The organism is Filifactor sp. (assembly GCF_057248345.1).
The window spans coordinates 897-58,567 of the sequence record NZ_DBHIIC010000004.1 but is presented as its reverse complement, the minus strand read 5'-3'; the positions used below and the strand labels follow the sequence as shown (position 1 = coordinate 58,567).

Genomic DNA, 57,671 nt, shown 5'->3' with positions numbered 1-57,671 from the left:
ACCTAAGTTGCTCCAACAGTTTTTTGTGTTGTCGGTTAAATTTCAAGTATTTATTTTTGATGTCCGGCTGCAATGTCTGTACCCTTAAAACCTTATCAGCTGTTTGATTTACTTCCTGAATTGGAAGATAGACTCCTGCCTTTGCACTTGCTTTTGCCAATTGCTCTTTCAAAAACCATTGGAATTGATTCGTTTCTGCACCGAACACTTTATATTTCGCCTTGTATTGTTTGCCAATACGAAATGCTTTTTCTATCACATCTGTGATAATTTTATCCGGATGTCTTCGCTCAATATCCGCATCCTCAACGTACATATATCCCGTCGCCGTTTCTTTCGCAATCGTAATGATTGCACTGTAGTCGGATTTTTTATTCTTGCCCAGCGACGGATCCACAAACCCGAAAAATTCAAATCCATTTGAAAAATCAATTTCATGCGGATTATAGTAGTCAAACCACTCGTCATTAAATAGACAATCTTCCGGATTTATCGGCTCGTTTTGTTCTTCGGAGTTAAATGCCGCTTCTCCCTCCGAAACTTTCATTTCCATCAGCTGATAATACGATAGTTTATCTTCCCACAATACCTTCGTTCCGAAAAGCATTTCCTCTTTGTGTTGGTCAAAAAATGCTCTTGCATCTTCTTCGTGATTCTCGTTGCCCAAGTCGTTAAAGATTTCTTCCCACTCATCCCAGAGCGGAGATTTCGAAAATTCAATAACCGCTTTATATTTAACCGTCTTGTACTTTGCATTTTTCATGATTTTCGCAAGTAGCGAATCATAATGCAACATAGTTCCGATAAAAACAAAGTCTGTGTAACTGTCCCCGCATTTTGAAACTGCTTTATAATACCAGTTTTTTAATTTTTCTCGTTGCTCCGGAGTACGAACCAACTCGTCATTTTCACAATCATCCAAGATGATGAGGTCCGGTCTCCAGTTTTTGTGTTTCAATCCACGCATTTTTTGTGCTGCACCTTTTGCCTGCACTTTGATTTTCGTTTTTGTTACAATTACATCTTCGCGCCATATTTTGCCGGTCAAATCGCCAAAATCATTTTGTATCGCAGTGTTTTCTTCCAGCTCCTCCTTGATTGCTTCCAAAAATCCTTTTGCTTGGTCATATGTGTCAGAAATCAAGATGATATAATGTTTATACTGATACACAATCGCATGGATCGTATCCTTAAAAGTTAGATTTGTACTCTTGGCATGACCACGAGGAGCAGCAACTCCTCTCTTGCAACCCTCTTGTTTGTTTACGCTTTTTGCAATGCTTTTTTTATTTGGATTTAACCCTTTTAACACTCCGTCCGTCCAAATATCATCCAAATCTTCATGGAATTTCGGAGACGGCTTGGAAAAGAAGTGTGGAAAATATACCTTCCCGAAATACTCCAAATCAAATGCTGCAAGTTTTCTTCTTATGCCGGTAGTGCCTGTTAAAGTCACTCCTTCCTGATACTCTTTCAAAAGCTTCAATCGCTCAGAAGAAGTATCTTTTTTCAAGAATTGCTCAGTGAGAGTTTTAACTCGCTCTTCCTCTTCTGAAAAAACATCATCTTTTTCTTCGTTTACTTCTGTTAATGCTTCCAACAGTTTTTTTCTTGACCGGATTTTTGCCTGCATATTTCCACCTCCTTTATCGCGTTTTTTCTGAAATTAAAAATAAGGCAATTTTAAGCCTTATTTTTGTTTTTTGTATTTTTGATATAATTTTATATGTGCCATTTTTGTTAAAATGAATTTTAACGGTTTTTTAACGCTTTTTAACACATTTTTATTTTTTATAAAATACCTGTTTTGCATTTTATAAAAAAGTGCGTGCTTCGCCACTTGGATTTTTGATATCCAAGTATGTTTTTTTATGTCCGTATAGCTTTTTAAGATTCGGACGAATCAACAAATCCTTTTTCTATACTTCTTTTATTTGGCAAGATAACATAATATCATGTTTCTTTCCGGCGAGCTCCACTTCAAACACCGCTCTCTTTTGTCTTAAAAAAAGCCTTTTTAAAGCAATGCGTTTGTCTTTTAAATTACCTTCCACTTGCCATGCCTTCATTTTTTTATCAAAAGTTATCACCGGCAGCGGCATTGGTTCTCCGTCACCTGCCATCGATAGAATCATTTCCATTTCGGAATCTTCTAATTTCTCCGGCTTTTCACTCCCTAAAAAACGAATTACAAAAGCATCATTTTTTGCCGTATAGTATGCCTTTGCATCCAATTTTTCTACTGCCAAAAAGACATATCCGGTAAAAAGGACGCGTTTTCTTTTGTGCCATCCTCCGCCTCTTCGCTCCAATCGGGTTTCACTTGGAGCATATGCTGTATAACCGGCACGCTTTAAATTTCGAATTACACTCTCTTCTTCTCCGGAGATAACCTGTAGTACATAAACTTCCATTACAGCTCCTCCTTCTTGACTTCTCTCTTGCTGTCCAAAAATTTAACCACTTGTGCATATAACTCCGGATTTTCTTTTGCCATCGCCTCAAAGACCATGGTTTTTACACTTTCAAATCCCGCGTCAAGGATCTCTTTGTTTTTCAAGTCGATATTACTCTTATATGCTGCAGCTCTAATCAATGCCGTGCTCTGCTTGATTAGTTTTTCAGGTTCTATGACTTTGAAATAGTCCTCTCCTGCATTTTGGATTGTATTCAAAACATTATGCGACAAAAGACGGATAATACCTTCTGTTGTATCCAGTGCTGGATACTTTCCGATTTCATCCATAATTACTCGAAAATTTTCCTGCGCCATTTTCAGCTGTTGGATGCTTGCATTTAGATTGCTGGCATATCTCCAAACAGATGTGGTAGAGATTTCATAGCCGTTTTGTTTGATAAAATCTGCAATTTCGGCATAAGTGAAGTTTTCCTGCATCATCTGCTCTACTGCATCTTTAAGCGTTGCAGGCAGCGAGTCGATGATGGAGTGTTTTCTATTTCCCATTTTATCACACCTTTACTGCGGCATCTTTAATAAAGTACAGTGCTACATCAATCCCTTTTTTTGTCAAAGACACTTCACTTTCGGAATAATCCGCTTGTTCAACTTCTACAGTCATTTTTGTTTCGATATCTCGAACAGAAATATATTCAGAACGCTCAAGATAGATGAGCGATTGTTCTAAATCTGCAAGGTTGATATCATCCAATACATCTCTTACAGAAGATAGCCTAATCCATTTCCCTCTGAGTACATTTACAGTACGGATGATTCTACCGTTATTTTCCGCAAACTCAGCTGTCTGAATGTCCCGCTTAATTTTATCTTCAAAATTCAATTTCTTTTCCCCCTATCTTCTAAAATTAAATCCATAATTCTGTCTATCTTTTTTTCGATTCTCACATTTTCCTTAAAAAAGTCATCCTTACTTATATAATTGACTTGTACTCCCTTCACTTCCTTTGCCAAGTCCTTAATCGCAGCTACAACGGAACCTGTCTCTTGCTTGATGTCTTTTCTAATTTCCTTTTCCCGCTCGTCAAGTTCTTCCCTTTTTACATAATTCTTTTGTATATCCGAAATGGCTGTGCCATGGCGATCGATGTCTGTCATCGTTCTTTTTAAAAAGTAACTGACAACTCCAATGACAATCGACAAGACTGCTCCAATTGTTACTGCTGTGTCCATTTTTTCTTCCCCTCTGCCTTTTATTTTTTGTCTTGATATGTGAAAATTTCTTTTAAAATTCAAAAGGCTATACTGTATTTGTTACTTACAGTATAGCCTTTTCTCAGCGAAACTACATTTGAAGTGTTTCAGAAATATCCCTCTTAAAGCATTGTAATTCTAATGTTTATTTGTAATTACTTTATCATAAATTCCTCTTGTTGTCTAATTCGAAAAATTTATTCCTACACCTTATACATTTATAATTTATGGGTAGTGAGATTTACCTTTTTAATTCTTTGTAAATTCTATCTATCCCCATTCGCACTACCTCCGCTTTAGATTTTTGCAGCTCGGTTGCACAAACCTCAAGTTTTATAATGTCTTCCGCAGATAACCGTATCCTTGTACTAAGCACTTTAGGTGCATCTGTCGGTCTACCCAGTTTATTTTTTTCTGTCATCACCAATACCTTCCTCTTGCCCTTTTTTTAATTTTGCGGTAAAATATAAATGGATATAATAGGTAGGACAAGCTACCTATTATATGCTTTCTTTTTTGCTCTACTATTTATTTAGTAGAGCTTTTACTTTTTCTTTTGCTTCTTCTAAATCTTTGCAATTGTTTAGAATTTCAAGGATTTTTCTCGTTTGGTTCTCTTCTGCTACTTCTTTTAATAATTCGCTTGTATTCATTTCTTCGTTCATTTGATTCTCCTTTCTGCACCTTGCCTTGCGTACTTGTAAGGCGTTCCCTTACTGTAATTATATTATATATTATGTATCCACAAAAGTCAATAGTTTTTTTGAAAAAAATTATCTTTTTTTGTTGACAAATCAATCTTTACAGCTACTTGAAGGTTTTTTCTCCTTTAATGTATTTGCTCCAAATGACCCAAATATTGAGCAGCTTCCAATTAAAACTATGTTTAAAAAAATAAAAATTTTTTTGAAATTGTACTTGACAGATAACAAGTAATTTGTTATAGTGTATTTAGATAAACAAACTAAAAAAATAGGAGGAAATGAAAATGACAAAGTTTATAGTAGTTAGCTATTATCCAGGAGATTTTAACGAGATGAATTGTCCAAATAACTGGTTTAAGACCTTTGACGAAAAAGAAGAAGCACTTGATTATTTTCATACGGAGACAAACAGATTTAATGTAAAACAAATTTTTGACTGCAGAAACGGAATAGCACAAGAGTTTTTAGACGACTGGTGCTATCCTGATAAATATGATGAGAGGGGAGCAGAGTCAGCAGGCTATTATTGGGATGAAGACATAGAAGAATTTGTAAGATTACAGCATGCAAATTAGTAAACAAAATAAAAAATAGGAGGAAATGAAAATGGATAAGAGATTGGAGATTATCAATAAATTATATCAAGGGTACATCATTCCTGAAATCGAAAAGGAAAGATTTCCAGAACTCGTTGAGGATGGAGCGCTGTTTTACATGAACGGTAAGAACGGAACCATGTTTGATGTGGCAGAAAATCATCATCTACCTGCACTATCAACATTTTACGTTGAAGGTGAATATGCCTTTTCAAGAATGTTTATCGAGAATAACAATACTGCTGGGATTTACTTTTACAAAAAAGGCGAACTATCGCCTTACAAAGAGGTTACTGTTGAATTAAACGATTTGAATTTTAGCGAATTAGCCGACCTTCTTTATTCCACAGATTTGAGAGGAATTTGGGACGAAAATGTAAATAGAATTTTAAAAGAGGGGGAATAACCCTCTCTCTTACTATTAAGGAGAGGAGGTGCTATATGAAACTCAGCGAAAAAATACAAGCTATCGTAGATAGCAATTACACATCTTATAAAATCGAAAAAGAATCGGGAATCTCTACCGAAAGTTTTGGAAGATACAGAAGTGGACAGAGGGACATAAAAAGAATGACCCTTGAAACGGCAGAAAAATTAGAAATTTTTTACGAACAATATCTATCAGATGACAACTAATTTTTCCAAAACGATTTTTTTAGATATTGTCAAAAAGGAAAATGTGTTATAAAATAACATAATACTAAACATGTTAATTTATAGACAGCTGATGCATTTTTCTCTTTGACGAATCAATATAGCTGCGAACTATATTGATTTTATATTATTAAATAGCAAAAGCCATCTAACTAACAGTATTTTATAAAAAAAGAACGGATTATTGCCGTTCTTTTTTTGTGTGTTTATCGTCAAACATAGATACTTGATTTTTTGTCACATACTTTCCATCGCCAAGCGTGCTATTGATAACCTCTCTAATTGTTCGCTCTGTTAAAGAGTGTTTTTTTGCAAGTGCCAAGTAATTGGTGCCGTTAAACTCCTCTACGATGGCAAGATTTCTTTTTTGTCGGAGGATAGCATCTTCTTTACATATATAAATGCTACTACCTCCGTACATTTCTATCAATTTGCGAAAAGTATCTAGTCCGACCAATTCCGCAAAATCTCTCTGTTCGATTGGAATATCATCCAGTTCGATACCTTCCCACAAATCCATAGTTCCTCCTTTTTATTTTCTTTCAAACTTCACATCAATGTTTTTTTGCTTTTTTAACACTGTTTTCATATTTTTTTAATTGCTCAATCAATCTAATCCCATGAGCTGCATCCAACCACGCAAAGGGTTGACTCACCTGTGCATCTACTCCAAGGATTTTTTTGATTGCTCCCACCATCCTCTCGCCTGCAGTAGCAGAGGATGGTGAATATTGTATAATCTCATAGAGAATTGCCCAAGATTTTTTAATTTGTTCCTCAGTCATTCCGTTACTTATAATCTCAGTATCCTTAACTCTCTTCCTCGAATCATCATTTCCTATCTTTAATAAATTACCTTTTACAATATAAAATTCTTTTTCTGTCAAATCTTTGACCGATTGTTTTTTCGTAAGGCGATATACCAAGGTATGAAAATCATCGTTCTTATTTCCCGATTCCACCAACCCAACACGACTTGCAATTGCGTATAGAGTGTGGATATGTTGCTTTGTAATCATTTCCGCTGATTGTCTTTTACTCATATCTCATCATCTCATCTTTACTCCTTTTTTATTGTACCAAAGCCTCATCTCATTTTCATACTCTTTTCTTCTATTATTTGTCATATCTTCTGCTGTTTCATACCCTCTTCGTTTGATAATATCTTGTTTTTCTCTTCCTTGATATCCTTGCATTTCAAGGTTTCTCATTATTCCTCTGGTATACGATTCTTTCATAGATGGATATTTTTGAATGTGTATTTCAAGAGCATGTATCACCACCGGAATGCTAAATTTTTCCCAATATTTTATTTCACGATTTTTAACGCTATCCGATATGTTTCCGGTAAGACGGGTACAAGCAATTGTTCCAAAATATTTTTCAATAATTTTCCTTCCTCTATCGTCATATCTGTCCAAATTCAATCAGTAGTCAACTCCTTTATTGTGCAAAATGTACTTCTCTTTACTCCTTAAATTTATATCCTACAGACAAGGTGTCTTCAACAAAGATTGCTTTCTTCAAATCATCTATATTGATGGTATCAACGTCAAAATATCTCGTTACCAATTCATAGTTCAACTGCTCTTTGATCATGTCCAGTTCTTCTTCCAAGTCGTCATCATTCACATGGTAACTTTCCAGTAGTGCTTTATCCTTAAAGTAATCTCCTTTGAGTTTTTTCACGACTGCCTTGCTCTCTTTATCGTCTAATCCAAAACTATTGAGCAGAGCAGAAATATTGTGTTGCTTGTACTCTTGCTTGTACAGTGCAATAAGTGCTGTCTGGAATTTTTTATCAGCAAACTCAATCTTAGGCTCCATTGTTATCTTCACTTTTGCATCAACAATAGATCCGCAAACTTCTTTTAGTTTTTCAAGATTGTCCACTGTCAATTTTTCTTTGTAGCCGACATTACAAGATCCACAGTCAGCTGTAAGTTCCAAATGTTTCAAATTTTTATTCTCTATGACTTCAAATCCATATGATTGCAGTCCTGCTGTTATCTCATCTTTTTCTTTTTTTAACTTAGACATCATGCTATCAATTTGATACACTCTTTTCAGTTTCTCGTTCAAATTCTCAATCATTAGTTACCACCTCCACTTAATGCTTGTTGCACCTTTTCTGCACATTTTATACAGATATAAATTCCATCTATTTTTAATAAGGAGTCGTGTGTTTGGCACAATAAACAACTTCCTTCAATTCGTTCGACTCCCAAATTTCCATTTTCATCCACTTTCAATTCCACTTTTTCTCCTACTGTAATTCCAAGCTCTCTTCTTATGTGTGCCGGGATTGTAATTCCACCGCTCTTGCTTATTTTCTTTTCGTTTAACATATTTCTTCCTCCTAATCCAAACTTTTATATATAAAAATACCCATAATCACCCAAAATCCTATCGTGCTGATGACAGCTATCTTTTCCACTCTGTTCTACTCCTCCTAATCTATAACTATTGATTTTTCAATTCTATCAACCTTCTTATGGATTGCATCAATTTTCTTACCGATTTCCAATCTCTCCAACAATCCCTCCCGTGTATGTGGTAAAGATTGCATTGTTACCACAAGATCATGTGTTTGATCCAAAAGACTTATAACTTTTTTAGACTGATAATTCACTATATAGGGATATTTTGCAAACTCATACTCTACACTCAATAGATGATTGATAATTTCTATCAATTCCTCTTTGCTATACACACTGCCATCTACTATCTTCATATTTCTATCCTCCCCGACATCAGATCTGGAAGTAATGCGTCCCGCAATTCTGCAAGATGCTTATTTTCAATATTATTCAAAAACATAATATGTGCTTTGTACATTTGAAATATACTTAAAAAAATTTCAGATATAATTTCCTTATCCTTGTTCTCAAATTTTATTTCATTTTTATTTTTAGAGAGTGTAATATAATCACTCTTTGCCAAATTTGCACAACCTATTTTTTTAAGTGTTTCATTTATGTTTTCTAAGTTGTCGTTGCTCTGCTTTTCAAGTTGTGCAATTTCATCTAACCCGATTCGCTTCGCAACCGTTTCATTTATCGTCAGTTTCAGTACATTGCGTTGCCTAATAATAAAATTCAAATCATTTACAATATCAATATACGGTCTGTGCTTTTCTGCTTTTTCTAAGATTTCAATGTATCTTGCTGGATTGAGATTATATTTATTTTTTATAACATCTTCTATCGTTACAAATTTTACAAACTCCGGCACATTTTTTCTTTCTTGTATTGCAGTTAAAACTTCTTGCATAGTTTCTTCCGATATAATCTTCTTTTCCTTTTCATACACTCTACTTTCATGTGCTGAACCGCCAAATTGACCTCTTTGCTTTCTTGTTTCAATGTCGTATTTTTTGCGCAAATCAAACATTGCAATAACATTTTCTGTTTTATTTTTATTAAAAACGACAATACATGTTGCAATTCCTGTTTTTTCAAACATTTGTGCCGGTAATAATACAATAGACTCAACAAAATTGTTCTCTATCAGATACTTTCGTATTTCTGTTTCTTTTCTGTTCTGTGTAGACAAAACACCACATGGTAACAAAAAGATTGCTCTATCTGTTATTTTTTGTAACCCTGTCATAATAAATGCAAAATTTGCATTTTTCTTCGGTGGTGTGCCTGAATTTTCAAAGCGTTCATCTTCGACTGCTCCCCACTCCATATTATATGGCGGGTTACTAATTAAAGATATTTTCATACATAACCTCCTCACAAACTCTAGAATATTTTTCGTCCTCCTGAATTGTATATTTTTTATATATTTTACGTTTTAGGACATCAGACAAATATGCTGTGCCATGCATGTTTCTTACCGCAAGATTAAATAGCAGATAACCCATAACATTGTCATCAATTTCGTATAATTCGAATACTCCTTTAGCACCATGATTATGTGCATTGATAGCCAGCGTTCCGGATCCCGCGCATAAGTCAATTATTACTTCGTTGTCCTTAGATATAAATTGCCCCATGAAGACTGCTAAACAATCAGGTGTATAATCCTGCATTTTTTCTTTTCTGTCAGCTTGATAGTACTGAAAAATATTTCTCAAATAATCTTTTTTTAAGTCTCCGGAAACAAGCTCCAAATATGCATCATATATTGCAACCTCATGATTTAGTGCAGTGTTTAACAAACAATGGTTCAGCATAGAAACATCCTCTATTTTATACAACTCTAAAATTGCAGTAACAAATTTCTTTAATTCCATTCATATCTTCCTCTCAATCCAAAGAAAAAAATCGCATCATAGTCTGGCAATGTATATAGCCTTCCATCCAGTGCCTTTATCTTCCACTGGTTTTTTATTTTTAGATACTCCATACACTTTCTACTGTATCCGCTCTGAGTCAAACCTTTCTGAAACAATCTTTTCGCTCGTCCGTCACCCAAGTTATATACCATGTAGGTTTTGTTCCAATCCCGGTACTTATCATACGCCCATTTCAACCGCATTGTTCCAAACTCAATATTTTCATGCAGGTTATATACATCGTTGAAACCGCAGCTATAAAAATCTTTTAGGATGCCGTCTTTTATCTGACACATCCCACTATCTTTCGTTTTACTCCTCAATCTGATATCAAAATTTCTGTTCTCAACCAAAATCATTGCAAGTACATTTTCAACCGGAACTCCAAATCTGTCTGCCGAAAAGACTGCCGTTTCATAGACTTGTGCCGGGATAATTACCGGAGTTTCAACTTCGGCAAAAACATTTGTAAAACACAGTAGAAACAGTATTAAAACGACCATTAAATACCTTTTTATCATCTCTTTACCTCCGTAATTTTCACATCATTTCCGATGCTCGACTTTAAGAAAGTCTCCTTATATCCTTTAGGATGCTGGAAGAGCAGCATCCCACTCTTTCCTTCGCCAAGTTCCCCTAAGAATATCATTCTATCTTTTTTGTTTTGCTTATAGCGCTCATCAGCACTTTTTCGTTGTACTTCATACAATCCATCCAATCTAAGTTTCATACTATGCTCCTTTTCTGAGGTCATAATATCTGTAATAATCTTCCTCATTCCACTCTTCCATAATGTCGTCATCTTCATACTCCCAATCATCCGTAAAAAGTGTTGTATAACACTCTACAATATCATCTTTTATCATCCATGCTATTGTAAAAGCCGGTGCCATAAGACAACTCCCATCCAGTGTGCCATAAGCCCAGATTGTTACAACCCAGTTTATAACCTGACTCACCCATAACAATGTCCAAAACCATCTTGGCATAAGTATCACTCCTTTTTTTATCTACTCCCTTTATTAATCTTACTTTCGTACTCTTTTTTTGATATAAGTCTTACGCATTCGACAGGTGACTTTGTCAAATCTGCAATCTGTTTTCGAGTCTGTTCAATCAACTCATCAATATTTTCTATTGTTTCACACTCTTCGTATTGTTGATAAGCATAACCCACAGTGCCTTCTCCGCCATATTTTTCTGAATTTTTGAATTCAAAATAGAGTGTAATAGTAATATCTATCAAATCAGTTGTTTTCATTTTTAACTGCTCTCTCCTATTTCTTCATAACTCTTGTTTTCCCACTAATTTTGTTCACATATTCCACTCGTTCAGGAGTCTCCTTGATCCTTAACCAATTATTAGGATTCAAGTTACAACTTGCAAAAAACTCCTTTTCCTTTCTTGTAAGTTTCTTTCCGTGTTTCATATCAACTTCTCCAATTCTTCTAAGTCTTCCAAATACATGTTTCTCAATTTTTCTAATATACCTTTCTCATTATCGGAAGTGTTTTTTCTTTTTAACAATTCATCTATTGTTTTAATTTCTTCCTCCAAAAAATTAATCGCATAATTCTCAACTCTTTCTTGAAATAGCATGTATCTATCTCTCCTCCAACTCCTCAATCCTATCATTTAACTCATCAAACAGTGCCAACACCTCTCGAATCTTCTCTTTCTGCTCTTCGCCTTCCGCAAGTACCAGTCTTGCATGATAGTCAAATCTCAGTGCCTTAAGGTCCAGTAATATCTGCTTTTTCTTCTTCATAATAATCTCCTTTTGACAACCTTTTTATTTTGCGATATAATAGGTTCAAATTTTTCATTTTGAAGTCCCCTTTTTATTCCCTTATCAAGGAGACTGGATCAAGCTCTACATTTTGTGTGCGAGCTTGATTTTTTTATTTTCAAAATCTCCTTAAATGTCGAACCCTATAAATTCATATGCATATGTTTTGCCATGTTTACCAAACCATCGTACGAGATATCTCCATTATCGTATGCGTTTGAGAATAAATGCATTGCCCCTCTAATCGCCTGCTTTGTTTGTGCGATTCCGAGTAAAAATTCAATCTCCATATCCTTTCCGGCAAGGAGAGGAAAGAGTAATTCCATGTCCGACTTTTTAATCTGTTTTGTGTTAAAAATCGGTCTTTGTATGGTTCGATTTGCAATCTGCTCAAATACTGCATCTTGCTTTCCACCGAATTTACTTATCGTTGTGCTGTTCCCTACAAAACAGATCCCGAGCGTCTGCCCACGATCGGCGAAGTAATCACTAAATCCCCTCAGAGTTTCGATAACCTTCAAACTTAAGTGCTGCGCCTCATCAAAGATGATTACCATGCCATCTTTCAACTTATCCTGTATACCGATGTACATATCATCATTCGTTCGTGCGTTCACATTTAATGCTTTAGAAAGTGCTTTTAAAACCGGTTTAACAGTGTTTAAACACGGATTCGCTGTAATCCAAATCGTATTCATTCGGTTGTTTTCGCAAAAATGTCTGATTGCTCTTGTCTTGCCAACTCCGGCATCTCCTGATATCGCCATCAGTCCGCCTTTGTTTTGACAATTTCTGATATATTGATATACATCTTCACTAATACTTGTCGGTACATAATCCTGAGCCTTGTACGAATCTTTTGCTTCTTCCTTCACTCTAAAATATGCAATCAGTTTTTCAAACTGCTTATCTTCATCACCTTTGTAGCTACCGCTACGAAGTCCTGAGATAATTGCAGCAGAGATTCCAATCAAGTTACACGCTTTGTTCTGACTGCCTACTTTTGCAACAAGCTCGTCAAATTGCTCCAGCGCTCTTTTTTTATCTTCTTGTTTCATCTTTTCTTCCTTTCTTCGATGTTGCGATTCATTCTTGCAATATCAATATCTATAATATTGTTATCCGTTCCTGTTTTTAATAACGGAGTTGCTTCTACTTCGTTCAACTGTTGTAGTTCGATGACGCTACTTTGTTCTATTATGCTGCCTTCTTTTGCAATATGTGCTCTCTTGACCATAAGGTCCAGCATGTCGATTTTCGTTTCCGACTTCATATTTGCGAACATATCTTTTCCATACTGTTTGACAACCTTGCGTTGTTTTGCCAATTTTTCGTTAGCTTCAGATATCTTATCGATATCCGCATCCATAAACGATAGTAACAATGTTCTTTCGAGCTCCCATGTAAAAAGGTATCTATCGTCCTTGTCATATAACCTAACACTGCTTAAATCAAGCGGATTATATCGAACCAAAACCTGCTCATCTTGATGTAGCCAAGTATCCTCGCTGTTATACCATAATTGCTCTCCCGCAATCGTGATATATACACCGTTTCTTTTTACCTTTTGATAATTCTTTGCTCTCATCAAACACAGTGTCAAATCGTTTTCTGTCATAAATACTTGTTTAATGCGTTTCACACTGTCATTCCAAACTTCAATTTTGGTAAATCCTTTGTACCTCTTTTGTTCCGCTCCGCCATAAAGTGCATTGTTTTCAAGTTCTATCAGTTCTCCAACCGTCTCCCTTAATTTCGAGTCGGTTGGAATTTCTCCGTTTCGGATAATTCGTTTTAAACTCTCCGGTCGCTCCATAATGTTTCCACCGGTGTATGATGCGAATAGCTTTGATATATGCTCCTTAAAACTCAAGAAAAATCGTTCGATATGTTTTGCCCTTGCGTTCTTTACCTTTGCAAGTCGAAGTTCGATGTTCAACCGACCAAGGATCGTCTGTTCTTCCCGAAACATATTCTCTTCCTTTTTCTTTCGTTTCCCTCGGTTATTAAAGTCATAAGAGGAGAATTCAGAACCGTTATCCGATAGGATCATTCGTGGTTTCCCATACTTCAAAATCCCCATCCTAAGTGCAAATAGTGTACTGTTAATACTCGGATTGTCAGTAATATTCCAGCCGGTTATAATCCCGGACTTCGCATCCAAAAACGCTGTAAGATACAACCTGTGAATTGTGTCGGTTCCATCTTCTTTTTTTGTTTGTATATCAAGCGTGTGGTTGTCCGTCACCCAACAATCATTTACTTCAAGGTCATCATATAGCCGTTCGATGTAGTACAAACAACTATCATCAAGCGCCTTTTGCCCTTTCCGAAATAATGTAACAACTGCTTTAGGTACATCTGTTTGTAAATGTCTGCGGAAACTTCGTTCAGATGGGATCATTTCGACAAGTTCCGGATAAAATTCTTTTGTCCAGTCAACTGTATTTCGATAAACAGTCGAAAGGCTCGGTCTCCTTTCATCGAGGTAATAGTACAGGAATCCGTCCCAAACTTGTTCCGGTATACTGCTCTGTCCTCTATTCCAACCACCTCGCTCATCAATTAAACCTCCAAGTAGACCGTTTTTGTAATAATGATATTTTCGATACAATTTTTGTGGACTAACTTTAAGATCAAGACCTTTCATTCTTAGCTCCATATTGATTGCACCGATAATATCTTTATCTGCTTCCAACTTACTTTCGTACAACGCCCGATGTTCTTGCCACCGAGATAAAATGCTGCACCAAAGTTCAATTTCTTCTCGCTCAGCCTTGCTATATTCATCGATTCTTTTTTCTTCCACCTGTTTAGTGTAGCTTTTATGCTCTTTTTTCAGAGTAGCCGGCAATTCCTGATTCATTTTTGCATAGTATTTTGCTTGCAGTTCTTCCGGTAAATCTTCAACTTGGATACGATATTCTTTTCGGTTATTAGCCGGATTTTCAGCTTGTATTACTTTTATCTCACCATTATTTATTTGCTTTCGGATATATCGTTCCGAACAGCCTTTTAATTCCGCAACCTCCTTTACTGTTAAATTCATACTTGATTCCTCCCAACCGATTTAATGATTCATCTATCCCTTAGTTCAAAATTACTTCTTGTCTCTTTTCGATTCTTCTGATACACTGTTATCAGAAGAGTTAATTAAGAGCACTTTTGATACTATCGTATCAAGCTTTTCGGAAATACTTAGTATTCTTGCAGAATTTGACCTTATTTCCGCTAACTCTTCTTTTTTGATGCCATCCATTCCCTCCTGTTCCAGTCTCTGCATTACAGAGCAAAAATATTCCTGATTGATACCTTCTAAAATCTTAACTTGCCGAACCAACCCCCTCGCCATTTTCAAATACAATTTCATTACATCTTGTTTCATAACAACCATCCTTTCTTGTTTTCTATATTTTTTCTATCGACTCTTTAAGTTCGATGTTCCCTTTATACTTACGCACGATATACACGCATACCTCTTCCATAGCTCTTTGATACGCTCTGGAAATAAGTTGTTGCTCAAGACACCTTCCAAGTCCTATTGAATGCCAATAGTCTCGGAACATCTCTTGACAGTCCTCCAGGCATTTACATTCCTTCAAACGTGTCATAAAATATTCCTTTATTCTTCTGTAGCTTTGATATTCCAATTCCTCAATATCCCATTTGGGATATCTTTTTTTTACATATTTCTTAATGCCTTCCGCTTCTTTTACATAACAAAATCCTTCCATATCTCATATCCCTTCTAACCGCTTTTCTTCATACTCAAAATATCTTCAATCTGTTCTCGGTATTTCCACCCGGCACGAATACCGTACAGAATTTCCGTTAAATAACAACCATGGATACCAAGCTCGCTTGCCAACTCTTTTTGTGTCATTCCCTTGTCGAGTAATCTCTTTTTTACATTCAGCCCGAATGGTGTTAATTTCAATTTTCTTCTCTCATATTGTTTCATTTATTCTTCCTCCTCTCCTGTTAAATCGAATTCTGTACCCTCAACCAATTCATCAATACTTATTTCAAATACATTTGCAATTCTACACGCCGTGTTCAGATTGATAGTGTCTCTTTGCCTTTTTTCAACATGTGTGATGTGCGGTCCCGTACAACCGATTAGCCCTGCTAATTCTTTTTGAGTCATCCCTTTTTCAAGTCGCATCTTGCGAATTTTGTCACCCAAAAACATTCAACCACTCCCTTCTTTTGTGATATAATACCTGTAAGTAACATTTGTTATCGTGGTATAGTCGAAAGGAGAATCCTCAAATGAATCCAACACAATCACTTTATCGTTATAGTACCTTGATTGATTCTATCAACCGAATGAACCCTCTTGCTAACCGAATGGATTTAATGTATCGCAATCCGTTTCAAACCACCTTGCGTAATGCCCAATTTACAAAGAACATTCCGGGAACTGCACTTACATCATTTAAAGGTATTGACATACAAAACCTTATGCCTAAAAATATCTTAATCTCTGCTCAACAGTTAAAATCATTTATAAAACCGGATTACTCACAAAATTTTTCTACTATCCATAATCTTAAATTTTCAACTGAAGTTTCCAAAATTGGAGTCGCATCATCTAAAGCTGCTACCATACAAAAAATCAGATGCAATGCTATATGTTTAAAATCTACTCAACAGTTAGCATCATTTATAAAACCATCTTATTTAGAAAAAATTGCTGACATACAAAATATTTTGACTCCCAAAATAGAGTTTAGTAATTTTCCGGTTAAAAAGCTTGCCATGGACATTGAAGAAGCTTCAAATTTAGATATAGACTTCCACCCAGGCATTCAGTTCAAAAAAGTTCAATTGCAGAAAGAAAAAGAGGATACTGTTAGAGAATGCGTTTCACGTATAGCGGAAGATAACGAAACTATGGAACTTCTTACTCCAGAGGGACATTTTTTTATATATCAGTACCTCTATTACCAAGACATATTAACTACAGAAAATTTAATAATTTTATTCAATTTTATCCAGACAATAATTTACATTTTACAGTTGAGCAATATATCCATTCCACAAACACTTTTATTACAATATGGTTATTTTTGTGCTATTTTAAATGGTGCATTAATTGTCGAAAAATTTATGAGTAGTAATCCAGACAGATAGTAATATAGTTAAAATACTATTAAACATGCTTTGAAAATGATATAAATAAATCATATTCATAAGAAAACCTATTTCGATGATTAGATTAATGCATATTGTTAAATAGGTTTTCTTCGCATATCTGTTAATCATACTTAAGATCAAAACCATATAGCAATTTACATAGCACATCATCAGCCATAATTTCGAGCCTTCCATCATCTTCCCCCCTTATCTAATCTTCTTAATCTCAATACCAAATGGCGATACTCTAATACTTTTGCTTCTCTCTTTTTACACTCCTTTATTCCGTCACTCCGGTAATCTCCAATGTCCTTATAATAAGATCCGTTTGTGTTGTCGAGAATCCATAATTTTTTAATGCTTCAACAACATTTTTACTAAAAATCCTTAATTTATTTTCTTTTGTCAGATCTTTTATCAAAATTACTTCTCCATTTCCATCAACATAATCTCTTGCAGCCTGCTCGTCCTCTGCTGGAACTGCAACTTTATATAGATATTCTTCGTCTTCCAGATACACCATATACTTTCTTAACCGTTTCATTTTTCTATGCCTCCTTAAATTCTTGTGTAGTATTCTTGCGCATGATAAAATATATAGACTGTATTGTTTATCATATTTATATTATACCACAAACGAGAACTTAGTCAATCTTTTATGTAACAATTGTGAACTTTTTTGTTATATAAAGAATAATTAATTCACCACAAGGAGGTTCCTATGGATTCTTTTAACGAAAAAAATGTATCTATCAACTTAAAGCATCTAATGAAGATGAAAAATCTAAAACAGATAGATTTGTCTAATTTAACAGGATTATCCAAGAACGCAATTAGTAATTATCTCTCAGGGAATAGAGTTCCTGACACTCACTCTCTTTATAAAATTTCCTCTGCTCTTGATGTTAGTATTGATTCTCTTCTTAGTGAAAAAAATCCAACAAACGAGAATAATGTCAAAGGCGATGCGGAATTAAACATTTTAAATATGTATAGAGAATTAAATGAAAAGAATCAAAATAAAATAGAAGGAATGTTGGAGTTATTATGCTCAGACCCTAATAACAAAAAACAAAGCGACATTGTATCCGTCTTAAAAGTCGCAGAAAAATCTGTTCCTTATAAAACAGAGGCTTGTATTCCACAACCGGAATCATCAACAGTTTACATTCCCATGCTTGGCTACATTGCAGCCGGACAACCTATTGACCTTCCGGACGACTATACATTTGACGACGTAGTAGCAATGCCATGTACCGAAGAGGCGAAACAGGCAGACTTTGCTCTCCAAATTAAAGGCGATAGCATGTCCCCTTTAATCGAAGATGGTGATACCATTCTCGTAAAAAGACAAAATACTGCAAACGATGGACAAATAGTAGTTGCATCAATCAACAACGCCACCACTTTAAAAGAATTCCATCAATTTCCTGATTGCATAGAACTCCGTGCAATCAACAAAAAATATAAGCCTATTATCATTAATAACGAATATACCGATTTCAAGATTCTGGGAGTCAAATTATAGATTTTCTTAAGATTATTTTTTTCTTGTTTTTGCTAAATTTATTTATCAAAATGTGGTGAAGTAATTTATCATTCACCATTTTACAAAAATACCCTGTACCCTTGTATTTTCAATTAGTTTGCATATGTTTGCATATCACTTGCTTTTTGTTTGCATATTTGAATATCAATTTTAGATACTCGTACTTTTCGTTAAAATCGTGTAACCGTTGATAAAACTGACTTTTTAACACTTTTAATACTTTTTTATACACAAAACAAACAAAACCAGCCTGATTATGTAAAATTTAGGATGAATATCATCCATTACTTTAATAAAAAATTATATTTCAAACCGACCAAAACCATCATCATAATTTTTTGTGATTATGCTAAATTTATTTACCAAAATATAGCGAAGTAATTTATCATTCTACATTTTGGTAAAATGCCATCTACCCTTGTATTTTCAACTCACGGAACTAAGTTCCGTGAGTTTTGCAGTTTAGTTCCGCGAGTTCCGTGACCTTTTAACCCCTTTCTTCCATCTGTTAAAATCGTATACCCATTGATAAAACTGACTTTTTAACACTTTTTAATATTTTTTATAATACAAAAAGCAAAGATGAGTATACTTTAGTTTTCAATCCAACAAGTCGAGTTCACTGATCCTATGTAGTTTGCATTCACCTGATCAACTGATTCAATCCGTTTGAATTATGCGAAATTCTCACATTTTATGCTCTAATTATAGGTGTTGAAATGACATGATTATTGATGAGACTACCTTTTAAATCATTTTTAAACAAAAAAGGATATTAAACGACCTCTACATTACAGTTATTATAGAGCGTTTAATATCCTTTTTATTTTTTAACACTGTTCTAAAACTATGTTTTTGTTGAAATTTCAATACATACATCATTATATACAGTGTGTTTTTAATAGCTTTTTTAATGCTTTTTTAACACTATTTAAAAACCGTTCAAACACTAATCTGGATTAGTCAAAAAAAGAGCAGAATGCCAAAATTATTTTTGACAGCCCACTCACACAAATTTTCATTATTTTACATTTTTATAACACTAAAATCACGCATATTTCAACATTTTTTAACACCAATCACTATTTTTCACGCCTTTTTACGCAAAACCTTTTTTTATCACTTTACATGTCAAATAACACCAGAACTGACAAAAATGCTGTAATATAAACAAATCTGTTCTTAGATTTGTCGTCCATTTGGTGCAATGCGTATCTCAATACAGCCTTCGTTTTTCCGGCACCGGTTGGAACTTCTAAGCGATAGATTCCTGCACCGTCCTGCTGTCCTCTCACCAACAAAGTATCTGCAATCTGATTTCTCATTTGGTTGATAAACTTGGTAGGATTGTTGTTTTTATGATATTTTTTGTATTCCTCTTCAATTTCCTCAATATAGTGTCTCTTCAAACATCGTATCTCTTCTTCCGTTCTTCTCTGTATCAAAAAGTCATACGCATTGATGGTGTCTTCCACATCAGCTGTTTTTAAAATAGACAACAATAATCGAACCAACATCATATCAAAAAATCTTCGTTCTTTCAGTTTATGATTTTTATTCCTCTTTCTGTTTTTTTCACTTTCGCTCTCAAAGGGCACATAGTTTTTCGTGAATTGTTCCATGATGTGATGATATTCCTGAAATGCAGAATCAATCAATTCTTCTATCGAATCAAACCCCAATTCACTTTTGACAATCAACGCTACTTCATTGTCAATAAAATGTTTCAGTTTCTCCTTGTCATACCTACTGTCCGCCTGATAATGTTCCACTCTTTCAAAAATTTTGTTTACATAATCCATACCGGAGAAACCATCTTCATCACGTTTTCCAACGATATCAAACAATCCATGATGTGCTTCTATCACATACATACAAACTTCAATAAACTCATTGTAACCTTTGGATTCCTTCTTATCCTCAAGATTTCTGTTGTATTTTGTTTCAAATAAAAAATATGCCCCCGCAGTCGAGTGTATTACTCTAATATTCTTGCTGCCAGGCATATTTTTCAACATTGTTTGAAATTGTATATCAGCTTTTCCACTATCATGAAGTACTCCCAAAAGAAAGCATAGATTTCCCATTCCGATTTCTTTTCCGATATCGGATGCGATGGTTGCTGTATTTAATAAATGATTTGTTAAAAGTTGTTCTTTTTGATTTTCTCTATCATAGTGAGCAAGCAAATTTGAGCTGTTACGCATAAAAAACCCTCCTGTTTCTGAAATGAATGGTTAAATAACTCTTCTTCGATATCAGGTAATAGAAAAAACTGTTCAGCCCTTATCCCCTCTCCACAGAGATGCCGTTTGAACTGAATTTTTATGAGCTTACCACAGTATGATAAGTCAAAAATCTAAGTATATATCATCTTTCTTCTAACATAACTATTTCCTTTCTGATATCCTTCATTTCCATCAAACAATAACTCGTTCCTTTTTGTATCTAACCATTTGTATCTAATAACAGGAAACGATGCTATTGTTTGATGTTCTTTATTTGCAATCAAAATTTCTCGGTTCTACTTGACAAAACTTTTGTTTTTCCTATTTATGTTCTTCTCTTATTCATTTCGAAAATCTTTCATTTTTACTCTTTTTACAAGCACCATCAATACGGCTACTGTAATTGCCACTTGTACCAAATTCGGAATTGCTCTTATTGTCAAGAAGTATAGATAGGCTTTGCCCATCAGAATGGACAACCACAAAGAGTCCAATCCCATAGTAATGATGTAGGACACCAAGGCTACAAGAGTAACATTCCACAGCTTCGCATCCCTGATTGACTTAATAATAAATCCCGGGAAAAATCCCATCAACATTGAGGTTATCATAAATCCAGGAAAATAGGTTCCCGGAGAACCCGGTGTCAAAAAATAAGTCAATGGGTCTTGTAATGCCCCAATCAACAATCCTACCTGTGGTCCCAATAAGATTCCTCCATAGATAATTGGAATAAATCGAAGGGTGATTCTTCCACTATGTGGAGGATAAAGATAAATGTTTTGGTAGCTTACAATGACTGCAAGCGCAACCAACAATCCTCCCATTACCAGTTGTTGTGTCGTAAATCTGCTTTTTCTCATTTCAAAAACTCCTCTCTTTTCGTCAATCTGTTCCAAAACAAAAAACAGTGGATGCAAAAAAGTACCGCAAGAAAATTCTCTTTTCGTCCATAAGCAACATCCCATCCTATGGCACTTAACGCACTTTTCCTACTCTGCCTTTCTCTGTTTTCTTTTGATAAAAAGAAAAGTCTATCTTTATTAAAGTCTATCTTTATTAAAGCCTATCTTTATTTCTGATATTCGTTTCCTCATCCATGATTCCTTCAACAAGATAGAAAATTTCCTATCTATACAAATTCTGTGTTTGTCATCCTATCATTCTTGAATTTCCTATTTATTCCAACTCTGCTCCAAAACTTTTAAAATGAAGAAGGGGATGGATATTTTTTCACATTTCAATAATTGGCAATGTGATGAAATTGATACGAAACACTGTGAAAAAGAAAGGTATTATCTTTTTCGAAAATCAAAGTTCTTCTTATCTCTTTCATAAGTGCATCCTATCGAATGAATATTGTCTAAGGCTCTTTCTTCTCGGTATCACAAATCACAGTATGGAAAATTGTTTTCTCTTATCCAAAAGCACAATGATTCAGGCACTTCCATATTGAGTTGTCTTGGTTTTTTTGTGACGGAATTGTCATCAAAAAAGTCACAGTAATTACTGTGACTTCTATTGTACTATTTCTTACTATCATTTTCAACTTCTATCATTTAGAATCAATCCGTCATTTCCTTTCGTTACAGTCCTCTTTCGGCACTTTCTATCACCTGTTTGGCAAGCATAACTGTCGTAACGGAGCCGACTCCTCTCGGTACAGGGGTAATTGCCTTGACTATCGGCAAAATTTGTTCTGTATCTGCATCTCCTGTCAACGCTCCACTTTCGTCTACATTGATTCCAACATCAATTACGACACTGTGCGAAGAAACATACTCTTCTGTCAAAAATTTTGATTTGCCCAGCGCACATACGATAATATCTGCTCTCTTTGTCAATTCTTGTAAGTTTGTTGTTTTGGAATGTGTCATGGTTACAGTTGCATTTTCATTCAACAACAACATACTCACCGGCTTGCCGACAACCATGGATCTTCCGATGACAACAACATGTTTGCCTTGCAACGGAATGTTATAGTAGGACAACAGTTCCATCACTGCTTTTGGGGTACAAGGCACGAAACATTCTTCTGCATTCATCAATCTTGCAATATTGATAGGACTGATGGCGTCAATGTCCTTGTCGGGAGAGATACATTCCTTCACTTTTTTTAAGTCCAAGTGTTTTGGAAGGGGAAGAAAAATCAAGATACCGTGTACCTCATCATTTTGATTGTTTTCTTCCAGTTTTCTTAAAAATACTTCTTCTGTTACATCATTTGGAAACTCCTGTACTTCCGATAAAATATTTACTTTCTCCATTCTGCTCAAGGCACTTCGTTGATATGCCAAGTCATCTGCCTTGTCGCCTACTCTCATCATCACAAGTTTCGGTTTGATGCCTTGTTTGTGCAATTCCTCTACTTTTTCTCTCAGTTGTTCTGTCTTGTCTTTTGCTACAGTTGTTCCGAGCAATAATTTTTCTTCCAATGCCATGGTAACACTCCTTTCAAACTCAACAATCTACCATTCTTTTCCGTACCGTTGTCCGTTTTCTTCGTTCTCTATCATCTAACTTATTGTCTGTATGAAAGGAATCTTATCATCTATTTTGATTCCTTTCATACAGACAGGTCGATAAAGTAGTTTTTTTAAGTCATAAAGTAGTTTCTTCAAAAAGTTCTTTCCATTTTCTGTCATAAAGCTCTAACCGAAAAAGTCGATATAAGAAAACCATGTAATACAACACAACTACATGGCTTTTTATTTATCACTTTTGTCAAAGAACAATCGGTTTTCCTATCTTTTTTTTTCGTCTCCAAGTCGGAGGCTCTCCATCTTCTCCCCAGTACTCGTCAATGGATACAATCTTATCGTTCTCAATGTGAAAGAAAGATGTTACATGGAAGGATACGGTTGTGTCTGTTTTCGAGTAAATATGAACTGCCGTAACCAATCCACCTGCTATCTCATCCACTCTTTTGACTTCGCCTTGCCAACTTCCCGGATAATCACAGTTTGCACAGATAAATTCTTCCGATGTAAAACATTCATTTGTGTTATGCCACAAAATGGTAGCGTCTTTGTGAAAAAATGTTCTCAATTCTTCTCTCTGTTGGTCGGCACAGACTTCCCAATAACGATAGATGTCCATCTTACAATCCTTGATATGCAAACTCATCTTTCACTTTTTGTGCAATGTCTGAAACTGCAATTTCTTCTTTTTCTCCACCACGGCGAAGCGAAAACTCTACAATTCCTTCTTCTGCACGTCTTCCTACATTGACTCTAATTGGAATTCCAATCAAGTCTGCATCATTGAACTTTACTCCGGCTCTTTCGTTTCTATCGTCAAACAACACTTCATAGCCCAATTTAGTGTACTCTTGGTACAGTTGTTCTCCTAATTGCATTTGGTCTTCTTTCTTCGCATTGACTACTGTAATCAAAATATGGTATGGAGCAACTACCAATGGCCAAATGATTCCTTTTTCATCATAATTTTGTTCGATAATGGCTGCCATGGTTCTACTTACACCGATTCCATGAGATCCCATCCAAACTTTTTTGCTCTTTCCGTCTTGATCCAAATAAGTCAAGTTCAAGCTGTCACTGTATTTTGTTCCAAGTTGGAAGATATTTCCTACTTCAATTCCACGGTCTGATTTCAATCTCAAACTTCTGTCTTGAGGACAAATATCCCCTTCCTGTGTCAAAATCAAATCGTCCACAACAGTTCCTTCAAAATCTCTTCCATAGTTTGCATTTTTGTAATGGAAGTCGGATTCGTTGGCTCCAACTATGATATTGGTCATTTCTGTTACTCTCTTATCAATGTATAGAGGAATGTCTTTTTTCAAACCGATTGGTCCGGCAAATCCTACACGAGCTCCTGTAATTTCTTTTACTGTTTCTTCTTCTGCCATTTCTATTTCATGTTCTGCTGCGTCAACAACTTTAAGCAACTTAATCACATTGAGCTCTCTGTGTCCCGGAATCATGACTGCAATCGGTTCTCCTTTTATAGTAAGAAGTAATGTTTTTGCAAAACGATCTGCAGAAACTTCAAAGAATTTTTCCAAATCTTCAATGGTTCCGACATTTGGAGTAGACACTTTTTCAAGCTCTTTTTTCTCGCTATCCTGTAGAGGAAGTTCAAAAATACATTCTGCTTTTTCATCTGTTGCAGCATAGTCACAACCTTCCGCATACATTACTGTACTTTCTCCGGATTCTGCCATCGCTGTAAATTCGTGAGAATCGGAACCTCCCATCGCACCGGAGTCTCCCTCTACTACACGATATTTGATGTGCAGACGGTCAAAAATTTTGGTATAGGCGTCCCACATTTCTTGGTAAGACTGTTTCATGCCATCGGGATCTCTGTCAAATGTGTAAGCATCTTTCATAATGAATTCTCTTGCACGAATGACACCGAATCTAGGTCTTTTTTCATCACGATATTTCGTTTGAATTTGGTACAAACTGAGCGGTAACTGTTTGTAAGATTTGAGCTCATCTCTTACCAAAGAAGTGAAGATTTCTTCATGTGTAGGTCCAAGACAAAACTCTCTTTCGTTACGGTCATACAGACGGAACATCTCCGGTCCGAAATTTTCCCAACGTCCGGATTCTTTCCACAATTCTGATGGTTGAATCGCAGACATCAACACTTCCTGACTGTTTGCTGCATCCATTTCTTCTCGAATGACACGTTCAATCTTTGCAAGTACTCTTTTTCCAAGTGGAAGATAAGAATACACTCCTGATACCAATTTTCGAATCAAGCCTGCACGAAGGAGTAATTGATGGCTGATTACTTCAGCATCTGATGGTACTTCTCTCAATGTAGGCAGATACATTCTTGACATTTTCATAAAAAATTCCCCTTTTCCGTTGTAGTGGACGTCATGTCCACCTTCTATAAAACAAGCAGTTTTCAATATTTTTAAGACTTATTTATATTTTAAAACTTGCTCATTATACTATAAAAACGATATACCGTTAAATTTTATCACTTATTTCATATGCTTTCAATACTTCAAGCAGTTTCTTCTCTCTTTCAATAAAGAGAGTTCTTATCCGAATAAGTCATACAACAAATCATATCCTACATATCAAAATAAACCGTTGTTTTTTCACTTTTGACTATCAACTCAAACTTTTTTCTATCGCTGAAATGACAAGGTGTCCATCCCTTCTTTTTTGCTTATCATATGAATACTGTCTGAAACGATAGGCATCCTGTCTCTTATGACAAAGAAACGACAAAATTACCTTAAACAAGACTGTTTTCATCAAGTTTCGATATTACCCCTTTCGTTTTCCGACAGATGCTAGATATACGGTATATTCTTCTAATCCGTCTACATGAAGTAACTCATCCGCCTCTTCCTGATGATAGCCTGCAACGGTGCATACTCCAAGGTCTATTGACTCTACTGCCATATACAGTGCCTGTCCGATATGCCCTGCGTCCAAAAGCATGGATTTGTGAGAATCTTGCATATATCTCCACTCTCCACGATAAGGAATACAGGTCCAAAAGAACACAACAGCTCCGTTTGCTAAAAATACTTGTCGTTCTGCAACTTTCAAGAGTCTTTCCTGTAGGTTTTCAACTTCTTCCAAAAGTTCCAATGTATGCTCTTTCGGATGATAATGATAAATCCCCTGTTTCAATCCGTCTACTCTCTGAACGGCAAGATAGGTTTCATATGCATGACGAGAACCTCCTGAGGGAACAACACGAAAGTGTTCTCCTCTCTTTCCTATTTTTTGTGTCATTGCCAAAAGATAGGAAAGCTCTGACAAAGAGAGATTTTCTTCCATATAGACTCTTCGACTTTTTCGCGATTCTGATATATCCCATAAATTTTTTTGAGAAAGGTTCTTCAGTCCGTCGGTTGGAAAGACTATCCTCTCTTTTATATCGGAAATTCGTTTGACAAGCTCAGGTTCTTTGATTCCATTTCTCTTATCCGACCTTTCTTCTTTTGGGATATGAAAGGTTGATTTCATTATGTTTCGATGTTCTCTATAGTTCATCCTTCACCTTATTTCTTGCTTGCTTTTTGATATTGAATGCAAGCATTTGCAAGAGATTGTACTAACTGTTCCTGATATTCTTTGGTTTGCATTCTCTTATCATCACTCGGATTGCTCATAAATCCCATTTCCAACAGGACAACCGGAACGGTAGACCAGTTGAATCCTGTCAAATCGGATCGTTCCACAAGTCCTCTGGAACGAATTCCTTTGGCTTGTTTTTTCATACTGTTATCAAGCAAGGTTGCAAAACTCTTACTCTTATTTTGGATGGAAGTGGTATCTTTTCCGGATGGAATCAGAATGGAATAGCCATTCACACTGCTCTTATCCGAACCGTCTGCATGAATTCTAATCACAATATCACACTCTGCCTCATTCATCAGTTGGGCACGCTCGATATTGCTGATATTCACATCGTGTGTCTCTCTTGACATCACAACGGTTGCTCCCATTGATTCCAGCTTTGCTTTCATTTTCTTTGCAACGGTAAGGTTCAATTCGTATTCGGATACTTTTGTAGCAACTCCTGCCGTTCCTGAGGATACTTTCGGTTTCATTTTCTTGGAGTTTGGTGAAACAGGTTCTTTTTTGTTGTTGCCTTTCTTTTGATGTCCTGCATCAAGTCCGATTACCATTCCTTTTAATTCGTTTGTCTTTGCAGGAGTCTTAGGTTTTGCCAAACTGTAATCCCCTACCAATACTTGCACAAATAACATCGTTGCAAGCATCACAACCAATCCTGTTTTCATTTTACTCTTCTTCATATCATTCTTCCCTTCTCTCAATTCTTTTTTCTTTGTTTGATGGAGAATAACTCCCAAAACAGTTCATTTCTCCATATTCAATCATCCCAAACAATTATGCTCTATGGATTTGTTCTACAAATAAATAAAGGTAGCAACGCCAGGATATTACGCAATCTGCCATCCTAATTTCGTTGCTACCTCTGTTTAGTACATGGTATCTCTGTAATTCTTCATAATCTGTGCAAATATCTCTGCTGTGGAAGGCGGCGTATAAGAAATAACATTTGCTCCCGCTTCAATGGTTGCCAAAATACTCTCTTCTGTATTTCCGCCTGTTGCAATAATTGGGAAATAAGGGTGATTTTCTCTTATTTTTCGGACAATAGACGCTGTTTTTGCACCACCCGATACATTAAAAATCGCCGCTCCCGACTTGATTCTCTTTTCAAAATCTTCTTTTTCTGAAATAATGGTCACAACAATCGGAATATCCAATCTCTTTCTCATTTCCATCAGTAGTGCATTGGTTGCCGGTGCGTTTAATACCACTCCATAAGCTCCGTTCAATTCACAACTCATTGCAATATCAATGGAACGTTGTCCTGAGGTCACTCCTCCTCCGACACCGCAAAATACCGGTGTGGATGAAGCGGAAATAATAGCATGACTGATTGATATTTGAGGTGTAAACGGATATACTGCAATAATTCCGTCGGCATTGTTATTTTTAATAATTGATAAGTCTGTCGAAAAAAGCAAAGATTTGATTCTCTTTCCAAAAATATTGATTCCACTGGCCGCATAAACTGCAGACGGCATCTCAACAATTCTTTTTTTCAACTTAGATTCAATTACGGGAGTATATTTTTTGTCTCTTTTTTCTAATTTGTGAATGACATTACCTTTGTATTCATCTAAATTTTTTTCTTTATTTTCGTAATCTGTCATACGAACCCCCCTATTCTTAACCGTTATCCTATCCAGTCTTTTAACACTATGTTGTTCCTTTATTGTATCACAGTATTATTTTTCTTGGTATTTTTTATTAAAAATTTTTGCAATATTATTCTACTGTTATTTGTCAGAATGAGTTTACAGATCCTGTTCATTCGCACCATATTTTCTATAGGAGTCATTTTGATTGACAGACACGACATTCTTTGAAATGGGCTTGGTATCTGATAGAATAAGTTGATTTCAGAAAAAAAGCTGTAACCAATACTTCTTTTCAATTGATTTATAGATATAGTTCTCTTTCAATCCTCTTTCCATCAATGTGATGAGAAGTCTCTTCTTTGCTATCCTTCACCCATCGTTCTCTCATATTCTTTTTTAATTTTAGAAAGCACTTTCTTTTCAATTCTGGAAACTGTCATTTGTGAAATGTCTAATTCTTCTGCGATTTTCATCTGTGTTTTTTGCTGAAAGAAACGTCCTACAATAATATTACGTTCCACATCATCCAATTTTTGGAACATTTTTTCAAAAAAATCTCTATTTTCAATTTCAGAAAAGCTTTTGTCTTCCCCTCCCAAGACATCAATCAGAGAAACTTCCTTATCTTCTCCACCATTTTCATAAGTCACATCAAGAGATTTCAGGTGGTATACCTGTGATGCTTCCATCACTTCCATCACTTCTTCTTCCGAAATCTCAAGATATTCTGCAATATCTTTCACTTCAGGAATGGCTCCTTTTTCATTTTGTAAATACTCTCTGGCTTGAGTTACTTTTTTGGACAGTTCCTGTATTTTTCTCGGAACACGAATAGACCAACCTTTATCACGAAAATATTTTTTGATTTCTCCAATGATGGTAGGAGTTGCAAAACTGGAAAATTTGAACCCTTTTGTAACATCGTATCGTTCGATTGCCAAAATAAGGCCTAAGGATGCCACTTGAAAAATATCGTCATACTCAATCCCTTTATTCAAATATTTCTTGGATAAAATTTCTGCAATATAGAGATTTTTTTGAATCAATTCATTTCTCAGTTCTCTGTTCTGTTTGTCTTCACTATACAAAAGGAATAATTCTTTTTCACTCTTTCCAAGGAATTTAGGATTTTCAGCAAAAGCATGTTCAGTTTTTTGATTGCTCTTTCCATTTTCCTTATTCATTTATTTATTATCCTCCAAAAACTTTGACATTCGAATCGTGGTGCCTTTTCCTACTTCACTGTCAATTGTTACTTCATCCATCAAGCTTTCAATAATGAAAAATCCCAGTCCGTTCTCCTTCATTTCTTCTATAACAGGTTCTTTCACTTCATTCGTGTCAAATCCGACACCTTGATCACTGACTTGAATCGTCAATTTGCCCGGTTCCAATTCAAAATGTAATGAGAATGTATCTTTTTGAGAATGGCGAATCGCATTTGCACATGCTTCAGAAAGAGCAATCTTGATGTCTTCTATTTCTTCTACATTAAATCCGATTGTATTAGAGATAGCAGAAACTGTTAATCTCGCTACTGAAACATATTCAGGATTTGTAGGTAAATCCATTGTAATACAGTCTTTTTTTGTTATTTTATCTTGAACCAATGAAAACTCCGCCTTTCTATATTATGCTTCCTTTACCTCAAAAAGTCGAGTCATACTCGTAATTGTAAATACCTTATATACACTCGGTTTCAGACCATGAAGTGAAATCTTCTTTTGATTGGCTTTCAATACCTTCAGTGCACCAATCAATACTCCCAATCCTGTTGAATCAATATAGTCCAAATTCGTCATATCGATGGATAAATCTTTATCAGGATACTCTTTTACCAATTCTTGTATCTCTTCTTTGAATTTTTCACAACCATAAATATCAATTTCGCCCGATACAACCATCTCAGTTTGATTGTTCTCTTCACTGTATTTTTTTTCCACTATAACTGACATATCAAATCAACCTCTCCTTTTCTTATTGTTTCTTAATGCTCCTAATTGCTCCAAACGTTGTCAGTGCTTTGATTACTTTTTCGGATGTTGCAAAAACATTGTCCACAGAATCTGTGATTTCTGCTATGGAACCTGTAATTTCTTTAATACTTTTCTCATTATCCTCTAATATATGATTTATTTTTTTTGCTGTGTATGCAAAATCTCTAAGTGTTACTGCTCCAAAGATGCAAAGAATCAAAAATCCTATTCCGGCTAACAATACTCCAATTTCCCACATATTGAATCCTCCTCACTTTAAATTTATGTAATTGGGAAAGAGAAAAAAACTCTCATCAAATATCCTAATTTTTTAATGAGAGCTTTCTCTTACACTTACTTATTCTTCTTCGTTGTCAATAAAATTCTTTGAAAAAACAAGCTTGTCGTCATCATCATAATAGAAGATTTCTTCATCATCCGATTGAATTGCTTCTTTCAAATTTTTTCCTAAATCTTTTGCGACGTCTACAAAGTCTTTTGTCTTATCTGTAATACATGCCCTAATTTCTTTTCCTTGTTTCGGTGCAATTAACATTCCAAGTAAAATTCCTGCGCTCATGCCCAGTACAGTCGCTCCTATCGTTTGCAATAAATGTGATTCTCTTCTTTTTGTAAACATAATTGCCCTCCATTTCATATTTTAAATACAACTACACTTAGATATTACCCGAAAAAAATTCTTTTAACCATAGTTTGTAACTATTTTTGCATAAATTCTTATTTTCTTCAAAACAATCTTACAAATTGGAGGATTCTTCCTCATCTTCACTGATTTCAATTTTTTCAAACGAAGCAATGTCTTGATTTTCTGCCGTTTTCATCAATCGAACTCCACTTGTAACACGACTTAATATGGAAATTCCCTTTACTTCCATACGAATTAAGGTTCCGTCTATATTGACAATCATAATCTCATCTTCATTTGATACGACTTTTCCTCCTACCAATCGTCCTGTCTTTTCGGTAATCTTATAGGTTCTTGAACCTTTTCCTCCTCTTGTTTGAAGGTTGTATTCTGCAATCGGTGTTCTCTTTCCGTATCCACGCTCTGAAATAATCAGTACATCTTTTTCAGAATCTGCAATCATCATGGAAACAATTTCGTCTCTGTCCTCCAAATTCATTGCACGAACTCCCTGTGCAATACGTCCCATACTTCTGATGTCACTCTCACTGAACATAATCGCTTTTCCGTTTCGTGCAACACAGATGATGTTGCAAGTTCCATCTGTCAATTCCACGCCAATCAGCTCATCGTCTTCTTTAAGTGAAATGGCAATCAAACCGTTTCGATTGCTACGTTGGAATTCTTCCAAAGGTGTCTTTTTCATAATTCCTTTTCGAGTACACATCACAACAAAATCGGAAGATGCCTGCTCTTCACGAATGGAAAGCATGGTATTGACTTTTTCTCCTTCTTCCAACGGAAGAATATTTACAATATTGGTGCCCTTTGCTGTTCTGGAACTTTCCGGAATTTCATAAGTGTTCAAACGATAAATTCTTCCCATATTCGTAAAGAAAATCACCTTACTGTGGTTGCTGGTCAAAAGCAATTTATCCACAAAATCTTCATCTCTTGTGGACATCGATGCAATTCCTTTTCCACCTCTCTTCTGCGTCTTATAGGTATCGATTGCCACCCTTTTGATATATCCCAAATGTGTCAAGGTAACTGTTACTTCATCGTCAGGTATCATATCTTTGATATCGATATCCTCATAGGATGCTAAGAAAGTCGTTCTTCGTTCGTTGCCATATTTCGTTTTGATTTCCAAAATTTCTTCTTTGATAATGGAAAGAAGCAGTGAACGATCTGACAAGATTTCTTGATAATAATCTATTTTTTGTTGTAAGTCTTTTTGTTCGTCTTCCAATTTTTCTTTTTCCAAGCCTTGCAATCTTCTCAACTGCATATCCAAAATGGCTTTTGCCTGAATTTCGGAAAAATCAAACCGTTCTATCAATCGTTCCATCGCATTGGAGTACGAAGAACGGATAATTGCAATGACTTCATCAATATGGTCGATTGCTTTTAACAAACCTTCTACCAAATGAATTCTATCCTGTGCTTTTTTCAAATCGAACTGTGTTCTTCTTGTGACAACTTCTTCCTGATGTTTCAGATACAATCGCAACATCTGCTCCAATGTCAGCACTTTCGGAATGTTGTTGACCAATGCCAACATGATGATGGAAAACACCTGTTGCAACGGAGAAAACTTAAATAATTGATTCAATACAATATCGGGATTTACATCTCTTCTCAATTCAATGACGATTCGCATTCCTTTTCGGTTACTTTCATCTCCGATATGGGTGATTCCGTCAATTCTCTTATCTTTCATCAACTCTGCAATTTTTTCGACCAGTCGTGCTTTGTTCACTTGATAGGGAATTTCCGTCACGACAATTCTCGTTTTTCCTCCCGACATTTCTTCAAAGGACGTTTTTGCACGTTGAACAACTTTTCCTCTTCCTGTTCGATATGCTTGCAACATGGAAGAATTTCCCATAATGTGGGCTCCTGTCGGAAAATCCGGTCCTTTGATGTGTTTCAGAATGTCTTCCAAGGTTGCCTCTTCATTGTCAATCAACTCTACGACCGCATCGATGACTTCACCTAAATTATGAGGTGGAATGGAAGTCGCCATCCCGACTGCAATCCCGTTAGAACCGTTGACCAACAAATTCGGATACCTTGCCGGTAAAACACTCGGTTCCCATTCATTTTCATCGTAGTTTGGAACCATATCAACTGTCTCTTTGTTCAAATCGCGAAGCATTTCCATGGACAATTTTTCCATTCTCGATTCGGTATAACGCATCGCTGCAGCACTGTCTCCGTCAATAGAACCGAAGTTTCCGTGTCCGTCTACCAAAGGATATCTCATCGAAAAATCCTGTGCCATCTTAACCAAGGCATCATACACTGCCGTATCTCCATGTGGATGGTATTTTCCCAGTACATCCCCTACAATGGTAGCAGATTTTCGGTAAGGTTTGTCCGGTGTCAAGTTGTTCTGTCCCATACTGTATAGAATTCTTCTGTGAACGGGTTTCAAACCGTCTCTTACATCAGGAAGTGCACGACCTACAATAACACTCATCGCATATTCAATATAGGATTGCTCCATTTCATGTTTCAAATCAACTTCAATAATCTTATCTCTCATCTGTTCTTGACTCATCGTAACCCTCCTTTCTAAATATCCAAATTCTTCACATACTGTGCATTGTTATGAATAAACTCTCTTCTCGGTTCTACCTTATCTCCCATCAACATAGAGAAAGTGTCGTCCGCTCCCGAAAAATCCTCTACCGTTACTCGAAGCAAGGTTCGTGTATCAGGATTCATCGTTGTTTCCCAAAGTTGTTCCGGATTCATTTCTCCAAGACCTTTGTATCGTTGAATGCCCGGTTTATTTCCTTCTCCGAACTCTTGTAAAATAGCGGGAAGTTCCTTTTCATTATAGGCATAGACTTCTTTTTTTCCACGGTGTATCTTAAACAACGGTGGCTGTGCAATATAGACATATCCATTTTCAATCAACGGTTTCATATAACGGAACATGAACGTAAGAAGTAATGTACGAATATGCGCTCCGTCGACATCGGCATCGGTCATAATAACAATTTTGTGATAACGAAGTTTGGATTCATCAAACTCTTCTCCGATGGAACAACCAAATGCAGTAATCATATTTTTAATTTCTTCTGACGTCAAAATACGATCCAATCTTGATTTTTCAACATTTAATATCTTACCACGAAGGGGCAAAATCGCCTGTGTTTTTCTATCTCGTCCCTGTTTTGCAGAACCTCCCGCAGAATCTCCTTCGACAATATAAATTTCGGACAATGCCGGATCTCTTTCACTGCAGTCTGCCAGCTTACCCGGAAGAGAAGTGGAATCCAATACTCCCTTTCTTCTGGTCAAATCTCTCGCTCTTTTTGCCGCCTCTCTTGCACTTCTTGCATTCATTGCCTTTTCAATAATAATTTTGGCAACTTGAGGATTTTCTTCCAAATAGGCTCCGAAATACTCTGCCAAGAACGAATCTATTACAGAACGCACTTGCGGATTTCCAAGTTTTGTTTTGGTCTGTCCTTCATACTGTGGTTCCGGTAATTTGACGGAGATAATTGCCGTCAAACCTTCTCTGACATCTTCTCCGGAAAGTGACTCTTCTTTATTTTTATTTGATTTTTTTACGTAATCGTTGATGGTACGCGTCAAAGCAGTCTTGAATCCAACTAAGTGCATCCCACCTTCTATGGTGTTGATATTATTCGCAAAAGAATAGATATTCTCGATATAAGCATCTGTATATTGAATTGCTATTTCCAAATAATATTCATCAATCTGTTTTTCAAAATGAATGACATCAGAGTGTAACGGTGTCTTATTTTTATTTAAAAATGCAACAAACTCCTTGAGTCCTCCAAGATACGAAAACTCTTTTTTCTGTTCCTGTCCGGCTCTCTTATCCTCTAATACAATGGAAATTCCTTTGTTTAAAAAAGCAAGCTCACGCAATCGATATTCCAATGTTTCATAGCGATATTCCAATTCGTCGAAAATTTCCGCATCCGGTTGAAATTCTACCATTGTTCCTGTATCTTCAGATACTCCGACTTCTTGCAGTTCTCCTTTGGAGATTCCCTTGCTGAACTCCTGTGTATAAACTTTTCCGTCTCTTTTTACCGTTACTTTCAAATAGGTGGAGAGTGCATTTACAACAGAAACCCCAACCCCATGAAGACCTCCGGAAACTTTATATCCACCTGTTCCAAATTTTCCTCCGGCATGGAGTACGGTCAAAACAGTTTCTACAGTAGATTTTCCTGTTTTCGGATGCAGTTCGGTCGGAATTCCACGTCCGTCATCAATGACACGAATCGCATTTCCTTCTTCAATTGCCACATAAATCGTTTTGCAATATCCGGCAAGTGCCTCGTCAATTGCATTGTCTACCACTTCGTACACTAAATGGTGTAATCCCTTTGCACCGGTAGAGCCGATATACATTCCGGGACGCTTACGAACCGGTTCCAACCCTTCTAAGACTTGAATCTGTTCAGCTCCATACTGAACATTCTTGTTTTCTATTTCAGACATTTCCTTGCCTCCTACCCTTCCTCAATACTAATCCTACCGTTTTCTACAGCATAAATTGTTCCGTCATCCAAAAATTTTTCTGCAGTTGTAACAAATACTTGTGTGTTTGTCACATAGTCCAACAACATCTGTTGTCTGGAGCGATCCAATTCACTGAAAATATCATCCAACAGTACAATCGGATACTCTCCCGTATCTTCATAAATCATTTGAATTTCCGATAATTTCAATGAAATAGCAGCACTTCTCTTCTGTCCTTGCGAACCGAAATGACGAATATCCATCTCGTTGATGACAAGTGCTACATCATCTTTATGAATTCCTCTTGTAGAGTGTTTTCGAATCAAATCGTGTTCTTTTCCATCCATCAAATAACGTAAGTATTCTTCTTCCGATATTGCATACACATTCGGTTCATACTCAATTTCAAGCACTTCTTTTTTAGAAGAAATTTTGGAATGAATCTCCTGTGCAAACTTTCTTATATGCTCAATAAATTCCTCTCTCATCTTATGAATCTGAAATCCGGACTTTGCAATCTGCTGTGTATAAATCTCAAGCAACACCTCGTCAACTTCCTGTTTCAACAAAGTATTTCTTTGATTCAACACCTTGTAATATTCCGACAGAATCCGATAATATCGTGGTTTTAGTTGTGAGATTTCACGATCCAAAAACAGCCTTCTCTCCTTCGGTCCGTCTTTGACCAATTTCAAGTCATCAGGAGAAAACACGACGATATTCAATACGCCAAACAAATCTTGTAACTTTTCAATCGGAACAGAGTTTATTTTGACAGCTTTTTTGATTGATTTTCCAAGTTTCATATCAATCGTGTACCGTCCATGAAGATTTTCAACTATTGCAGATACCGTTGCAGCGTCCTGTCCAAATGCAACCATATCCAAATCTCTTACAGTACGAAAGGAACGCCCGACCGAAAAGAGAGAAATTGCTTCCAATACATTCGTCTTTCCCTGTCCGTTTTGTCCCACAAAAACATTGGCACCTTCTTTGAAAAGCAGTTCCAACTGTTCGTAATTTCTGAAATTTTTTAATGTCAGTTGATGAATCTTCATACAAACCCTACTCTACAACAATCAATTCTCCGTTTATTTCCACCTTGTCGCCTGAACGAATCTTTTTTCCGCGACGTGTTTCAATCTCACCGTTTACCTTAACTTCTTCTGACAAAATACGAACCTTTGCCTCTCCACCTGTCGAAACTTGATTGGATAATTTCAACAACTGATCTAATTTGATAAATTCAGTATCGATTTTAATTCTTTGTTCTTTCATTTCTTACATTCCTTTTCTTTTTCCGTTTCTTTTAACAACATCATAAAATATACTTTTTAAAATACAATTTTATGTAAATTTTTTCCTTATTCTCACAAGAAATAAAATTCCTAAAAAAAGTCCGAAATCATAACTTCATTTCAGTTTATTATTTTCATTTTATAATCGTAATTATATCATATTTTATAAAATAATACAAATTTTGCTATGTATTTACAATTTTCTTTCATTCTTTTGTATTTTATCTTAAAATATATCAAAATAAAAATTTGAGGCTTTTTTTACATTATTTTTATGTTTACCACAAACTTAAATTAAAAATAGTAATAAACAATATAAAAATAGTTATGATATTGTACATACAAAAGATGTATCGTAATAAAAACAAAACGATATTATGTAATATCAAACACTGTTTGAAAAGAAGAATTATATACTTATGAAAAAGAGAATATGTGATTGACATTAGAAAAATAGATTAGGATAGCTTTCATTAGTGATTACTGTGAAAACACAATTTTTTACAAAAAAAGACATAAAAATCTTTTGATAGTTCAAACATAAAAAATACTCAGCCAACAGTATCAGGAATATTTCATAAACACTATTTTGGTAATACAGATATATGATAAACTTTTCGTATTTTGTTGTAAATTTATGTTAATATTGCTTTCATTTATCATCATTCCTTAAGTTATAAATGTTTCGTATGATTACAAAAAGAACAGATGAGATACACCTGTTCTTTTTGATAAATTATATTTCATTTCGTAATAGAATTGTTTTTTGATTGTCATCTTTCCAAATCAATAGGATGATATTGTCTTATTTTTACAAAAGATGGTAGAGAAAATCAACAGCATGAGCCATAAACAAAAGGAAGAAAAGGATTGAAAATATCAAATCCCGTTTATTTTTCTCTTTGATAAAACTATAGATACCGTAAATATAGATTGGAATGGATACTATGATAAATAATATCATAAAAGGCTTTGGGATATTTTCGATACATTTAAGAAAAGAAAAAAAACGATGTGGCGCATTATAAAGTTGTATCCATGCCAAACAAAACAATTCTATCTTAGCAATTTTGTCTGTTTTTTTCATAATGTTTATTTCCTTAACTAACTTCTCACAACAAACGGTAGAAAAAATCAACAGCATGAGCCATAAATATCACAAATAAAAGAATTGAGAATATCAAATTCCGTTTATTTTTCTGTTTGATAAAAGTGTAGATACCATAGACATAAATTGGAACAGATAGTATTACAAATAGAATCATAAAAGGCTTTGGAATACTATTTATCCATTTTAAAACACGAAGGTGATGTGGAATGTCGTAAGTTTGCATCAACACCATGCAAAACACCTCTACATTTATTAAATTTTTTCTTTGTTTTTTCATAATAGATTTTCCTTCTAATAAGTGTCTTATTCTCACAATAAATCGTGGAAAAAGAAAGCAACATGAACCATAAACAAAATGAAGAAAACGATTGAGAATATCAGCTCCTGTTTATTTTTTTCTTTCATAAAAGTGTAGATACCGTAAATATAGATTGGAATAGATACTATGATAAATAATATCATAAAAGACTTTGGGATATTTTCGATACATTTAAGAAAAGAAAAAAGATGATGTGGCGCATTATAAAGTTGTATCCATGCCAAACAAAACAATTCTATCCTAGCAATCTTGCTTATTTTTTTCATAATATATTTTCCTTCTAATAAGTGTCTTATTCTCACAATAAATCGTGGAAAAAGAAAGCAACATAAGCCGTAAATATAATGAAGAAAAGGATTGAGAATATCAAATCCTGTTTATTTTTCTGTTTGATAAAGGTGTAGATGCCATAGACATAAATTGGAATGGACAATATGATGAATATCATCATAAAAGGCTTTGGAATATTATTTATCCATTTGAGAAAACGAAAGTGATTCGGACTAACATAAAGTTGCATCAACACCATACAAAACATTTCTATCGTTATTAAATTATTTTTTTGTTTTTTCATAACAATCTCCCTCTCTATACAGTAGATAAGTTTCTAAATAAGATATATATTCTATATTAACAATATATCTTATCTAAAAGATACAGTATTGTCGCATCATTTATCAATTATCTCTTGTCCATCAAATGATTGAGATATTCAGCTATACCACTCTCATCATTACTGCCAATTACAATATCGGATATTTTTTTTACATCATCGATAGCATTTCCCATCGCAACACCAATTCCTGAAATTTTCAGCATACCTATATCTGAATAATCATCTCCAAAAGCAATTATTTCATCAGTAGATATAGAAAATGATTCACATACGAATCGTATTGAATCCTCTTTTGTTACTCCTTTTTTGGTAAACTTATACCAATGACCATCAGAAAATCTGATGCAATCACAATCTGTTAAAGCATCCTTTAGCTTATTTGCCGTACTGTCATCAAATATTTCAACACACATCTTAAGAGCTTCTTCCCTAAAATTTGAATAATCTGTCCAACTGCTTTGACCCCAAGTTTCACTTGTATTGAACGGATTAACTTTATAGTTCCAATAATGTTTATCAATGGTATCTATAGTAATTTCACAATCAAATCCACATATCTGTTTCGCAATATTTATCATTTCATTTGTCCGTTCTTCCGAGAATGTAGCCTTATAAATATATTCATCATTTTTCTTTACCAAAGCACCTCCGCTTGTAATCAAAATATCCGGATTCAACTCACCCAAAAAATATAGACAGTTCTGCTCACTTCTTGAGGTTGATACCCCTATCAAGTATCCTATTTCTCTACATTTTCTTAATGCTATCAGATTAGCTTCGGATATTGTTTTGTCAGAAGTTAATAAAGTTCCATCCAAATCAAACAATAATAATTTCCCCATTTTTTATTCCTTCACATCATAATTAGTAATTATTACAAACATTTTCATCAAACCAATCTAATACTCTTTGCGTATTCATGGGCATAGAATTTCTATAAGGTCATAAGGCAAGGATTCGCTTTTAGGACTAATATTTGTAGTCAAAAAATTTGATTACAAATATCCCTACTCTTTCTCCCACATGTTACAAAATACCATCTCTATCTCCTAAATTTCAGTCAACTGATAAGGACTGTCTCTTTTATTACTTTACTTTTTGCTCGGACTTGACTGCAATATTTTCTTTGAGTCCTTCTATATTCGGATCTTTGATGACTTCATCTCCTTCTTCCAGTCCCTCTTCAATCACATATTTGGAATTGCTTTCGTATGCAATGCTCACTTCCTGAATGACCGCTTTTCCGTTCTTCACAACAAATACCGCATCTTTTCCGTCTTTGGAATGGAACATTGCGGATTTTGGTATGGTGATGACATCTTTCATCTCTTTTAGAACAAAGTCAAGAAGGACATCATAGTTTGCAGAGATATTCAAGGTTCCCTTGTCTTGAATGGAGACGGTAACTTTCACCTTTTTTTCGTCTAATCCGAGACCGGAGCGTTGCTCTGTTGCATAAGCACTGATTTCTGAAATAACACCGGTACCGGAGAGGTCTTCACTGTTGGTTTCCTGACGAATGTTCACTTTGTCACCGACATGAAGATAAATGACATCGTCTGTCAATACATAACTTTCGATTTGCAAGCGATCTTTGTTAATGATGGTAACAACGGGTGACTGAAGTTGAGCCAGTTCTCCGGGCTTTACCAAAATTTCCGAAACAATGCCGTTGATAGGAGAACGAAGTACCGCTTTTTGTTTCTGATTTTCCAATAATTTCATATTTTCTAAAACGGACTTTTGTTGACCATCATACATTTTGTCGGTTCCTGCTTTCGGTTTACCCTGTTCATAGATGAGATTCAGTTGTTTTTCCTGTGCATTTTTCTTGATTTTGAGCTGTTTGTACGACAGCTCCAAGTTATCCAATTCGGATTTTGAAATGGAACCTGCTTCATACAACAGTTTGGCATCCTGAATGTTTTTTTCCAAATCTTGCATTGCAACTTTTGTACTTTCAATTTCCAGCTTCTGTGCATCAATTTGCGACTGATACATCGGCGGCATACTCATCTCTTTTTGTCCTTGAATGCTCTGTAAATTTCCTCGAAGTTGTGCAATTTGGTGTTCTATTTGTGAGGAATCAATCGTAAGGATTGCCTGTCCCTGTGTGACAGGTGTATTTTCTTTTACGGCGGTCAAAACAACTCCGTTCAGCTCGGCGGACAGCGTCACCTTATCTGCACTTACCACAGAACCGTTTTCTTCAATAGTATCCTGAAAGTCTGTCTTTTCAACTTGCTCGGTATTGACGGTCAATTTATCGGTAAGGTGTATGACCGAAATTCCAAGTATTAGAGCTAAAATAGCACCTGTTAACATAAGTTTGTATTTCTTCTTCATCTTTTAACACCTCTTGTTTGATAGTATTTCCTATTTATAAAAAGTATTCCCATCTCATTTTTGTACGATATACCTTTTGACTTTCCTTCTATCATCGAAGTTTGAAATGATAAATCCACAGGATTGCTCTCTGATAGCAATATAATATTCTCACTTCTTACAAGATGATATATCTCACATTGAAGTTGATAACAATGTTATCATAATCTCGTATTATTCACGTTCTTTCAACACTTCCACAATCACCAACTCATTGATTTTTTTTCTTCCCGAATACTGTGCAAGTACCATGGATAGGACAATACACAACAGTGAGATTGCAAATTTGGAAGGTATTATGGTTGTCGGAATACTGAAATTGTCATCTGACAAGGCAATGGAAACATACTTCAACAACACCTTTGTCAACGGAAGTCCGAGAAGTACCCCGAAGAATGCAAGGATTTGCTGTTCCAATGCAATGATTTGAGCAACTTCCTTACGACTCATGCCAAGCACGAGCAGGGAGGACAGCTCTCGATTTCTTTCGGCAATACTGATAATGTAGGAATTGTAGACTACAATGAAACACATAATCGCTCCTAAACTACAAAAAATATACATCATAAATTGAAAATGTGCCATAAATTCCACCATTTTTTGCTTTCTGACTCCGGTGTGAACGACATTCGATACAATATTGCTCTCATCATAGTCTTTTCTGAGTTGTTCTACAGATTCTTGGCTTGCATGAAAAATAAGAGAGGTTGCAATATTTTTTTGATTCAGTAATCCTTCCAATGTTTTTTGACTCATATAGGCGTTGATTCCGACACTTTGCGGAATGATTTTTATTACTTGTACCGGAACTTTTTTTCTTTTTTTCATGAAAGAACTTTCGACATATACCATATCTCCGACTTGCACCTGTAGGACTTCTGCAAGCTTATGTGAAAGAAAAACTCCATCGTTTTGTATCGGAACTTCATGGTTGTGCACGTCTACAATATGATACAAATCGGAATGTTGTTCCACACCGATAATATTTGCCTCTTTGATATGATTTTGATATTGAAACGATACGGGAACTTCCAACAACGATTCAATCTCCGAAACTTCCTGTCTCTTCTTTAGTTCCAACATCGCATCAGATTTGTTTACAACACTCTGAAATTCCATTTTTCCGGTATAAATTTCATTGTAACTGTACTTATCCGTAATGACGGTATCCCATAGGCTGTACATCATAAACATCACTGCAGTCAATGTAAACGAAAGTGTAATTCCAATCAGAATAAAAAAACTGCGCTTTCTGTTACGAGAGATATTGCGAAGCGACATCTTCCCGAAGGTATGAAACAAAAAGGTGAAAGAATCTAAAAAGGTCTTTTTTCGAATATAATGCGGTTCTTCCGCTTTGAATGCATCTAAGGGAGAGAGTAACAAAATTTTCTTTGTTCCAAGATACCCTGCCAGAAAGGAAAACAGAGTACCCATCAAAAGACTGATTCCAAAAACTTGCAAGGACAATGCCTTTGAAATATGTGGAAAATTAAAAAAATCACCATACATATCTACAAGAGAATATAAAATCGGAACGGAAAGTAAGACTCCAAGTACAGAGCCTAACATCCCGAGGATCACGGCAAACATGATGTAATGAAATTGGATGCGAAGATTGGTATAACCGAACGCTTTTAAAATACCGATTTGGGTTCGTTGAGATTGTACCAATCGTTCCAGCATCATAATCTGAATCATGGAAGAAATAAAAAGAAATATCATCGGCAAAATATGACTTGTGGTCTTACATTCCGTAATTTCACCATCTACCGTTACATGACTTGTATGATGTTCCTTTGAGAGAATGGAAGATACGGAATAATGTTTCAAGGAACTCTTAAGAACTTCAGATACATCGGTAAATTCATATCCTTCTTTCAAGGTAAATACAATATTGTTATAGGATTGATTGAGAGATGTCATTTTTTCCATCGTTCTCAATGATGTAATTCCGATTCCGTAGGTACTGTAATCGGGAACAATATCTCGAACATCTTTCAGTGCATAAATAAATTCCGGACTTGCACCGATTCCGCTGATTATGAACGGATTTTCCGTTCCGTTGTACACGACGTAGATGGTATCACCGATAGACAAATGATTGTATTTGGCAAAGTTACTGTCAAGCAAAATCTCATTTTTTCCGATTTTAGGATATGCTCCGTCTTGCAATAAAAACTGATTGACCTGATTGACGGAATCGTCATAAGACAACAACCTGATGTAGATATCATCGCGGCTATGTGGAAAATTCATACGAAATGTTTCTGCAATATGCCCTTCCATTTGAGAAATTCCTTCGATTTGTTTCAAAGATTTGATTTTTTGATAAGGAATGGATTGAATGTCAATAAATCCGTCTGCAAAGTTACAGGAATGATAAAAACTCTGTTGTGCATCGACCAAATTGGCACCCAGCATATCGAATGCGGAAAAAACGGTAATACCGAGCGCAATCAAAACAATAACCGCCAAATTGGATTCTTTTTTTCCTATCAAATCTCGTTTTAATTTTTTGTATAGAATCATGGTATCACCTCCAAAAAGATGACTGTTATTTAGAAAACCAACTGTTCCACAGGAACCGGAGAAGGGTTTTCTTGGATATGGGTGATAGTGCCGTCTTTAATAAAAAATACACGATCCGCCATATCCGCAATGGCGGCATTGTGCGTAATAATAATCACTGTTTTACCATAATCGGTGTGAAATGATTTCAAAACCTTCAGTATCTCAATACTGGTTTTGGAATCCAACGCTCCGGTCGGTTCATCGCACAGCAGAAGTTTCGGATTTTTGCATAGTGCACGTGCAAGTGCGACGCGTTGCTGTTCTCCACCGGACAACTGCATCGGAAAATGATACATTCTATCTTCCAAACCTACAGAACATAGCATTTCTTTTGCAGAGAACGGATTTTTTGCAATTTCTGCGCTCAACTCCACATTTTCCAGTGCGGTTAAATTGGACATCAAATTGTAGAATTGGAATACAAATCCGATATTTTCTCTCCGATAGACGGTCAAATATTTTTCATTAGCATTATGTATTGCAGTATCTTCAAAAAAAAGTGTTCCTTCTGTCAACGTATCCATTCCTCCGATGATGTTCAACATGGTACTTTTTCCGGAACCGGAAGGTCCCAAAATAACCAAAAATTCTCCGTCATATATTTCAAAACTGACATTTGACAGAGCATGAACCTCTACCGAGTCCAATGAATAGGTTTTATATATGTTATTTGCTCTAATCAATATATGTTTCATTTCATCCACCCGTCCAATATCATTCCAATAAAATGTTCTATCATTCTATTATATTCCTTCTGATTTATCATTTCAAGAAATAATATCAATTAAATTGTATTATCAAAATAAAAAATAGAATCCTCACAAAATTTTGCTAAGGATTCTATTATCATCAATTCTCTATTTTGGATAATTCAATACTATCTCTGTTTTTTCTTTTCATTCTTCATCTTATTTTGTTACAGCACTCAATTTCATTCACAGAATCAAGTATGTTATTCCAAACTTTGACAAAGAGAACTTCCGGATATTTTTAGATTCCGTTATAACGATTTCATAAAGTTCTCCCATTCGCAAATCTGACAGAAACCATACTTATTTTTTATTGTTTGCAGAAGATTTTTCCTGCCAGTATTCCTCATCCCATTTTTCATACTGTTCAGGAGTAATTTTATTTTTTTTCTTCGTAGCAACATCATAAAGATAAGGAGTTCCCAACTCTAATCTCATTCTTTCATTTTCTGTTTGATGGGTATAGATGATGTTGTGTTTCTTCATAGAATAACGGTATCTGCTTGCAGGAAACAGTTGTTGTATCTTATCTTTTTTTGGATCATACATCATCAATACTCTTGCATAATCTTCATTCTTATCATCCATTCCACCGAACAATACTGTATTGTCCTTCATCCACTGTGCATCTTCGGTCGCAAACACATTTGAGCTATATACCTGTTTTATCTCCTGTGTTTTCATATTTTTAATATAGAATGCGTATGCATTGTTATTTTTTATCTCTTCAATTTTATCGGTCAAAATTCCCCAATTTCCATCGGGAGATAATTTAATTTCTTTCTCAAGATTTTTTGCTGTCACAGGCACATCTTTCCCTGTTGATTGATGAAGCTCCAAATGATGAATGGTTTTGTTTTCATCTGTCGTACTGTATTTTACAGAACTGCTTACTTCACAATGAAGTAATTCTCCTACAATACGAAGAGGAACAAACACTCGATTTTGAAAAAGGTAAGGTTTCTCTTTTGTAGAAAATTTTTCGCCATTCCTTGTATAGACACTGCTACCTATCGAACAGGTAACCGTAGTATCACCTTTTTGAATGGTGATATTCGGTTTATGAAACTGAACACTTGCACCCACACCGTTTGCAAAAAAACGGACAGGAACATAGGTAGAATTTCGAATCAATTGAGGCTGTACATCCGTTTTAATCTGTTTTCCATCTATCGTAAGTCGGTATTCTACCGAGCTTGCATAACAAACACCTGAAAACAACAGTACCGTCATTCCAAACATCGCAAAAATCCTCTTGTAATTACTCATAATTATTCACTCTCCTTATCACTTTCCATTTTATTCATCACAACTGAAACGCATTGTTTACAGTAATTCTATCAATAAAAATAATGAATACCATACTTTACGTTGAAATGATACTATATCGTAATCACTATGTAATCTATGTAATACAAAAGAGAAAGAAAATCTGGTTTCCTCCATCTTGAAAAAATATCTTTAGCGATAGAATATATCGTGCAGTTTTGCAATCGAACTGTATTCGTAAATTACTGTTACCATAATAAAAAGTGTCATCCTATGAAAAATATTCCATTTCAACTATCCTTTTTCTCTATGCCAAAGTAACATATCTTATATTCATATACTCTCAGACAGTTTCCCTATCAGATTGTCGTTTATTATTGCAATCGGTGATATGTAAAAATATAAACGAAGTTAATTTCAATTTTTCAGATTTTAACTCATCAAATATCCCGATTCATACGAATCTGAGTGTTGGACTGATTATATTTGATTTATAGACAATTATGTGTTATATATTAAAAAAAGGAGGTAGTGTTATGGGACTTGCAATCATCTTATATGTTATGGGAATTATTATGTTTACCAGTTCAGGCACTCGGAGATATCTTTCTGATATGGAATATAACAGAACGGGTAGAAGAGACACAAATTATAACTCAGCAATCAGAGCCGTTATCTCTATTATCTGCTTTATCCTTGGAACTTATATTATGATGAATCTATAAATGATAATAAATTGTTCATGATGAATGTCATAAAAAACACCACTTCGTAATCCTTTCATGGAATATACGAAGTGGTGTTTTTATTTGTTTCGATACGAAAATATCAAACTTTCTCTATATAAGTGATTTGTTATTCTTTCTAAGCACAAAGATTTTTCAAAACTTATCCTATGACCTACCACTTATGAAGATGTTAATAGAAACCAATCTTTTTTCGATTTTGAGTCATACTTTGTTATCAGTTTTGGAAACTTCTTTTCATCATTGAGTGATTGTTCCAACATTTCACACTTAACAAAAAATCTTTTTCACTCTATTTCATCCTATGATATATTTCTTTCTCACTCATTCAACTGACATTCTTTAACGCTGGACAACATCAATTTAATTCTGTTGATTTGATTGACTTCAGAAGCTCCCGGATCATAGTCTATCGGGGTGATGGTAACATTCGGATAGTCTTTTCTGATTCTTTTGATAACTCCCTTGCCGGTAATATGATTTGGAAGACAACCGAACGGTTGGATACAAACAATGCTTCCAACTCCCTGTTGAATCAACTCTATCATTTCTGATGTCAAAAGCCAACCTTCTCCATATTGATTTCCGAGAGATACGATAGGTTCTGCCATCTTTTCCAAGTTTTCGATATACTCCGGTTCATGAAAACGTGATTTTTTCAATCTCTTTCTAATCGGTTTTCTAAGATATTCGATGAAATCTACTCCCATCTGACTATATATCGCAGATATTTTGGATTTTGATAAAATACCACTCTTATGAACGGAATTTCTCAAACAATACATCAGAAAATCGGTTAAATCAGGCATAACAACTTCACATCCTTCTTTTTCCAATATATCTTGCAAATTATTATTGGCTTCCGGTAAATATTTGACAAGTATTTCACCGACAATTCCAACTTTAATTAACTTCTTATCATAGACTTCAATCTTTTCAAACGCATCCACTATCTCGTTTACAAGTGCCTTATATCCTCTCATATTCGGTTTTACAACAAACTTCTTACATTTCTCAATATAGTAAGATTTTAATTGATCCGCTTCCCCTTCATTTTTTTCATAAGGTTTTACAGCATTTCTCAATCTCATTAACAGGTCTCCCAGAAGAATTCCTCCAAGTCCTTTTTTCAGCAAATCTAATGAAATTTGAAAACCCGGATTCTTTTCGATTCCTTGTGCTGAAATTGCTATGACAGGAATCTGCTCCATCCCTCTGTCTTTTAATGCCCTTCTGATAAAACCTGCATAATTGGAAGCTCTGCAGGCTCCTCCCGTTTGAGTCATAAGAAGTGCTAATTTGTTGACATCATATTTTCCGGAAGAGATTGCATCCATCATTTGACCAACTACAATAATAGAAGGGTAGCAAGCATCATTGTTGACATACTTCAATCCCTCTTCCACAACTTGTGAATTTACATTCGGCAAAAATTCAATTCGATACCCTTCACTTTTCAATGCTCCCTCTAATATCTCAAAATGGTCTTTTGCCATCTGTGGACAAAGTATGGTGTATTCACGTTTCATCTCTTTGGTAAACGGTATATTCAAATTATCCAAACGATATTCTTCTTTTGGAACAAACTTTCTATCTTCCAGTGCCTGCATCAGAGATCTCAAACGGATTTTAATAGCACCTAAATTTGAAACCTCATCGATTTTAATGACAGTGTATATTTTGCCGTTGGCATTTAGAATTTCATTAACTTGATCTGTCGTAACTGCATCCAGACCACATCCAAAGGAGTTTAACTGTACCATTTCAAGGTCTTTTCTCTTTCCGACAAATTCTGCTGCACGATAAAGTCTTGAATGATAAACCCATTGGTCCAAAACTCTCAGCTCTTGTGAAATCTCATAGTTTTTTACTAGAGAATCCTCTGAAATCACAGCATAGCCAAGTGAAGTAATCAACCCCGGTATTCCATGGTTCACTTCAGGATCGATATGATAAGGTCTTCCTGCCAATACAATTGCCTTTATCTGATTTTCTTCAATATACTCTAATGCTCTTTTTCCTTCTCTTGCTACATCTTCTCGGTATTTTTCCAGTTCTTGGTAAGCAGAAGAAACTGCTGATTTGATTCTCTCTTTGCTGATTCCTTTCTTTCCAAACACTTCAAACAGTCTTTTTGTCAATCCCTTCTGTGAGTCAAAAGAAAGAAACGGATTCAAATATTCTATTCCTTTTTCTTCTATGGAATCAACGTTATTCTTAATCACTTCAGGATAACCTGCCACAACAGGACAATTCAAGTGATTTTGACTTTTTTCATACTCCTTCTTTTCATAGAAAACGGAAGGATAGAAAATAAGATTCACTCCTCTTTCCACCAAGGATTCAATATGCCCATGCACCATTTTTGCCGGATAACAACAAGTTTCCGAAGTGATGGATGCAATTCCTTTTTCATAGGTATTTCTTGTCGTATCTTCAGAGAGGACAACAGAAAAACCCAGGTCTGTAAAGAATCGGAACCAAAAAGGATAGTTTTCATACATATTCAAAACTCTCGGTAATCCGACACTTCCCATCGGTGCAAGTTCCAATGGAAGAGGCTCATAATCGAATACCCTCTTATATTTGTAATCATAGAGGTTCGGTAGTGTTTTAATCTCCTTTTTCACTCCTAATCCTCTTTCACATCGATTACCTGTAATATATCTGGAACCGTCAGAAAAAATATTGACTGTCAAAGCACAGTTGTTAGAGCAAAGACCACATCTTGCATTTGTTTGTTTATAAGAAAAGTTTTCCAATTGTTCTAAAGTAAATAAGGTCGATTTTTCGTGTTGTCTTTTTTTGGCAATCAAAGCCATACCAAACGCACCCATTAGACCGGAAATAGATGGTCTTATCGCAGTTTTACCGGAAATTTTTTCAAATGCCCTCAAAATTCCGTCTCCGTAAAAAGTACCTCCCTGAACAACGACTTTGGTACCCAATTTACTTGGATCTCTTAATTTAATTACTTTTTGAAGTGCATTTTTGATGACGGAATAGCACAGTCCTGCCGCAATATCTTTCGAGCTTGCTCCCTCTTTCTGTGCCTGTTTTACTTTGGAATTCATAAAAACAGTACATCTTGAACCCAAATCAACCGGTCTTTCCGCTTGCAGTGCGGCATTTTGGAACTCTTCGACCGTCATACCCAGTGACTTGGCAAAGGTTTCAATAAAGGAACCGCAACCGGAAGAACAAGCTTCATTTAACTGAATAGAGTCGATAATTCCATCTGAAATATGCATCGCCTTCATATCTTGGCCACCTATATCCAAAATAAAATCAACATCCGGTTCAAAATATTTTGCTGCCGTATAGTGAGCAATCGTTTCAACTTCACCGACATCAATTCCAATCGCTGCTCTTAAAAAGTCTTCTCCATAACCTGTAATACCTGAAGATGCAATCCAAGCACCTTCCGGTAACTTATCATAAATATCTTTTAATACTTCAACTGCTATTTCAAGAGGATTTCCGTTATTGTTTGAGTAATGAGAATACAAAATATTGGAATTATCATCCAACAACACTAATTTTGAAGTGGTCGATCCCGCATCAAGTCCTAAATAACACGGACCACGATAGGACTCGATACTGTTGTTTTGTACTTTCACATCTCGATGACTCTCTCTAAAAGCATCTATCTCTTCTTGTGAATAAAAGAGAGGATCTAGTGTTTGACTTTCGTCTATCTCCAATAGAATTTCTCCGTTTATCTTTTTGATCAATTCAAAAAAAGTAGTCTTTTCACAGGATTTTGATGCTAAACAAGCACCTAAAGCAACATAGAGTTGAGAATTTTCAGGAACGATAAAGGTATTTTCATCTCTTCCTATCGTTTCTTCAAACCTCACTCTTAACTCACTTAAAAAATGAAGAGGACCTCCCAGCAACGCAATGTTTCCCTTGATTGGTCTCCCACATGCCAAGTTAGAAATTGTCTGATTCACGACTGATTGAAAAACAGAGGCTGAAATGTCCTCTTTCGATGCTCCTTGATTCATAAGTGCTTGAATATCCGTCTTTGCAAATACTCCACATCTTGAAGCAATCGGATAAATCTTAGTATACTGTTTTGCCCTTTCATTCAATGTTCCGGCATCCAGTTCCATCAAGGAAGCCATCTGATCGATAAATGCACCGGTTCCTCCTGCACAGATAGAATTCATTCTCTGTTCAATATTTCCGGATAAATAAGTGATTTTGGAATCCTCTCCTCCAAGTTCAATTGCAACATCCGTTTCGGGAATATACTCTCTAATAGCCTTTGTTCCTGCAACAACTTCCTGAACAAAGTGTATTCCGAAATATTTTTCAACAAACATACCGCCACTACCTGTAACGGCAATGGTAATATCTAAATTACCAAATTTATCATATACCTCTTTCAAGATATTTTTAACTGTTTCAACGACATCAGACTTGTGCCTTCGATATACTTCATACAGGACTTCACCCACATCATTCATTAAAATCAATTTTACTGTGGTTGATCCTACATCCAAACCCAAATGAAATAACATAAATCCCCTTCTTTCTTTAGAGAATATAAATAATTTAACAAGCCAATTATACCACAAAATTTTCAGAAAACTATGATAAAATATGCTTTTTTTTATGTAGAAAAATCTATACTCAAAACCAGTTATTTACACAAAAAATAGCATATATAAAAAGTATCTTTTTTCTATAACGTATCTCTATCTCTACTTTTTCAAATCCATCTCAAAAAAAGTTATCAAAAAATATATCTAGTATGATACTCCTATTTTAAAATCATTTCAAAAATATTTTAAATGTTTTATAAAATTTATTTTCAAATGAATTTCTATAAAAAAAACTGATGCGAAAAGTCACGTCGTAACTTTCACATCAGTTTTATATTCTTATTAAACCATCAAATTAAACATTTATTTTGACAAGTATTCGATAATTTGATTTGCTAAAGATTTTGCAATTTTTTCTTGAGCTTCATAAGAACCTGCTCCGATATGGCAAGTAATGATACAGTTATCTAATTCGAATAATTTATGGTCAGGAGAAGGTGGTTCTACTTCAACAACGTCAAGTCCTGCTCCTGCAATATGTCCTGATTTTAATGCATCATACAATGCATCTTCATCTACAAGTCCACCTCTTCCAAGGTTGAATAAGAAACTTCCTTCTTTCATCATATCTAATTGTTCTTTACCAATCATATGTCTTGTTTCAGGTGTCAAAGGCATATGAATAGATAAAATATCAGCTGTTTTCAATACTTCATCCAAGCTCATCAATTTTACTCCGATTTGATCAGCTACTTCTTGTGGAAGGTATGGATCGTATCCGATTACGTTACATCCAAATCCTTGACAAAGCTTTGCAACACGGCTTCCGATTCTTCCTACAGCTAAAATACCAACTGTTTTTTCTGTTAATAGGTTTCCTGTGAATCCCATTTTATCCCATTTACCTTGTTTTACCGCATTGTTTGCAGGGTTTACTTTTCTCATTACAGTAAGCATCAATGTTAATGCCAATTCTGCAACGGAATCGATACTTCCATCTTTTACGTTGAATACTTTGATACCTTTTTCTTCTGCATATTTTGTATCAATATGGTTAAGACCGATTCCTGCCATTCCGATTACTTTTAATTTTGCTCCGGCATCAATCATATCTTTTTGAACCGGTGTATCAGAACGAACGATTAGAATTTCATAATCCTTTACCATTTCTTTTACTTCATCTAAGCTCTTTCCGTAAGCCAAAGTTACATCATAATGTTGTTTTAGAATATCCACACCTGATGGATGTACTAATTCAGTAATTAAACATTTCATTTCAAATTTCCTCCTATATTTTATGTAATACAATAATTAACCTGTCCCTATCATTGTATCACATATTTATTTTCTGTCAATTATGATTCCCTCTGTTTTTATACCGGTACAGGATAAGAACAGATGTGTAAAAAAGTTTTTGAAGATAATCTGTTATTAAATACGAACCGGCAATACCAAATAAGTATAGTCTGTTTCGAATTCCGGTTTTATGATACAAGGACTCACATTCGTATTGAAGTTCATATAAATATACTCATCTTCCATCACTTTCAAGGAATCTAAGAAAAATCGAATGTTAAATGCAATTTCCAAATTTTTTCCTTCTAATTCAACATCCAAAATCTCTTCCAAGTTTCCAACTTCATTATCATGTGCAGTAATGATAAGCTCATCATTTTGAATCAGAAGTTTCACCAAATAGTTTTTAGAAACCAAAGTCGCACGATCTAAGGCATCAATAAATTTTTGACGATTCAATTTGATTTTAGTCGAAAATTCCTTTGGAATAATTTCTTCGTATTTTGAAAATTCCCCTTGAATCAACTGTGTGTTGACAAGAGTTCTTCCAAATAAGAAACTCGCATGTCTGTCTTCGATTCCGATTTTCACATCATCCTCTACGGTTTGACAAAGTCTCATAATTTCAACCATTGTCTTTCCCGGAATAATCATACTTCGTGAGCCGACAGACGACTTCAGTTCACATTTTTTATACGCCAAACGAAATCCGTCCAATGCAATCATATTTAATTGATTATCTTCTAATTCTACCAATTCTCCCATAAACACAGGTTTGGTTTCATCCATTGTAACGGCAAAATGCGTTTTCTTAATCATCTCTTCCAAAATTTCAGGACGAATATTTTGATAAACTGCTTCTTCCAATTCATCTACTGTCGGAAAACCGTTATCTAGCATCTCTTTAATGTTGAATTTCAATTTTTGACATTGTAACAAAACATTTCCGTCTTTGATAGAAACAGTCACTCTTTCATTCGGCAATTTTCGAATCATATCGGATAGAATTTTGGCATCGATAACTGATTTTCCTTCTACTTCAACGACAGCATCGATAGAAGTACGAATTCCAATTTCCAAATTATTACCGGTAATAGTCAATTCATTTTCGTACGCTTCTAAATAAAATCCTTTTAAAATATCAAGAGGAGTTTTACTAATAATGGCTTTTGATGCAATTGCCAACGCTTCAGAAAACTCTCTTTGGTTTACAGTAAATTTCATAATACAATCTCCTTTTATCGGTGAATTCTATATTTGTATTATACACAAAAAAAAAGAATTCTGTACTACCTAATTTTTTTGTTGAGAAATTATGGCTAGGTACTCTGTAAATATAAATAATAACAATTTTTAGTAGTAGTAGTAGGGGCTGTGGATTTGAGGATAACTCAAATAAAGGGTGATTTTATCGGAAAGAGAGTTTGGTAAAAGTATGTGGATAAAAAGTAGAACATAAGGAGGTCATTGTGGATAAATGGAGCAGATAAAAAAAATTCACCATAAAAAGAAACGTTGAAATTTCAAACAATAAAAAAATAACAAAGAAAGAAAAAAATTAAAAAATTTTTTAGGAGACTTTTTTCTTTTTCTCTTTCTTTGTTATTTAAATAACATAAAAAGTAATCAGATAAATTATGCGTTTTGAATGTCTTTTTTCAGATTTTCAATTTTTTCTTTTATTTTTTCATCTGTTCTGATATCTTTTTTGATTCTATCGCAAGCATGCATTACAGTAGAATGGTCTTTTTTTCCGAATTCCGTTGCGATTTTCGTCAGTGACAAATCAGTCAATTCACGACAGAGATACATTGCAATTTGTCTTGGATAAGCAATTTTTTGTTTTCGAGTGTCTAAATAAAAATCATCCATTTGAATGGAGAAGGATTCTGCAACTTTTTCTTTGATGAAGTTTGGAGTAATTTCCACACGTTGTTTGCTTTCAAAGATATCTTTTAATGCTTGTTCTGCAATTTCAGGTGTCGGTTCTTTTTTGGTAAGATTGGCATAAGCAAAAATTCTTGTCAAAGCACCTTCCAACTCACGAATGTTCGATTTAATATTTTTTGCAACATATTCAAATACACCATCGGGAACATTGCGTTTGTCTTCCTGTGCTTTTTTCCTCAAAATAGCAATTCTGGTTTCATAGTCCGGTGGTTGAATATCAACAATCAATCCCATTTCAAATCTTGATCTGAGACGATCTGCCAGCATTGGAATTTCTTTTGGCGGACGGTCACTTGAAATGATAATCTGTTTATTTGCGCCGTGTAGTGTATTAAAGGTATGGAAAAATTCTTCTTGTGTTCTTTCCTTTTCTGAAATAAATTGAATATCATCAATCAGAAGAATATCCACATCTTTTCGATATTTGTTACGGAATTCTTCATTGGTGTCATCTTTGATGGAGTTAATCAAGTCATTCGTGAAAGTTTCTGAAGAAAGATAAAGAATTTTTGCATCTTTATTTTGAGACAACACCTCGTTTCCAATTGCGTGCATCAAGTGAGTTTTTCCAAGTCCAACTCCTCCGTAGATAAACAGAGGATTGTAAGAATGTGCAGGATCGTTTGCTACAGCTACACCTGCAGAATACGCAAGGGAATTGTTGTTTCCTACGACAAAGTTGTCAAATGTATATTTTTGATTTAAGGTAATATTTTTTTGATAACTATCTTTCTTTTCCGTTTGTTCTTCCACTTCCAACTCATCAATTGACATAATCACTTGAATAGATAGAGAAGAATTTGCTTTTCTTACCAAAATATCGTTTAGAATATCCAAGTATTCTCTTTCCACCATCTCTAATATCAGTTGACTTGTAGAAATTAAAATCAATTTATGATTCCTAATCATACAAGGTTCCAGGTGATCAATGAAAGTTTTGTATATTACACTTGTTTCCGGATATACTTTCTCAGCAAATTCTTTTTTGACTGCTTTCCATAGTTCTTGTGCGTTCATAACTTACCCTCCCAAACTAATTTTTTTACTTTTTTGAGGGATTATCCACAAAAAAATCAAAATCTTTCAGAATAAAATAGGTCAAAAAAAGATGGTTATAATTTTGTGTATAAGTAATAAAAAAAAGTAAAATTCTGTAGATAACTTAAAAATATTTTAAAAATAAAAAAATATGAATATATTGTGGATAACTTATGAAAATGAGATAATTATTCATATTTGTGATAAAAAATGATAGTTTATCCACAAAGTTATACACAGGATGTGGATAAATGGATAACTTTTTGTAAAGTTATCAACAAGCAAAGATAATATACCAAAAGTTAACAAAAACTTCAACAAAATATGTGGATAAAAAATAAATAATATCCACAGAAAATATAAAAATTCGGATGACATTTTTTGTATGATAAAAAAATAACAAATAATAATTCTTGATTTCTAATTTGAAAACAGTTAATATTATCATTGGTTATATTGATTAGAACAGTAGAAAATTCATTTTATTTTTTATCATACATCATAATCAAAAACAGACAAAATTGAATAAAAGGAGGAAGAAGATGAATACAACAACATCTTTGAAAAAATTAGTATTAAGTGCTCTATTTATTGCGTTGGTTACCGTAAGTACGATGATTATTCAAATTCCGGTTCCAATGACGGAAGGATACATACATTTTGGGGACAGCATGATATTTTTGATTGCTGTGTTCTTCGGAAGAAGAAACGGTGCGCTTGCAGGTGGAATCGGCTCCATGTTTGCTGATGTTTTTTCAGGTTATGGACATTGGGCACCATTTACCTTTGTTATTAAAGCGTTGATGGGTTTTGTAGTAGGATACTTTTCCAAATATGAATCAAAAGAAGAAAAATTCTTTTCTGTCAGTACAGTTGTCGGCGTGTTGGCAGGATTTGTTGTGATGGTAGTAGGATATTTAATTGGAGGAACTATCCTAAAAGGAAGTTTTGCTGTCGCATTGTCATCCGTTCCGTCCAACTGCACACAAGGATTGATGGGAGCAGTATTGTTCTTTATTGTAGGAAAAGCATTGGATAAAATACAAATTACGAAATATACAGAGTAATTGTATTTTGTGGAGTGTGATTGTAATCAAAATAATGTGATAAAAAATATGATTGAATAAGAGTAATTGAATCGATGAAAGAAGGAAATTCCTTCTTCATCGATTTTTTATGTCTTGACGAAGGATAGATTGAAGATAAGATTGCAATGGTATCGATAAAATGGTAGATATTGACGTAGTTCATTTATTTGTTGAAAAACAAAGAGAATTTTTCTTTTGATTTTGGCAAAAATATAGTAAAGTGGTTTTGATACCGAAACCATATCGAAAACGAATACCGATAGGATAATGCGTTATCATAAACACATAAATTTTTGACATGGATTGGTTTATGGATTGAGTTTTGGAAGAGTATTACTTTTGAAGATGATTACAATGAGAGGAAGAAAATAACAAGTTGGTAAGGGTTCCTGCAAAAAAAGATACGAATGAAGAGGTGTAGATTGGTTGGTTGTTTCCTAAAACATTGTTTTTGACAAATTGTGGTTTTTATTTTTTTAGTTTCATCGATACCAAAATCAATAACAGAAACGAAGAAATCAATAACGAAACCGGAAAGATAAAGTAAGAAAAGATATGATTTTTGAAATAAATGAATATCATGCAGAGTCAGAAAAGTGGATGGAAATTAGTTTGATACAGTATGACGGAACATAAAGTAGAAGAAAAGGAGTAAGAACCATGAAAAAGACAATCACGATTGAGGGATTTGAGATAGGAACACAAGAGAATTCGGAAGCTTTGACGGGGGTATCAGTCATTATTGCAAAGGACGGAGCAACTGCAGGTTGTTGTGTAAGAGGATCTGCTCCGGGAACAAGAGAAACAGATTTGTTAAAATCGGAAAAAACAGTAGAGCAAGTACATAGTGTCGTGTTGTCGGGAGGTTCTGCATTCGGACTGGAAAGCACCTGTGGAGTCATGGATTATTTGGAAGAACAAGGAATCGGATTTGATGTCGGGGTTGCAAAAGTGCCGATTGTATGTGGTGCAGTACTTTTTGATTTAGCTGTAGGAAATCCTCATATACGTCCAAATAAACAAATGGGATATTTAGCAGCAAAAAAAGCATCCAATGAGGTTTTGACAGGAAATATCGGAGCAGGTTGCGGTGCGACTGTCGGGAAATTGCGTGGGTTTGATACCGTAATGAAAGGTGGAACGGGATATATCGAATTAGGTCTTGAAAATGGATTGAAAGTAGGTTCTTATGTATGTGTCAATGCTTGTGGTGAAGTTTATGAAGGAGAAATGATATTGGCAGGGG

Annotated in this window: 64 protein-coding genes and 1 riboswitch (1 of these 65 only partly in view); of the genes, 8 read left to right on the top strand and 56 right to left on the bottom strand. The window is 35.0% G+C overall.

The window, feature by feature from the left end:
- The 7 genes from terL to ACO5GE_RS01710 form a co-directional block, all read right to left on the bottom strand.
- Positions 1–1,633 carry the 5' portion of a phage terminase large subunit gene (gene terL / locus ACO5GE_RS01740; protein WP_484829203.1) on the bottom strand. It extends 116 nt beyond the left edge of the window, so 1,633 of the gene's 1,749 nt are visible here — the first part of the coding sequence; its start codon is at positions 1,631–1,633; its stop codon lies beyond the left edge, outside the window.
- Between the two features lie 286 nt (positions 1,634–1,919).
- Complete coding sequence (locus ACO5GE_RS01735; protein WP_484829202.1) at positions 1,920–2,414, bottom strand: transcription termination/antitermination NusG family protein; 495 nt, start codon at positions 2,412–2,414, stop codon at positions 1,920–1,922.
- Entirely contained in the window at positions 2,414–2,965 is a 552-nt protein-coding gene (locus ACO5GE_RS01730; protein WP_484829201.1) for a phage protein Gp27 family protein, read from the bottom strand. The genes ACO5GE_RS01735 and ACO5GE_RS01730 overlap by 1 nt, the downstream gene beginning before the upstream one ends.
- Positions 2,966–2,969: 4 nt before the next feature.
- On the bottom strand, positions 2,970–3,299 hold the full coding sequence (locus tag ACO5GE_RS01725) for a hypothetical protein (protein WP_484829200.1): 330 nt from the start codon (positions 3,297–3,299) through the stop codon (positions 2,970–2,972).
- A complete protein-coding gene (locus ACO5GE_RS01720; RefSeq protein WP_484829199.1) occupies positions 3,296–3,649 on the bottom strand; it encodes a hypothetical protein in 354 nt (117 codons plus the stop codon). The genes ACO5GE_RS01725 and ACO5GE_RS01720 overlap by 4 nt, the downstream gene beginning before the upstream one ends.
- 262 nt (positions 3,650–3,911) lie before the next feature.
- Positions 3,912–4,091 carry a hypothetical protein gene (locus ACO5GE_RS01715; protein WP_484829198.1) on the bottom strand — a complete coding sequence of 60 codons (180 nt, stop codon included), beginning with the start codon at positions 4,089–4,091 and terminating at the stop codon, positions 3,912–3,914.
- 103 nt (positions 4,092–4,194) lie between these two features.
- Complete coding sequence (locus ACO5GE_RS01710; protein ID WP_484829197.1) at positions 4,195–4,335, bottom strand: hypothetical protein; 141 nt, start codon at positions 4,333–4,335, stop codon at positions 4,195–4,197.
- A 323-nt stretch (positions 4,336–4,658) separates the two neighbouring features.
- Here ACO5GE_RS01710 and ACO5GE_RS01705 point away from each other — a divergent pair, with 323 nt between their 5' ends.
- Genes ACO5GE_RS01705 through ACO5GE_RS01695 form a run of 3 tightly spaced genes read left to right on the top strand, consistent with a single transcriptional unit; the run spans position 4,659 to position 5,606 of the window.
- Entirely contained in the window at positions 4,659–4,949 is a 291-nt protein-coding gene (locus ACO5GE_RS01705; protein WP_484829196.1) for a hypothetical protein, read from the top strand.
- 31 nt (positions 4,950–4,980) lie between these two features.
- Positions 4,981–5,376: a hypothetical protein gene (locus ACO5GE_RS01700; protein WP_484829195.1), complete on the top strand. Its 396-nt coding sequence runs from the start codon at positions 4,981–4,983 to the stop codon at positions 5,374–5,376.
- Positions 5,377–5,411: 35 nt separating this feature from the next.
- Entirely contained in the window at positions 5,412–5,606 is a 195-nt protein-coding gene (locus ACO5GE_RS01695; RefSeq protein ID WP_484829194.1) for a hypothetical protein, read from the top strand.
- A gap of 199 nt (positions 5,607–5,805) precedes the next feature.
- Here the strand turns inward: ACO5GE_RS01695 and ACO5GE_RS01690 are convergent, their stop codons facing one another.
- The 21 genes from ACO5GE_RS01690 to ACO5GE_RS01590 all read right to left on the bottom strand — a co-directional run bounded on the left by ACO5GE_RS01690 (position 5,806) and on the right by ACO5GE_RS01590 (position 15,891).
- Positions 5,806–6,144, bottom strand: a complete 339-nt coding sequence (locus ACO5GE_RS01690) for a Mor transcription activator family protein (RefSeq protein ID WP_484829193.1) — start codon at positions 6,142–6,144, stop codon at positions 5,806–5,808.
- A gap of 34 nt (positions 6,145–6,178) precedes the next feature.
- The gene (locus ACO5GE_RS01685; RefSeq protein ID WP_484829192.1) at positions 6,179–6,667 is read right to left on the bottom strand and encodes a phage protein GemA/Gp16 family protein; all 489 of its coding nucleotides are present in this window, start codon (positions 6,665–6,667) and stop codon (positions 6,179–6,181) included.
- 6 nt (positions 6,668–6,673) lie between these two features.
- Positions 6,674–7,051 (bottom strand): hypothetical protein, encoded by a 378-nt coding sequence (locus ACO5GE_RS01680; protein WP_484829191.1) that lies wholly within the window; start codon positions 7,049–7,051, stop codon positions 6,674–6,676.
- A gap of 40 nt (positions 7,052–7,091) precedes the next feature.
- On the bottom strand, positions 7,092–7,718 hold the full coding sequence (locus ACO5GE_RS01675; protein WP_484829190.1) for a hypothetical protein: 627 nt from the start codon (positions 7,716–7,718) through the stop codon (positions 7,092–7,094).
- Entirely contained in the window at positions 7,718–7,972 is a 255-nt protein-coding gene (locus ACO5GE_RS01670) for an AbrB/MazE/SpoVT family DNA-binding domain-containing protein (RefSeq protein WP_484829189.1), read from the bottom strand. Before ACO5GE_RS01670 ends, ACO5GE_RS01675 begins: the two co-directional genes overlap by 1 nt.
- Positions 7,973–8,076: 104 nt before the next feature.
- Positions 8,077–8,358 carry a hypothetical protein gene (locus ACO5GE_RS01665; RefSeq protein WP_484829188.1) on the bottom strand — a complete coding sequence of 94 codons (282 nt, stop codon included), beginning with the start codon at positions 8,356–8,358 and terminating at the stop codon, positions 8,077–8,079.
- A complete protein-coding gene (locus ACO5GE_RS01660; RefSeq protein ID WP_484829187.1) occupies positions 8,355–9,353 on the bottom strand; it encodes an N-6 DNA methylase in 999 nt (332 codons plus the stop codon). Before ACO5GE_RS01660 ends, ACO5GE_RS01665 begins: the two co-directional genes overlap by 4 nt.
- Positions 9,334–9,867 carry an N-6 DNA methylase gene (locus tag ACO5GE_RS01655; RefSeq protein ID WP_484829186.1) on the bottom strand — a complete coding sequence of 178 codons (534 nt, stop codon included), beginning with the start codon at positions 9,865–9,867 and terminating at the stop codon, positions 9,334–9,336. The genes ACO5GE_RS01660 and ACO5GE_RS01655 overlap by 20 nt, the downstream gene beginning before the upstream one ends.
- Entirely contained in the window at positions 9,858–10,430 is a 573-nt protein-coding gene (locus ACO5GE_RS01650) for a lytic transglycosylase domain-containing protein (protein WP_484829185.1), read from the bottom strand. The genes ACO5GE_RS01655 and ACO5GE_RS01650 overlap by 10 nt, the downstream gene beginning before the upstream one ends.
- Complete coding sequence (locus ACO5GE_RS01645) at positions 10,427–10,639, bottom strand: hypothetical protein (RefSeq protein WP_484829184.1); 213 nt, start codon at positions 10,637–10,639, stop codon at positions 10,427–10,429. The genes ACO5GE_RS01650 and ACO5GE_RS01645 overlap by 4 nt, the downstream gene beginning before the upstream one ends.
- Before the next feature lies 1 nt (position 10,640).
- Positions 10,641–10,898: a hypothetical protein gene (locus tag ACO5GE_RS01640; RefSeq protein WP_484829183.1), complete on the bottom strand. Its 258-nt coding sequence runs from the start codon at positions 10,896–10,898 to the stop codon at positions 10,641–10,643.
- Between the two features lie 17 nt (positions 10,899–10,915).
- Positions 10,916–11,170, bottom strand: a complete 255-nt coding sequence (locus tag ACO5GE_RS01635) for a hypothetical protein (protein ID WP_484829182.1) — start codon at positions 11,168–11,170, stop codon at positions 10,916–10,918.
- A 16-nt stretch (positions 11,171–11,186) separates the two neighbouring features.
- Positions 11,187–11,339, bottom strand: a complete 153-nt coding sequence (locus ACO5GE_RS01630; RefSeq protein WP_484829181.1) for a DUF6906 family protein — start codon at positions 11,337–11,339, stop codon at positions 11,187–11,189.
- Positions 11,336–11,509, bottom strand: a complete 174-nt coding sequence (locus ACO5GE_RS01625; RefSeq protein WP_442562755.1) for a hypothetical protein — start codon at positions 11,507–11,509, stop codon at positions 11,336–11,338. The genes ACO5GE_RS01630 and ACO5GE_RS01625 overlap by 4 nt, the downstream gene beginning before the upstream one ends.
- 4 nt (positions 11,510–11,513) lie before the next feature.
- Complete coding sequence (locus tag ACO5GE_RS01620; RefSeq protein WP_484829180.1) at positions 11,514–11,678, bottom strand: hypothetical protein; 165 nt, start codon at positions 11,676–11,678, stop codon at positions 11,514–11,516.
- 164 nt (positions 11,679–11,842) lie between these two features.
- A complete protein-coding gene (locus ACO5GE_RS01615) occupies positions 11,843–12,757 on the bottom strand; it encodes an AAA family ATPase (protein WP_484829179.1) in 915 nt (304 codons plus the stop codon).
- Positions 12,754–14,748, bottom strand: coding sequence for a DDE-type integrase/transposase/recombinase (locus tag ACO5GE_RS01610; protein WP_484829178.1), 1,995 nt, complete (start codon positions 14,746–14,748; stop codon positions 12,754–12,756). Before ACO5GE_RS01610 ends, ACO5GE_RS01615 begins: the two co-directional genes overlap by 4 nt.
- Before the next feature lie 51 nt (positions 14,749–14,799).
- A complete protein-coding gene (locus tag ACO5GE_RS01605) occupies positions 14,800–15,084 on the bottom strand; it encodes a hypothetical protein (protein ID WP_484829177.1) in 285 nt (94 codons plus the stop codon).
- Between the two features lie 22 nt (positions 15,085–15,106).
- Positions 15,107–15,433, bottom strand: a complete 327-nt coding sequence (locus ACO5GE_RS01600; RefSeq protein WP_484829176.1) for a hypothetical protein — start codon at positions 15,431–15,433, stop codon at positions 15,107–15,109.
- 14 nt (positions 15,434–15,447) lie between these two features.
- On the bottom strand, positions 15,448–15,660 hold the full coding sequence (locus ACO5GE_RS01595; RefSeq protein WP_484829175.1) for a transcriptional regulator: 213 nt from the start codon (positions 15,658–15,660) through the stop codon (positions 15,448–15,450).
- Positions 15,661–15,891, bottom strand: a complete 231-nt coding sequence (locus ACO5GE_RS01590) for a helix-turn-helix domain-containing protein (RefSeq protein ID WP_484829174.1) — start codon at positions 15,889–15,891, stop codon at positions 15,661–15,663.
- 80 nt (positions 15,892–15,971) lie between these two features.
- On the opposite strand from ACO5GE_RS01590, the gene ACO5GE_RS01585 reads away from it, so the two are divergent.
- The gene (locus ACO5GE_RS01585) at positions 15,972–16,835 is read left to right on the top strand and encodes a hypothetical protein (RefSeq protein ID WP_484829173.1); all 864 of its coding nucleotides are present in this window, start codon (positions 15,972–15,974) and stop codon (positions 16,833–16,835) included.
- Positions 16,836–17,118: 283 nt separating this feature from the next.
- On the opposite strand, the gene ACO5GE_RS01580 is transcribed toward ACO5GE_RS01585, so the two are convergent.
- Complete coding sequence (locus ACO5GE_RS01580; protein WP_484829172.1) at positions 17,119–17,382, bottom strand: hypothetical protein; 264 nt, start codon at positions 17,380–17,382, stop codon at positions 17,119–17,121.
- Between the two features lie 177 nt (positions 17,383–17,559).
- On the opposite strand from ACO5GE_RS01580, the gene ACO5GE_RS01575 reads away from it, so the two are divergent.
- On the top strand, positions 17,560–18,366 hold the full coding sequence (locus ACO5GE_RS01575; protein WP_484829171.1) for a helix-turn-helix domain-containing protein: 807 nt from the start codon (positions 17,560–17,562) through the stop codon (positions 18,364–18,366).
- 1,145 nt (positions 18,367–19,511) lie between these two features.
- On the opposite strand, the gene ACO5GE_RS01570 is transcribed toward ACO5GE_RS01575, so the two are convergent.
- The 23 genes from ACO5GE_RS01570 to ACO5GE_RS01460 form a co-directional block, all read right to left on the bottom strand.
- Positions 19,512–20,594: a CRISPR-associated endonuclease Cas3'' gene (locus ACO5GE_RS01570; RefSeq protein ID WP_484829170.1), complete on the bottom strand. Its 1,083-nt coding sequence runs from the start codon at positions 20,592–20,594 to the stop codon at positions 19,512–19,514.
- A gap of 359 nt (positions 20,595–20,953) precedes the next feature.
- Entirely contained in the window at positions 20,954–21,478 is a 525-nt protein-coding gene (locus ACO5GE_RS01565; RefSeq protein WP_484829169.1) for a folate family ECF transporter S component, read from the bottom strand.
- Positions 21,479–21,521: 43 nt separating this feature from the next.
- Positions 21,522–21,617: riboswitch (THF riboswitch) on the bottom strand.
- Positions 21,618–22,201: 584 nt separating this feature from the next.
- Entirely contained in the window at positions 22,202–23,056 is an 855-nt protein-coding gene (locus ACO5GE_RS01560) for a bifunctional 5,10-methylenetetrahydrofolate dehydrogenase/5,10-methenyltetrahydrofolate cyclohydrolase (RefSeq protein ID WP_484829168.1), read from the bottom strand.
- 283 nt (positions 23,057–23,339) lie between these two features.
- Positions 23,340–23,714, bottom strand: a complete 375-nt coding sequence (locus ACO5GE_RS01555; protein WP_484829167.1) for a nuclear transport factor 2 family protein — start codon at positions 23,712–23,714, stop codon at positions 23,340–23,342.
- Position 23,715: 1 nt separating this feature from the next.
- Positions 23,716–25,437 (bottom strand): proline--tRNA ligase, encoded by a 1,722-nt coding sequence (locus ACO5GE_RS01550; protein WP_484829166.1) that lies wholly within the window; start codon positions 25,435–25,437, stop codon positions 23,716–23,718.
- A gap of 433 nt (positions 25,438–25,870) precedes the next feature.
- Entirely contained in the window at positions 25,871–26,608 is a 738-nt protein-coding gene (locus ACO5GE_RS01545) for a SagB/ThcOx family dehydrogenase (RefSeq protein ID WP_484829165.1), read from the bottom strand.
- Positions 26,609–26,616: 8 nt separating this feature from the next.
- Complete coding sequence (locus ACO5GE_RS01540) at positions 26,617–27,432, bottom strand: N-acetylmuramoyl-L-alanine amidase family protein (protein ID WP_484829164.1); 816 nt, start codon at positions 27,430–27,432, stop codon at positions 26,617–26,619.
- Positions 27,433–27,561: 129 nt separating this feature from the next.
- On the bottom strand, positions 27,562–28,305 hold the full coding sequence (locus ACO5GE_RS01535) for a hydrolase (protein ID WP_484829163.1): 744 nt from the start codon (positions 28,303–28,305) through the stop codon (positions 27,562–27,564).
- A 350-nt stretch (positions 28,306–28,655) separates the two neighbouring features.
- Entirely contained in the window at positions 28,656–29,477 is an 822-nt protein-coding gene (locus ACO5GE_RS01530; RefSeq protein WP_484829162.1) for a SigB/SigF/SigG family RNA polymerase sigma factor, read from the bottom strand.
- Entirely contained in the window at positions 29,478–29,903 is a 426-nt protein-coding gene (locus ACO5GE_RS01525) for an ATP-binding protein (RefSeq protein WP_484829161.1), read from the bottom strand. It abuts the gene before it with no gap.
- Between the two features lie 21 nt (positions 29,904–29,924).
- Positions 29,925–30,248: an STAS domain-containing protein gene (locus ACO5GE_RS01520; RefSeq protein WP_484829160.1), complete on the bottom strand. Its 324-nt coding sequence runs from the start codon at positions 30,246–30,248 to the stop codon at positions 29,925–29,927.
- Positions 30,249–30,270: 22 nt separating this feature from the next.
- A complete protein-coding gene (locus ACO5GE_RS01515) occupies positions 30,271–30,528 on the bottom strand; it encodes a hypothetical protein (protein WP_484829159.1) in 258 nt (85 codons plus the stop codon).
- Positions 30,529–30,627: 99 nt separating this feature from the next.
- Positions 30,628–30,909, bottom strand: coding sequence for a YtxH domain-containing protein (locus tag ACO5GE_RS01510; protein WP_484829158.1), 282 nt, complete (start codon positions 30,907–30,909; stop codon positions 30,628–30,630).
- Positions 30,910–31,027: 118 nt separating this feature from the next.
- On the bottom strand, positions 31,028–33,481 hold the full coding sequence (gene gyrA / locus ACO5GE_RS01505) for a DNA gyrase subunit A (RefSeq protein ID WP_484829157.1): 2,454 nt from the start codon (positions 33,479–33,481) through the stop codon (positions 31,028–31,030).
- 14 nt (positions 33,482–33,495) lie between these two features.
- Entirely contained in the window at positions 33,496–35,412 is a 1,917-nt protein-coding gene (gyrB, locus tag ACO5GE_RS01500) for a DNA topoisomerase (ATP-hydrolyzing) subunit B (protein ID WP_484829156.1), read from the bottom strand.
- Between the two features lie 11 nt (positions 35,413–35,423).
- The gene (gene recF, locus ACO5GE_RS01495) at positions 35,424–36,491 is read right to left on the bottom strand and encodes a DNA replication/repair protein RecF (protein ID WP_484829155.1); all 1,068 of its coding nucleotides are present in this window, start codon (positions 36,489–36,491) and stop codon (positions 35,424–35,426) included.
- Between the two features lie 7 nt (positions 36,492–36,498).
- The gene (gene yaaA / locus ACO5GE_RS01490; protein ID WP_484829154.1) at positions 36,499–36,711 is read right to left on the bottom strand and encodes a S4 domain-containing protein YaaA; all 213 of its coding nucleotides are present in this window, start codon (positions 36,709–36,711) and stop codon (positions 36,499–36,501) included.
- A gap of 831 nt (positions 36,712–37,542) precedes the next feature.
- Positions 37,543–37,818 carry a hypothetical protein gene (locus tag ACO5GE_RS01485; RefSeq protein ID WP_484829153.1) on the bottom strand — a complete coding sequence of 92 codons (276 nt, stop codon included), beginning with the start codon at positions 37,816–37,818 and terminating at the stop codon, positions 37,543–37,545.
- A 1,024-nt stretch (positions 37,819–38,842) separates the two neighbouring features.
- The gene (locus ACO5GE_RS01480; protein WP_484829152.1) at positions 38,843–39,619 is read right to left on the bottom strand and encodes a Cof-type HAD-IIB family hydrolase; all 777 of its coding nucleotides are present in this window, start codon (positions 39,617–39,619) and stop codon (positions 38,843–38,845) included.
- 244 nt (positions 39,620–39,863) lie between these two features.
- On the bottom strand, positions 39,864–41,123 hold the full coding sequence (locus tag ACO5GE_RS01475; RefSeq protein WP_484829151.1) for an efflux RND transporter periplasmic adaptor subunit: 1,260 nt from the start codon (positions 41,121–41,123) through the stop codon (positions 39,864–39,866).
- Between the two features lie 213 nt (positions 41,124–41,336).
- Positions 41,337–43,694 (bottom strand): ABC transporter permease, encoded by a 2,358-nt coding sequence (locus ACO5GE_RS01470; RefSeq protein WP_484829150.1) that lies wholly within the window; start codon positions 43,692–43,694, stop codon positions 41,337–41,339.
- Between the two features lie 29 nt (positions 43,695–43,723).
- On the bottom strand, positions 43,724–44,431 hold the full coding sequence (locus ACO5GE_RS01465; RefSeq protein WP_484829149.1) for an ABC transporter ATP-binding protein: 708 nt from the start codon (positions 44,429–44,431) through the stop codon (positions 43,724–43,726).
- 357 nt (positions 44,432–44,788) lie between these two features.
- Positions 44,789–45,754 carry a copper amine oxidase N-terminal domain-containing protein gene (locus ACO5GE_RS01460; protein WP_484829148.1) on the bottom strand — a complete coding sequence of 322 codons (966 nt, stop codon included), beginning with the start codon at positions 45,752–45,754 and terminating at the stop codon, positions 44,789–44,791.
- A 536-nt stretch (positions 45,755–46,290) separates the two neighbouring features.
- Between ACO5GE_RS01460 and ACO5GE_RS01455 the strand changes: the two genes are divergently transcribed.
- Positions 46,291–46,479: a hypothetical protein gene (locus tag ACO5GE_RS01455; RefSeq protein ID WP_484829147.1), complete on the top strand. Its 189-nt coding sequence runs from the start codon at positions 46,291–46,293 to the stop codon at positions 46,477–46,479.
- Between the two features lie 341 nt (positions 46,480–46,820).
- Here ACO5GE_RS01455 and ACO5GE_RS01450 read toward each other — a convergent pair whose 3' ends face one another.
- The 4 genes from ACO5GE_RS01450 to dnaA form a co-directional block, all read right to left on the bottom strand.
- Positions 46,821–51,029, bottom strand: a complete 4,209-nt coding sequence (locus ACO5GE_RS01450; protein ID WP_484829146.1) for an acyl-CoA dehydratase activase-related protein — start codon at positions 51,027–51,029, stop codon at positions 46,821–46,823.
- A gap of 387 nt (positions 51,030–51,416) precedes the next feature.
- Positions 51,417–52,328: a D-2-hydroxyacid dehydrogenase gene (locus ACO5GE_RS01445; protein WP_484829145.1), complete on the bottom strand. Its 912-nt coding sequence runs from the start codon at positions 52,326–52,328 to the stop codon at positions 51,417–51,419.
- 156 nt (positions 52,329–52,484) lie between these two features.
- Positions 52,485–53,573, bottom strand: a complete 1,089-nt coding sequence (gene dnaN / locus ACO5GE_RS01440) for a DNA polymerase III subunit beta (RefSeq protein ID WP_484829144.1) — start codon at positions 53,571–53,573, stop codon at positions 52,485–52,487.
- Positions 53,574–53,984: 411 nt separating this feature from the next.
- Positions 53,985–55,316: a chromosomal replication initiator protein DnaA gene (dnaA, locus tag ACO5GE_RS01435; RefSeq protein WP_484829143.1), complete on the bottom strand. Its 1,332-nt coding sequence runs from the start codon at positions 55,314–55,316 to the stop codon at positions 53,985–53,987.
- 563 nt (positions 55,317–55,879) lie between these two features.
- On the opposite strand from dnaA, the gene ACO5GE_RS01430 reads away from it, so the two are divergent.
- Positions 55,880–56,404, top strand: a complete 525-nt coding sequence (locus ACO5GE_RS01430) for an ECF transporter S component (RefSeq protein ID WP_484829142.1) — start codon at positions 55,880–55,882, stop codon at positions 56,402–56,404.
- 681 nt (positions 56,405–57,085) lie between these two features.
- The coding region (locus tag ACO5GE_RS01425; RefSeq protein WP_484829141.1) for a P1 family peptidase at positions 57,086–57,671 on the top strand (586 nt) is incomplete at its 3' end.

Coding starts and splice junctions, on each gene's coding strand:
- ACO5GE_RS01730 (WP_484829201.1), bottom strand. CDS start 2,965: ATGGGAAATAGAAAACACTCCATCATCGACTCGCTGCCTGCAACGCTT.
- ACO5GE_RS01715 (WP_484829198.1), bottom strand. CDS start 4,091: ATGACAGAAAAAAATAAACTGGGTAGACCGACAGATGCACCTAAAGTG.
- recF (WP_484829155.1), bottom strand. CDS start 36,491: ATGAAGATTCATCAACTGACATTAAAAAATTTCAGAAATTACGAACAG.
- ACO5GE_RS01610 (WP_484829178.1), bottom strand. CDS start 14,748: ATGAATTTAACAGTAAAGGAGGTTGCGGAATTAAAAGGCTGTTCGGAA.
- ACO5GE_RS01675 (WP_484829190.1), bottom strand. CDS start 7,718: ATGATTGAGAATTTGAACGAGAAACTGAAAAGAGTGTATCAAATTGAT.
- ACO5GE_RS01630 (WP_484829181.1), bottom strand. CDS start 11,339: ATGAAACACGGAAAGAAACTTACAAGAAAGGAAAAGGAGTTTTTTGCA.
- ACO5GE_RS01530 (WP_484829162.1), bottom strand. CDS start 29,477: ATGAATAAGGAAAATGGAAAGAGCAATCAAAAAACTGAACATGCTTTT.
- ACO5GE_RS01560 (WP_484829168.1), bottom strand. CDS start 23,056: ATGGCATTGGAAGAAAAATTATTGCTCGGAACAACTGTAGCAAAAGAC.
- ACO5GE_RS01465 (WP_484829149.1), bottom strand. CDS start 44,431: ATGAAACATATATTGATTAGAGCAAATAACATATATAAAACCTATTCA.
- ACO5GE_RS01460 (WP_484829148.1), bottom strand. CDS start 45,754: ATGAGTAATTACAAGAGGATTTTTGCGATGTTTGGAATGACGGTACTG.
- ACO5GE_RS01570 (WP_484829170.1), bottom strand. CDS start 20,594: ATGCGTAACAGCTCAAATTTGCTTGCTCACTATGATAGAGAAAATCAA.
- dnaA (WP_484829143.1), bottom strand. CDS start 55,316: ATGAACGCACAAGAACTATGGAAAGCAGTCAAAAAAGAATTTGCTGAG.
- ACO5GE_RS01565 (WP_484829169.1), bottom strand. CDS start 21,478: ATGAGAAAAAGCAGATTTACGACACAACAACTGGTAATGGGAGGATTG.
- ACO5GE_RS01700 (WP_484829195.1), top strand. CDS start 4,981: ATGGATAAGAGATTGGAGATTATCAATAAATTATATCAAGGGTACATC.
- ACO5GE_RS01735 (WP_484829202.1), bottom strand. CDS start 2,414: ATGGAAGTTTATGTACTACAGGTTATCTCCGGAGAAGAAGAGAGTGTA.
- ACO5GE_RS01590 (WP_484829174.1), bottom strand. CDS start 15,891: ATGTTTTTGGGTGACAAAATTCGCAAGATGCGACTTGAAAAAGGGATG.
- ACO5GE_RS01535 (WP_484829163.1), bottom strand. CDS start 28,305: ATGACAGATTACGAAAATAAAGAAAAAAATTTAGATGAATACAAAGGT.
- ACO5GE_RS01665 (WP_484829188.1), bottom strand. CDS start 8,358: ATGAAGATAGTAGATGGCAGTGTGTATAGCAAAGAGGAATTGATAGAA.
- ACO5GE_RS01430 (WP_484829142.1), top strand. CDS start 55,880: ATGAATACAACAACATCTTTGAAAAAATTAGTATTAAGTGCTCTATTT.
- ACO5GE_RS01580 (WP_484829172.1), bottom strand. CDS start 17,382: ATGAAACGGTTAAGAAAGTATATGGTGTATCTGGAAGACGAAGAATAT.
- ACO5GE_RS01510 (WP_484829158.1), bottom strand. CDS start 30,909: ATGTTTACAAAAAGAAGAGAATCACATTTATTGCAAACGATAGGAGCG.
- ACO5GE_RS01695 (WP_484829194.1), top strand. CDS start 5,412: ATGAAACTCAGCGAAAAAATACAAGCTATCGTAGATAGCAATTACACA.
- ACO5GE_RS01450 (WP_484829146.1), bottom strand. CDS start 51,029: ATGTTATTTCATTTGGGTTTGGATGTAGGATCAACCACAGTAAAATTG.
- gyrA (WP_484829157.1), bottom strand. CDS start 33,481: ATGAGTCAAGAACAGATGAGAGATAAGATTATTGAAGTTGATTTGAAA.
- ACO5GE_RS01645 (WP_484829184.1), bottom strand. CDS start 10,639: ATGAAACTTAGATTGGATGGATTGTATGAAGTACAACGAAAAAGTGCT.
- ACO5GE_RS01660 (WP_484829187.1), bottom strand. CDS start 9,353: ATGAAAATATCTTTAATTAGTAACCCGCCATATAATATGGAGTGGGGA.
- ACO5GE_RS01445 (WP_484829145.1), bottom strand. CDS start 52,328: ATGAAATGTTTAATTACTGAATTAGTACATCCATCAGGTGTGGATATT.
- ACO5GE_RS01515 (WP_484829159.1), bottom strand. CDS start 30,528: ATGTGGGAAATTGGAGTATTGTTAGCCGGAATAGGATTTTTGATTCTT.
- ACO5GE_RS01640 (WP_484829183.1), bottom strand. CDS start 10,898: ATGCCAAGATGGTTTTGGACATTGTTATGGGTGAGTCAGGTTATAAAC.
- ACO5GE_RS01635 (WP_484829182.1), bottom strand. CDS start 11,170: ATGAAAACAACTGATTTGATAGATATTACTATTACACTCTATTTTGAA.
- ACO5GE_RS01550 (WP_484829166.1), bottom strand. CDS start 25,437: ATGAAAATGTCAAGAATGTATCTGCCTACATTGAGAGAAGTACCATCA.
- ACO5GE_RS01595 (WP_484829175.1), bottom strand. CDS start 15,660: ATGAAACAATATGAGAGAAGAAAATTGAAATTAACACCATTCGGGCTG.
- ACO5GE_RS01705 (WP_484829196.1), top strand. CDS start 4,659: ATGACAAAGTTTATAGTAGTTAGCTATTATCCAGGAGATTTTAACGAG.
- ACO5GE_RS01710 (WP_484829197.1), bottom strand. CDS start 4,335: ATGAACGAAGAAATGAATACAAGCGAATTATTAAAAGAAGTAGCAGAA.
- yaaA (WP_484829154.1), bottom strand. CDS start 36,711: ATGAAAGAACAAAGAATTAAAATCGATACTGAATTTATCAAATTAGAT.
- ACO5GE_RS01575 (WP_484829171.1), top strand. CDS start 17,560: ATGGATTCTTTTAACGAAAAAAATGTATCTATCAACTTAAAGCATCTA.
- ACO5GE_RS01545 (WP_484829165.1), bottom strand. CDS start 26,608: ATGAACTATAGAGAACATCGAAACATAATGAAATCAACCTTTCATATC.
- ACO5GE_RS01655 (WP_484829186.1), bottom strand. CDS start 9,867: ATGGAATTAAAGAAATTTGTTACTGCAATTTTAGAGTTGTATAAAATA.
- ACO5GE_RS01620 (WP_484829180.1), bottom strand. CDS start 11,678: ATGAAGAAGAAAAAGCAGATATTACTGGACCTTAAGGCACTGAGATTT.
- ACO5GE_RS01600 (WP_484829176.1), bottom strand. CDS start 15,433: ATGGAAGGATTTTGTTATGTAAAAGAAGCGGAAGGCATTAAGAAATAT.
- ACO5GE_RS01685 (WP_484829192.1), bottom strand. CDS start 6,667: ATGAGTAAAAGACAATCAGCGGAAATGATTACAAAGCAACATATCCAC.
- ACO5GE_RS01520 (WP_484829160.1), bottom strand. CDS start 30,248: ATGTCAGTTATAGTGGAAAAAAAATACAGTGAAGAGAACAATCAAACT.
- ACO5GE_RS01585 (WP_484829173.1), top strand. CDS start 15,972: ATGAATCCAACACAATCACTTTATCGTTATAGTACCTTGATTGATTCT.
- ACO5GE_RS01670 (WP_484829189.1), bottom strand. CDS start 7,972: ATGTTAAACGAAAAGAAAATAAGCAAGAGCGGTGGAATTACAATCCCG.
- dnaN (WP_484829144.1), bottom strand. CDS start 53,573: ATGAAATTTACTGTAAACCAAAGAGAGTTTTCTGAAGCGTTGGCAATT.
- ACO5GE_RS01475 (WP_484829151.1), bottom strand. CDS start 41,123: ATGAAGAAGAAATACAAACTTATGTTAACAGGTGCTATTTTAGCTCTA.
- ACO5GE_RS01480 (WP_484829152.1), bottom strand. CDS start 39,619: ATGGGGAAATTATTATTGTTTGATTTGGATGGAACTTTATTAACTTCT.
- ACO5GE_RS01690 (WP_484829193.1), bottom strand. CDS start 6,144: ATGGATTTGTGGGAAGGTATCGAACTGGATGATATTCCAATCGAACAG.
- ACO5GE_RS01615 (WP_484829179.1), bottom strand. CDS start 12,757: ATGAAACAAGAAGATAAAAAAAGAGCGCTGGAGCAATTTGACGAGCTT.
- ACO5GE_RS01455 (WP_484829147.1), top strand. CDS start 46,291: ATGGGACTTGCAATCATCTTATATGTTATGGGAATTATTATGTTTACC.
- gyrB (WP_484829156.1), bottom strand. CDS start 35,412: ATGTCTGAAATAGAAAACAAGAATGTTCAGTATGGAGCTGAACAGATT.
- ACO5GE_RS01605 (WP_484829177.1), bottom strand. CDS start 15,084: ATGAAACAAGATGTAATGAAATTGTATTTGAAAATGGCGAGGGGGTTG.
- ACO5GE_RS01470 (WP_484829150.1), bottom strand. CDS start 43,694: ATGATTCTATACAAAAAATTAAAACGAGATTTGATAGGAAAAAAAGAA.
- ACO5GE_RS01625 (WP_442562755.1), bottom strand. CDS start 11,509: ATGCTATTTCAAGAAAGAGTTGAGAATTATGCGATTAATTTTTTGGAG.
- ACO5GE_RS01650 (WP_484829185.1), bottom strand. CDS start 10,430: ATGATAAAAAGGTATTTAATGGTCGTTTTAATACTGTTTCTACTGTGT.
- ACO5GE_RS01485 (WP_484829153.1), bottom strand. CDS start 37,818: ATGAAAAAAACAGACAAAATTGCTAAGATAGAATTGTTTTGTTTGGCA.
- ACO5GE_RS01555 (WP_484829167.1), bottom strand. CDS start 23,714: ATGGACATCTATCGTTATTGGGAAGTCTGTGCCGACCAACAGAGAGAA.
- ACO5GE_RS01720 (WP_484829199.1), bottom strand. CDS start 3,649: ATGGACACAGCAGTAACAATTGGAGCAGTCTTGTCGATTGTCATTGGA.